A 57,295-nucleotide genomic window follows, 5' to 3' on the forward strand; every position below is an offset into this window, starting at 1 on the left:
GCCTTGGCATCGGTGGGCGCCATGTTGGCATCAGGCCGGCGCAGGGGCGACAGGCAGGCGGCAAAACCGGTAAAAGGCGGCATCGGCGCGTCGAACAGCGTGAGCGCAAAGCCGCTGTGCTGCGCTTCCGGAATGAGAAAGCCCTCACGGCCAAAGACCAGGGGACGGATATACAGATCGGCGTCCGGGGCAAAGCGCGCCACGCCTTCGCGCGAGAGCGCCTCCATTTCCTCGACCGTCACGGGGCAGCGCAGGCCAAGCCGTTCGGCTGACTGCACCACGCGCGCCAGATGCGGGCGCAGGTCGGGCAGGCGCCCGGCAATGGCGCGCGCGCCATCGAACACGGACGAGCCGAGCCACAGGCTGTGATCCATGGCCCCATACAGCGGCACATTGCCTTCCGCCCAGCTTCCCTGGTAATAGGTCAGGTACATGGTGTTCCCCAAAAAATAGTCTGCGGCGAGTGTATCAAAATGGCGCGGAAACGGAACGTGTCGCATTTTCGGCGCTAAAAAGGATTCTGGGCAACATCGGTACGGGTGCGTTCGGTACCGTACGAAGACCAATGAGTTCCCCCAGTACACTGTGCTTTTAGTTCGGCATCATCTCTGAGGGGTTTCCCATGAAAACGCTCCATCATCTCGTGCGCTATCTGCTGCTCGCGTTGACCATCACGCTGTCGTCCTGCGCGTCACTGCCGGAGGTCAACGCCGACAGCGAGCGAACGGAAGCGCGGGCCGTTCCCACGGTGGCCACGGCCAAGGGCCGGCTGGCCAAACGTCAGGCCGCCGACTTGCTGGCGCGGCGCTGGGCCAAGGCCAGCCCGGACCTGAAGGCCCTGGCGACGCTGGAAGAAGCCGCCACGGGGGTGCCCCTGATCGCCGGTAATAATGTGAAACTGCTCTTTGACGGTCCCGCCACCATGCGCGAGATGATGGCCGCTGCGTCGGCTGCCCGCCACACGATCAACCTGGAAACCTATATTTTTGACCAGGATGAGGTGGGCCTGCAGTTCGCCGCTCTCCTGATGGAAAAGCGCAAGCAGGGCGTGATCGTGAATCTGCTGTATGACAGCGTCGGCGCCCTGGGCACGCCGCCCGAATTTTTCAAGCGCATGAAGGAGGCGGGCATCAACGTGCTGGCCTTTAATCCCGTCAATCCAACCAAGCGCATCGGCAAATGGGAGCTCAACAACCGCGACCACCGCAAGCTGATGGTGGTCGACGGCAAGGTCGCCTTCACCGGCGGCATCAATATCAGCAGCACCTATGCCAACAGTTCGTTTTTCCGCAGCAAGCGCGCGCCCACCATGGACAGCAGGAAAGTTGGCTGGCGCGATACCCACGTCAAGATCGAAGGACCGGCCGTGGCCTCGCTGCAATACCATTTCATCGACAACTGGGTCGGCCAGGATGCCGGCGAACTGGCCGAAGCCAATTATTTCCCGACGCTGGCGCCGGCCGGCAACAAGCTGGTGCGGGTGCTGGCCACCGACCCGGCGCGCGATTCGGAAATCTACAAGGCGTTCATCGTGGCCATCCAGGAAGCGAAGACCTCGGTTCACATCACCTCGGCCTACTTCGTGCCGGACCGCCAGTTCATCGAGTCCCTGATCGCCGCCGCCAAGCGCGGGGTGGACGTGAAGCTGGTGCTGCCCGGGGTGTCGGACCATGGCCTGGTGATGCATGCGGGACGCTCGTTTTACGATGAACTGCTCAGCAATGGCGTGAAAATCTACCAGCTGCAGGTGGCGGTACTGCACGCCAAGACGGCCGTCATTGACGGCACCTGGTCCACGGTGGGCTCGGCCAATATCGACCGCCGCAGTTTCCTGCACAACTATGAACTCAATATCGTCGTGCTCGATCCGGCCTTCGGCAAGGACATGCAGAGCGCCTTTGCCGAAGACTTGCGCGACTCCAAGGAAGTGACGCTGGAGCAATGGCGCCGCCGTCCCTGGGCCGACCGCATCAAGGAATTCGCGGCGCGCCTGACGGAATACTGGATCTAGCAAAAGGCCGGCCGCCTTCACCGGGGCTCAGATCCCCGTTGCGTACAAGCCCTCGGTGTGCGCGGACCACACATTGCCCTTGCGCAGGAACGGTTCGGTCTTGACCAGCGAAAAGGCCTTGCCTATGTCGTCCCAGCCATAGCGGTCCACCTCGATGCGCTCGCTCTCCACCCGCACCACATTGAAGGAATTGACTTCCCCCCTGCCCCGCGTGGACGTGGCCGTGCCGGCCTGCACCACGAGGGCCGCGTATTCGCTGATCTGGTAGCGTTGCTGGGTGTTGCCGGCGTGGCTCGCATGCATGTGGCCGGCCAGCAGCAAGTCCACGCCGCAGTCGGCAAAGGCCTTCATCGCCATCGGGGCGCGGTCCACCAGATCATCCTCGTCATTACTGCTTGGCAGGTCGAAGGGATGGTGGGTGACGATGATCCGGACTACGTCCGGACCCAGGCCGGCCAGCTGGGCGCGGATGGTCTCGATTTGTTCCTTGTTGACGCGCCCATCCTTGAAGGTCAGCGAGCGGGCTGTATTCACCCCCAGCACCGCGATTTCCTCGTCCACATACATCGGGTCCAGGTCATCGGTGATGTAGCGCTTGTAGCGCGTGAGCGGCAGAAAAAAGCGGCGGAACACGTTATACAAGGAAATATCGTGATTGCCCGGGACAATGATCTGCGGTCCCGGCAGCGTATCGAGCCAGGCCCGGGCTTCTTCGAACTGTTCGCTCTTGGCGCGCTGGGTCAGGTCGCCCGACACCACCACCACATCGGGCGCGAGCTGATGAATCAGCTCGCGCAAGGGGGCGAGCAGGCCCGCATCCACGCGGCCGAAATGCAGGTCAGACAAATGAACCAGGGTACGCATACACACTCCTTACATTGGAACAATGACATTGAGCGCACCGGGACGGATGCGGTAGCGCAAGGGCGAATGCATCACCGTCACTTCGCCATCGGTTGCCACACGCACGCGCCGCTCACGGGTCTCGATCTCCATGCTGCGGGCCTGCAGCATGTCGAAATCGCCCTCCTGGGCCAGGCGTCCGCGCAGCGCGCACCAGCCCAGCCGCAGCAAGGCCAGGCGCCCCGGCCGCTGCGCCATGCATAAGCTCAGGCGGCCGCCATCGAGCCGGGCGCGCGCACCCAGGTTGAAGCCTTGCATCGAGTACTCGTTGTTGCCTACAAAAACAAAGGGCGTACTGCGCACGTGGTCGGCGCCATCGTCAAGCCTGAGCGACACGTTCAGGAATGGATAGCGCTTGAGCGCCCGCAGCGTGGCCCAGCAAGCCGCCAGCCACTTGCCCCGCCCCAGGCGGTGCTGCTGCTTTTCCCGCTCGCGCACAATGTCAGGATACAGGCCCAGGCTGGAATTGTTCAGGAAGATCCGTCCATTGACTTCCCCCAGGTCCACCCGCCGCCTGGCCCCCCTGGCAATGGTGGCAATCGCTTCATCGAGGTCGAGCGGGATGCCTGCATCCTTGGCAAAATGGTTGAGCGTGCCCAGCGGCAGCACGCCAAAGGCAATGTGGGGATGATCGGCCAGCACCGAGGCCACCGCGTTGATGGTGCCATCGCCGCCGCCGGCCACCACCACCGGCAGGCGCTGCACCACGGCGCGCCGGGTGGCGGCAATGATCGCCTCGCCGTCGGCCGCCAGCGTCACGTCCGCCTCCAGCGCATGGGCGGCAAATTTCAGGCGCAGGGACGCCGCCTGGTCCTGGCCATGGCCGGCGCCGGCACTGCCGTTAATGATGACTGCGATCCTGGTCAGACATTTCTCCCGGTGTCCTGCCCGCCTGCGCCGCACGGCGCCGCCTGAGCGTGGATATGCCTGTGATGCAGATTGCCAGCCAGGCACAACCCACCGCGACGCCGGCCAGCACATCGCTCAGATAATGTGCGCCCAGGTACACGCGGCTGTACGCCACCAGCGCTACCATCACGGCCGCGCCCAGCAGCACCAGGGCGCGCGCTGCCGCCCCGCGCCACTGCATGACCAGATAGGCCGCCAGCACGCCGTAAAACAAGGTCGCGCCGGAAGTATGACCGCTGGGAAAACTGTACGTGGCCAGTTGCACCAGTGGCTCGTCAAACCCCGGCCTGGCCCGCTGGAATGTGTACTTTAACAAAACATTGAGCAGCATGCCGCCCGGTACTGCCAGCACCACGGCGGCCATCCAGTCGTGGGCACCGCGCCGGCGCAGGTAAGCCACGAACAGCGCGCTCATGACCATCAGGCCCACCGGATGGTTCAGGTGTGTCACGCCAAACATGAGGGGAATCCAGTCTTCGTGGGCATGGCGGTTGAACCATTGCGCCAGATGCTCGTCGAGCACGGTAATCGGAGCGCCGCTGACCACGTCGCTGGCCAGCAGGCCGAACAAGGCCATGGTGACGACCAGCGCAATGGCACCGAGGGTCAGGTGCAGGCCGAACACTTCATCAGGGTTGAAACGGGCGGCGACATGGCGCGCCAGGCGCGGATAACGATCGGTGACGGGCATGGGCAGGAGCGTGCAATGGCGAAACCGTCATTTACGCATGAAGCGGCGCGCACTGCCAATACTACAGGCGCTGCAGGCGCTGCTGGCGCCGGCGCGCGGCCCGCAGACCGCCTAGGCCAGCGTCTTGACCAGTTCCAGCAGCTTGACGTGGTCGAGCGGCTTGTTCATGAAGGCGGTGGCACCCTGGCGCAGGGCCCAGATGCGGTCCGAATCCATGTCCTTGCTGGTGAGCAGGATGACCGGGATATGCCAGGTGCTTTCATCATTGGTGATGGCCCGGGTGGCTTGAAAGCCGTTGAGGCCCGGCATGACGATATCCATGATGATCAGGTCGGGCAGTTCGCTCCGGGCTTTCTGGACGGCTTCCTCGCCGTCGCAGGCCATGATCACGCTATGGCCTTCCTGGCTCAGGACGGCAGCGACAATCATGCGCTGGGAAGCGGAATCATCTACAACGAGAATTTTTTGACGGGCCATGAAATCAGTTCGCAGATATGGGTGCGGTGACGGTGTCGGCGGCCAGCTTTTCCTCGGGCAGGTAGCGCCAGTAAAAGGCATGGACCTGGACCCGGAATTCCTGCAGCAGCTCTTTCGACACCATCTGTTCGGCCAGGTACAGGGCCTTGAGATTGGTGGTGCGCCCGAGCGTGGCATACACGCGCAGCGTGCGGGTCTGCGAGGAATTGTGCAGCTCCATGTCGGTCACGTCAATCTCCATGCCCTTGAGCTTTTTCTTGATGTATTTGGACACGTCCTTGCTGATCGAATTGAACAGTTCGGGACTGATGACCTTGGCAAGCGACATGGTAGGCCTCGGAAATTGAACGTTAATGGCGCTGCCGGCGCCTGACATCCAGTAGACCGCAGTTGTTACCCGACGTCAACCCGGCAATTCAAGCTTCATCTGAGCCAGCGCAAGTCATTCGTCATGCGGGCGCAATGTGGGGGGATTAAGCTGGGCGCAGAGTTGCTTTTTCGCACCACACTGTTGGCAAAAAAGCGACATCCGTGAAAAAGGCTGGGCTTTTGTACAGTAACTGTGGATTTGTACAGTAGTTGTGATATTCTGGAATCTCTTCAACGCAAAACCAATCAAAGGAATTTGTCATGACCACCTTGAACAGCAATTTCGGCATGCAATACGCACCCACCCCTTTCATGCTGCGCTTCGGCCGCCGGGAAGTGCTGGTCACGCGTGACTTCCGCAAGCGTTTTTATCCCGTCAATCCCCTCATCGAGTGCGACACCGGTGTCGAGCCGGGCCACGTGGAAGTGCTGCTGCTGCGCCGCTGGCTGCTCATCCTCTCCAAGGCACACTGAGCGCATAAGCAAACCCGTTTAAATTCGTGTTCTTTCGCCGGGCCGGGACGTAAGCTGTTTTCACCCGAACTACCGAGAGAATCACCATGCTGTTAAACAAACGAGTTGTGTGCCTGCTGGCCGTGGCTATCATGGCGCCAGCGGCCGCGGCAGCCGACATCACGCTGCTCAATGTGTCGTACGACCCGACGCGCGAACTGTACCAGGACTTCAACGCCGCCTTTGCCAAACACTGGAAGGCACGTACCGGCGACAAGGTGTCCATCCGGCAGTCGCATGGCGGCTCTGGAAAACAGGCGCGCACCGTCATCGATGGCTTGCAGGCAGACGTCGTCACACTCGCGCTGGCGCACGACATTGACGCCATTGCCGAGCGCGGCCTCATCCATCCGCAGTGGCAACAGCGCCTGAAGTTCAACAGCGCGCCGTACAGCTCCACCATCGTGTTCCTGGTGCGCAAGGGCAATCCCAAAAACATCAAGGACTGGGCCGACCTGGTCAAACCGGGTATAGCCGTGATTACGCCCAATCCCAAGACCTCGGGCGGGGCGCGCTGGAATTACCTGGCCGCCTGGGGTTATGCCTTGCGCCAGCCGGGTGGTACCCCGGCCTCGGCCACCGCCTTTGTCAATCAGCTGTACAAGAATGTCCCTGTGCTCGATTCCGGCGCCCGCGGCGCCACCACCACGTTTGTTGAACGCGGCATCGGCGACGTCCTCATTGCCTGGGAAAATGAAGCCCTGCTGGCCATGCGCGAACTCGGTCCGCACAAGGTGGAAATGGTCGCACCGTCCACCAGCATTGTGGCCGAGCCGCCGGTAGCGGTGGTTGACAAGGTGGCCGACAAGCGCGGCACGCGCCAGGTCGCACAGGCCTATGTGGAGTACCTGTACAGCGAAGAAGGCCAGGAAATCGCAGCCCGTAACTACTATCGCCCCATCGGCCACAGGGCATCGGTCAAATACGCCGCGCAGTATCCGAAAATGACGCTGTTCACCATTGCCGACGTCGCCGGCAACTGGCGCAATGCGCAAAAAACCCACTTTGCGGACGGCGCCATCTTCGACAGGATCTACCAGCCGAGGCGTTGATGCCGCGCGCGCGGGCAGAGGCGAACCACGGGCACTGCTGGACTGGCTTCCTCTCCCGTGCGCGGCGGCCGGCATGACCTGGGCGGCCGGAGTATGATCCTTGTTCACTGCTGTTTTGGACCACCAGAGAACGTCAATACGAGGAGACATCGACGATGACCCGCCTGACCCAGCATGACTTCGATCCGGAAGTACTCAAACTGTTTGACCAGTATGTGCACGGCCAGATCGACCGCCGTGGTTTTCTATCGGAAGCGGGCCGCTACGCCGTGGGCGGCGTGACGGCCGCCGGCTTGCTGAGCGCCCTGTCGCCCAGTTTCGCTGCCACCATGGTGGCACCCACGGATCCGCGTATCCAGGCCAGGTATGTGGAGTATCCATCGCCGCAAGGCTACGGCACGCTGCGCGGCTACCTCGTCATGCCCGCCAATGCCAAGGGCAAGCTACCGGCAGTGCTCGTGGTGCATGAAAACCGCGGCCTCAATCCCCACATTGAAGATGTTGCCCGCCGCGTGGCCGTCGAAAACTTCATCGCCTTCGCGCCGGACGCGCTGTTCCCGCTGGGCGGCTACCCCGGCGACGAAGACAAGGGGCGCGAACTGTTTGGCAAACTCGACCAGGTGAAAACACGGGCTGATTTCGTCGCCGCCACCGACATGCTGCGCAAGATGCCCGAAGGCAGCGGCAAGGTTGGCGTGGTCGGATTTTGCTATGGCGGCGGCATCGCCAACTACCTGCCCACTGTCGTCAAGGGCCTCGACGCGGCTGTGGCATTCTATGGTTCCCAGACACCGGCGGCGGAAGTACCCAAGATGAAAACGCCGCTCCTGATCCATGACGCCGAAAAGGATGAACGCATCCTGGCAGGATGGCCGGCGTATGAAGCTGCGCTCAAGGCCAACAAGGTCGAATACACCCACTACGTCTATCCGGGCACCCAGCACGGGTTTCACAATGACACCACCCCGCGCTACGACGAGGCGGCGGCAAAGCTGGCGTGGACGCGCACCATGGACTTTTTCAGGAAGCATTTGAAGGCGTGAGCCAGCCAGCGCCGGACTGCCCTGGCCCGCCGCCAGGGACGGGTTGCCGGCGCCTGCCCTGCACCACGCCGACTTACCACGGCAAAACGGCAGTCCGGAAGGACTGCCGTTTTTGAGACTGTCAATTCATAGGAATTGCCGGCTGCTACCTTCTGCCCTGCTGCGGCTTGTCGCGGTCGCCGCCGGGCGGCGTGCTGTGCAGGAACGCCACGTCGTCCTCATCCAGCGCCACGTTCGGAATGGCTTCGATATGATCGACGTCAATGTCCGCGCCGTCACGCACGACCGTGTCGCGCCCGGCAGTAGCGCGCTCGCCGGTGCCGCCCGAATCACTGTCGCTGTCGAGGTTGGCGTCACCCACGTCCGGTCCGGCCGTACCGCCGGCGCGGCTGGTATCGATGTCGGACGTGGTGCCGGTATCGAAGTCGAGCATGTCGTCACCGGCCAGCCCGGCGGCGCCGACCACATCGCTGCCGCTGTCGGACGTATCGCTGGGGCCCAGGGCGCCGGTGCCGTGGCCGCTACCGAGTACGCGGTCCGGGGCTTCAGGGAAGTTGTCAGGATCAAGTGTGCTGTTGCCAGTCATGATGGCCTCCATATGGTGAGAAATATTGTAGTTTCAGGCTACCGATTTTTTGGCATCGGGGGCGCACGCCCGGCGCCAGCGGCGCGCCTGGGAGTGGACGGTCAAAAGGAATGCCGCATGCCGATATTGACGGCCGCCGAGCCACCTACCGCGGCGCCATTCAAGGCGCCGGGACGCAGTTGCGTGTGCGACAGCGCCGCGTAAAAGTCCAGCTTGCGGGACATGGCGTAAGTGGCTCCCACCGCCAGTTGCTGGGCGTTCAAGTCTGCCGCGTCGCGGTCATTCTTGCGCACGAACGACGCGAGCAGCGTGGTTGCACCCATCGGCATGGCCATGCCCACCAGCACATCGCGGCTGTTGGTCGACGGCGTGCTGACCATGGCCGCTCCGTAAGGATTGTCGGGATTCCACAAGGGCGAACTGCCCCAGCCGCGGTTGGCACTGTACGCCGTGTAGGCCTTGACGGGTCCGATATCGATGTTGGCGGCAATGATGGAATTCTTGGCGTCGGTGCGCAGGCCCAGCGGCATGGAGGGCGCGACCTTGGCCACGTTCTTGTTCTGGTGTGCAATGCGGAATGTGAAAGGGCCGCCCTGGGCGCCCACGGAAATGCCCCAGGCGCGGTTGTTGCTCCGGTCGCGCTCGATGCCGTCGATGGGCAGGCGGCGCGGTTCGGCCACCGTGGCCAGGCCCATGCGCTTGCCGGGGTAGCCAAACACCTGGGTCGCGGTATCGGTCATGCCGGGCTCGAACAGATCGTCCACCTCGATCACGGCCAGGGCGCGCTTGCCGTCCATGGTAGGCAAACTGAGCCGGAAAACATCGCCGGAACGTGGCCCGCTTTGGGCATGCGCGAGACTCGCGCAGACGCTCAGGGACACCACCAGCAAACTTGTCGATTTCATTACTTGACTCCAGCATTAATTGTTCCGCTAAAGTCAGTATCTCCCCGATAGCCACAAACGCTCTGTCGGTTACCCCACACAAGCACGTGCATATATCAAGCATTCGGCTCGTTGTGCTGCGGGAGCAATCCTACACGCTAAGTAATATCGATGTTTCTCAAGTGAAATATGGCCAGAAAGTCAGAATGCCGATGATGAGCGAGGCCAGCGCGGCAATAAGCACGCCGCCTGCCGCAATATCCTTGGCATGCTTGACGGCCTCGCTATAGTTGGGCGACACCACGTCGCACACGTATTCCACTGCCGTATTGATGGTTTCGCCCACCCACACCATGGCCATGGCCACGATCAGCCAGCGCCAGTCGCTCGCCGACACGTTGCAGTACAGCGCCAGCGCGATGACCGCCATGGTCGCAACTGCATGCAGCCAGGCGTTGTGCTGAGTCTTGAGCATGAAAATAATGCCGGCAATTGCATAGGCAAAACTTTTCAGGCGGGCCGACAGGGTCAGCCGCTGGGGAATGCTCCCGTTCTTCACTTCCATTGCTCTCTTTCCTTCAGCTTGTTCTCTGATCGCCAAATCGGCTGGCCTTGGCCGCGTCCGGGCCCGGCACCGGCGGCTATTCTCTCATGAGCCATTTTCAGCCAGCCTTTTTTGCCCGGTGGCCCAGCTTGAGCAAAGTCGCCAGCACGGTGTCCACGTGCTCGCCCTGCACTTCGATCACGCCATCCTTGACCGTGCCGCCCGCGCCGCACGCTGCCCGCAAGGCCTTGCCCAGCACCGCCAGTGCCGCCGCATCCAGCGCCACGCCCTTGACCAGGGTGACGCATTTGCCGCCGCGCCCCTTGGTCTGGCGCGACACCCGGACCGCGCCATCACCGGCCACGGCCGCCTTGGCCAGTGCCTTGCAACGGCAATTGGCCAGCGGCTCGCCGCAGGCAGGGCACAGGCGGCCCGTTTCGGTGGAATACACCAGTGTGCCGGAAGAAGATTTACGCATGATGGAAGCAAAAAAAACAGAGGGCGCATTATCTCACCCGGCGCGCCAACAAAAAAGATGCGAGGCAAATGCATCCAGTTGTTGTTCGTTTGCGTATATGAATTGTCACTCCCGTTTCGGGACGATTCAACTTGTCCATAGAGAAAGGTTCATACCATGCACGCGCCTACCCTGCCCAAGCTCCTGCTCGCCTCTGCCATTGCCCTGTCCCTTGCCGCCTGCGGCAGTGACGACGACGCGGCCAGCGACACCCCGCCAGTCGTCACCACGCCGATCCCGCCGGTCGAAGCGGGCGACACCGTCATCCTCACCTCTGCCAATCGCCTGCTTTCCTACAACATGGACAACAGCGCCACCCTGCGCACCGGCGTGACGATCACCGGCATGCAGTCCGGTGAAAACATGGTCGGCATCGACTATCGCCCTGCCGACGGCCTGCTGTACGGCGTGGGCAGCACGGGACGGCTATATACGATCGATCCGACCACCGGCGTGGCCACCCAGAAGTCAACCCTGAGCGCCGACGCCACCGATACCACCAATCCCTTCACCGCCATGGCCGGGACCGAGTTTGGCGTGGACTTCAACCCCGTGCCTGACCGCCTGCGCGTTGTCAGCAACACGGGCCAGAACCTGCGCATCAATGTCGACACGGGCGCCACCACCACCGACGGCAATATCAACGGCGGCGCGGCCAACACCGTCCTCACGGCCGCCGCCTACACCAACTCCTTCGCCGGCACCGGCAGCACCACCCTGTTCGTGCTCGATGGTGCCAATGGCACGCTGTATACCCAGAACCCGCCCAACGACGGCACCCTCGCGTCGCCGGTGGCACTGGGCGTGACCGCCACCAGCGTGGGGGCGTTTGATATCGACGCGCGCAACAACCGTGGCTACGCCGTCATGACAGTTGGCGGCGTGCGCGGCATCTATGCCATCAACCTGGGCGTCACCACGGGCGCTGCCACCCTGGTCAATTCCATCGCCGCCATGGAAGACGTGCGTGGCATCGCCATTCGTACGCCCGCTGCGCCCACCGTGTTCGGCCTGACCAGCACCAACCGCCTGGTATCGTTCCGCCCTGCCACGCCCAACACCCTGGCCACCGACGTGGCAGTGACCGGCACCGCCAGCGGCGAGCGCCTGATCGGCATCGACGTGCGCCCGCGCGACGGCGCCATGATCGGCATCGCCGCCTCGGGCCGCATCTACACCATCGACACAGCCACTGGTGCGGCCACCCTCAAGGCCACGCTGGCTGCCGATGCGACCGACGCCACCGCGCCATTTACCGCCATCGCCGGCACCGAATTCGCTGTCGACTTCAACCCCGTGGCCGATCGCCTGCGCGTGATCAGCAACAGTGGCCAGAACCTGCGCATCAACGTCGACACCGGCGCCACCACGACCGACGGCACCATCAACCGCGCGCCCGCCCTGCCCGCCGTAACCGCTGCCGCCTACACCAACAGCTTTGCCGGCACCACCTCCACCATGCTGCTGGTGGCCGATGCCGACAGCGACAGCCTGGCGCTGCAAAATCCGCCCAATGACGGCACGCTGGTCAATATCGGCGGCTTCGGGCTCGATGTCAGCGGCGACGTGGGCATGGACATTGCCGGTGGCGCCAACGGCCTGGTACTGGCCGCCCTGCGCCCCGCGGGCGGGCCTGTCACCCTGTACCGCGTGAATGCGGCCACCGGCGCCGCCACGCCGGTCAATGGCAGCACCAATGCGGCCCTGTCGGCCATTGGCACCGGTGCGGTGGACCTGGTCGACATCGCCATCGTGCTCAAATAAGCGGGCACACCCCGTCGCGCGGCAGGTGACGGGGTAGCGCAATTCATCCTCAGCGCATCGTGCCTTCACATTGCGGCCCTAAAGTGCAGCTATCGACTTTAACCAGGATGGGGATCATCATGAATACAACGATGGGCAATGGCCGCGGTGGCGCCGAAAACAACATCAGCCGGGATATCGCCCGGGTGCTCGCGGGCACCGGCCTGCTGCTGCTTGTTCCACTGGCGGCCATGCAGTTCACGGACGAAGTGGTCTGGACGCTGTCCGACTTCGTGTTTGCCGCCCTGCTGATCGCAGGTACCGGCATTGCTTATGTCCTTATCGCCAGCAAAGTCAAGACCAGCCGCCAGCGCATGATCACCGCCGCCGTGCTGGCCTGTGTCTTCCTGACGGTGTGGGCCGAACTGGCGGTAGGCCTGTTGGACTGAAGGCGCCGAAGGCCACCCGCGAAAAGCCAGCGTGATGCTGGCTTTTTTACGTGCGGCGCTAGAGCGGCACCTGGACGCGTGCCTTGATATGTTTGAGGTTGGCGATGATCGTAAAGGTCATTACCACCAGCAGCGACCACGAGCTCCATTTCCCCACGTGCACCATGGACCAGGCGCCGAGCTGGTTGGGATACTTCCAGATGCCGAAAAAGGTACTGATGTTTTCGGCCAGCCAGATAAAAAACCCGATCAGCACAAAGGCAAGCAGCAAGGGCATCGTGCGGTCAACGTCCAGTGGCCGGTAGATGACGGTGGCGCGTGCGTACAGCCCCAGTGCGCACGCTGCGACGTACCAGCGGTAGTCGCCAATGAAATGATGGGTAAAGAAGTTGGCGTAAATGAGAATGGCAATGAGCGCGGCCATCCAGTAAGGCGGGTGATGCCGGATGCGCAGGTCAAACAGGCGCCAGGCCTGGATCATGTAGCTGCCCACGGCCGCATACATGAATCCCGCAAACAGGGGCACCCCAAACAGCTTGGTGTACGCAAAGTCGGGATAGGCCCATGACTTGATCCCGCTCGACGTCTTGAATACCTCCAGCGCGAAACCGATCACGTGGAACAGCGTGACCGCCTTGAGCTCATCGACCGTTTCGAGCCGCGACCAGACCATCCATGCCTGGATGCCGAGTGCCACCACAAGCAGCACGTCGTAGCGGGGAAGGCCGAGCAACCCGGCCCGGGGCACCGTAAACACCGCGAGAAAGAACAGTCCCACGAACAGGCAGGCGCGCGCGTTCTTGATGCCGAAGTAAATGAATTCTGTCAGCCAGCGCGCCGGGCCGGTGAGCGCCGGGCGCGCATGGTGGGCGGACAAGCGCGCATCAAGGGTGCTGATGCGCAAGGTGGAAAGCAGGGACAGCGTCTGGCCGGACAATTTCACAGTCACTCCAAAAAAAACGAGGGCATATGCCACCTCTTGCATGGTGAGGAGTGTGTGTGAAGTGACGATGAAGTGGCCGAAATCAAAAAAAGGGAACGCCAATGACGGCGCTCCCTTGTACGCACGACCGGGGTGCGGTCACGCCCCTTGTTACCAGCTCAGCTTGAGCGAATATTTGCCGCCGACCGCGCCCGTGCCCCCGCTGTAGTACACCACGCGTACATAACGGGCCATGGTCGTGCTGTTGTAGTTGGTCACGGAAACCGCATCAGTGGCGCCAGGTCCATTCTCGCTCTTGCCGAGCAAGCCGCCATTGGCGCCGTACACCAGCAGATCGTAATCTGCATTCGCGCTGCCGGGAATCAAGGTCGAGCTGAGCGTCTTGCCGGGCGGCAGTTGCACCAGGAAGATATCGGTATCGCTCCAGCTGCCCATGCTGCCTTGCACGGTCGTGCCGCTGGTAGCGACAATATTGGCGCTGCTCATGCCATTGTTCGGCTCCACTTCGGTTCTGAGCAGCGGATCGGTGGTCGGTGGCGGTGGCGTCACGGTGCCGCCCATGGCAAGCACGGCTGCGGTGGCATCGACCACCCCCGTGCCGCAGCCATTGCATGCTGCCGCAAAAGCGCGGGTGGTGGACTTGAGCCTGGATTCAAGTTCGTCGACGGTGACCGATGGTTTCTTCGCGATCATCAATGCTGCCACCCCGGCCACGTGCGGCGCGGCCATTGACGTGCCCTGCTGATACGAATAGCTGTCCGCACCCGGGGTGGTGGTGCCGGCGTTGTGGGTGGACAGGATACCGTTGGCATTGACCTGGGTGTCGCCACCGGGCGCGGCAACATCGATGACTGCGCCATAGTTGGAGTACCAGGCACGTCCACCGGAACGATTGACCGCTGCAACGGTCGTCACGCCTGCGCAGTTGGCCGGCGTGAAGCCGCTGGCATCCGTGTTGTCGTTGCCTGCCGCAACAATGACAATGCTGCCGCGTGCGCGTGCGCCATTAATCGCCGTCTGGGTGGTGGTGTCGCAGGTGCCGGGGCCACCGAGCGACAAATTGATCACCCGCGCCGGGTTGGCATTGGCCGGTACGCCTGCAACCGCACCGCCGGACGACCAGATGATGGCATCGGCAATGTCGGACGTATAGCCACCGCATTTGCCGAGTACGCGGGCCGGCACCACCTTGGCATTGAATGCCACGCCGGCCACGCCCACGCCGTTATTGGTACGGGCGGCGATGGTCCCCGCCACGTGGGTGCCGTGCCAGCTCGAATTGGTATTTTGCGCCGGGCGCCCGAAGCCGCACTGGTTCGCGATCAGCGAGTCGCCCGTATCGGTGGCATCGGCATCGCGGCCGCCACCGTCATTGGCCACGCTGGCGTTACTGATGAAGTCGTAGCCGGGCAAGAGATTGGCGGCCAGGTCGGGGTGCGGCCGAAAGCCGGTATCGATCACGGCCACGGTCACGCCAACACCGGTGGACTGGTCCCACGCTGCCGGCAGGCGCAGGCCGCCTGCCGCTTCAAAATAATGCCATTGCTCGTTGTAGCGCGAATCGGTCGGCGTCATCAAGGCCTGCAGCATGCGGTCCGGCTCGGCGTATTCAACCGACGGGTCGCGCGCCTTCAGGTCTGCCGCCAGCGCGGCCACATCCTTGACGGACATTTTTCGGTCGAGCTCGAACACCTGGGCACCGGTCGCGGTCGTGCGCGCCGCTTTCATGGTCACGCCCAGCTGCTGGCCGGCGCGGGCGGCAAAGGCCATGCGGCTGCTGCTCATGGGCGCCGCCATTGCACCCTGCTTGCCGCTTGTGGCGGCAGCGCGGTACTTGACGATCATGCGGTCGGTATCGGCGGCGTAGTGCCTGGCAGCGGCATTGGGCTGCAAATCCGGCATACCGGCCACTGCCACCATCGGGCCAGTTGCCAGCATGACGGCGGCGGCCATTTTTAAAAGGGTTGGATAGTTCAACTGCGATTGCTTCATGTCGTTTCCTCTGACTCCGTAAGAATTTATGGAGGAAGACGCAGGCATTACCTTTGTCGTCCAGTTATTCCCGTTATTCGCGGGACCCGCTTCTGAGTAGCGAGCTCTGCAATGTAAGACGTAATCACAGGCGCAGGACAACTGGTCTAGACAACTGTGCCGATTTCGGCGCGGTAGTCACATGAAATTCACACAGCATAAAATGTTTTTGTTGCATTATTTCTTGAAATAATGCAAATGTAAAATTTACATTTAACTGTTGGGCAGTTTTTCCCTTCACAAGCGAAAACGCCACGATCGACTCGTGGCGTTTCCGTATGACTGGGCGGAGGACCTGCCCTCCGCATCTGGCTAGCCCTTAACGGCCGCCGACATTGCCTGGCTTCTTGCCGGCACCCTGGTTATATGACTGCTGGCTGTCCGAGCGCTCCATCTGCGACTCGCGCGAGGCCGACTGCTTGTTGCCGGAACTCTGGGACGACTGCTTGTTGTCGGACTTTTGCGAAGACGACTGCTGATTACCAGACTGCGAGCCGGATTGCATATTGCCCCCATTCTGCGAGGACGACTGCTGGCTGCCGGATTGCTTCGACGACGACTGCTGGTTGCCGGATTGCCTGGACGCCGACTGCTGATTGCCCGCATTTTGCGACGCCGACTGCTGGCTGCCCGCGTTTTGCGAACCCGACTGCATATTGTTCATTGAATCTTCCGACGAACCCGACTTGTTGCCGCCCTGGGACATATGCTTACCGCCTTGCTGGTTTTTGCTCTTGCTAGTCATAAATGATCTCCTTGAGTCTGATAACTGAGGAAACGTACCACTGATGTGTACGTCTGCTTGAGTGAGACTATCTTAACCAGCTCGGCCTTACTCTGCCTCGGCGGTTCGGCAGGCTGTTTGTCGGACTAGGGGAAGCTTCCTTGTAGGACGAGTCACGCGGACCACGAGACGCACCGCGTTCGCCTGGCCAGGGGCCAGGGACTGCGCCCCGCCTGGGCACGCCGCCATCCGCCTGCTTACCGGGCCTTGACCCGGTGAAGCGCGCACAGCTTGTTGCCATCCGGATCGCGCACATAGGCCAGATGCATGGCGCCGAGCTGGCTTTCACGCGGGCCAGGCGGCTCTTCGCACGAGGTGCCGCCATTGGCCACTGCCACATCATGGAACTGCACGACCTGCTCCGGCGAATGGCACTTGAAGCCGATGGTGCCCCCATTGGCGGCGGTGGCCGCTTCCCCATTGATCGGCTCGCTCACGCAAAAGGTGCTGCCGTCGTGGCGATAGAACAGCCTGGTGTGGCCACTGGCAGCCACATCGCGGTGGGGCTCGCCCGCACCCAGCATGCCGAGCAAGGCATCGTAAAAGCGCTTCGACCGTTCGATATCGTTCGACCCAACCATCACATGATTAAACATTTCCCGTCCTCGAAGTGAGCATTGTTGTCCAAATTTTTTATAGAGTATAAGGCAACACGGCCGGCCCGCAACAGTGGCCTACCACCACGTACATATATCAGTGGCCGCACTCACATTATTGATGCTAGTATCATTTTTGGATACGCTTCCAATGAAGATGCGATTCAGCTAGTCGGGAAGACCTGCCCGCGGATGCCTTCATCCATGGGCAAGTCCACCTGTCACTTTATAAAAACCATTCGAGACAACATGAAAAACACACTCTTCGCGGGGAAGCTGCTTCCCCTGGCCGCGGCCGGCCTGCTGGCCGCCTGCGCCGACAACCCCCAGGACCACACGGCCATCGCCGCGCGTGCCAGTAAGACCGCCGCCGTGCTCGTGCAAGGCACGGCGGCGGACAGTCTGGCACCGGGCCGCTACGTCATCGTCAATGCCCAAAGCGGCAAGTGCGTGGACGTGGCCTGGGCCAGCATGGCCGACGGCGGCAACATCCAGCAGGTAGACTGCAACACCAACCTGGCCCAGGTGTTCGATGTGAGCCAGCCCGCAGCCGGCGTCTACAAGCTGACCAATGCCGGCAGTGGCAAGGTGATGGATGTGAGCGCGTCGTCGACCCTGGATGGCGCCAACGTCCAGCAGTGGACCGACAACGGCACCAATGCCCAGCGCTTCACCGTGGCCCGTACCCTTGGCAACCGCTACGTGCTCACCAACGTCAACAGCAAGAAATGCGTGGACGTGGCCGGCGGATCGCTCGCCTCCGGCGCCAACATCCAGCAAGCCACCTGCAACAATACGGCCGCACAGCAGTTCCACTTCTACCCCCGCAGCGATGCCGGACGGGGCGTGCTGCCGGTGGGGCTGTACGCGCTCAGTTCTCACCATTCTCGCCTGTGCCTGGGCATCGACGGCGCAAGTATCAACGCCGGAGCCAGGGCCGTGCAGGCCACGTGCGCCGCCACATCGGCCCAGCGCTTCCATGTACTGGCCGGAGGCAACGGCAGCTACTGGTTCGCCAACGCCAACAGCGGCCTGGCGCTGGAGATTGCAGGCGGATCTACCGCCAATGGCGCCCAGGTGATTCAGCGCGGCGACGCGCAGCAGCCGAACCAGCGCTTCAGCGTCAATGCCACCAGCAGCGGCTACCAGATCGTTGCGCGCAACAGCAATCGCTGCCTCGACGTACCGGGCTGGAGCACCACGGCGGGTGCCGTGATCCAGCAATGGGATTGCGGCAACCAGGCCAACCAGCGCTGGGCCTTCGAGCCCGTGACCGGCGCCACTGTCGAACCGCCACCGACGGGCGGCTGGCGCCTTGTATGGGCGGACGAATTCAACGGCACCAGTGTCGATATGAACAAGTGGGAATTTGAAGTCAATGGCGCAGGCGGCGGCAATGGCGAACTCCAGTACTACACGGCGCGGCCGGAAAACGCCTTCGTTTCCAACGGCGCACTCACGATCCGGGCGCAGCGCGAGAATTATTGCAGCACTGACGGCTGCCGCCAGTACACGTCCGCGCGCCTGCGCACCCGTGGCAAGGGCGACTGGCTGTACGGGCGCATGGAAGCGCGCGCCAGACTGCCGCGCGGCCAGGGACTGTGGCCTGCGATCTGGATGCTGCCAACCGACTTTGCCTACGGCGGCTGGGCTGCCAGCGGCGAAATCGACATCGTGGAAGCGGTCAACCTGGGCGGCGCGGGCGGCAACTCCATCTTTGGCACCCTGCACTACGGCGGCGCCTGGCCCAACAATGTCCACAAAGGCGGCAATACCGCGCCTGCGGCCAGCGTGGTGGATAACTTCCACACCTATGCGGTGGAATGGGAGCCGACCCAGATTCGCTTTTACCTGAACGGCGTGCTCTATCACACGGCAACCGACTGGTGGTCCAGCGGCGGCGCCTTCCCGGCGCCGTTTGACAAGCGTTTCCACATGCTGCTCAATGTGGCAGTGGGCGGCAACTGGCCGGGGTCGCCGGATGCGGGGACGGTATTTCCGCAGACGATGCAGGTCGATTACGTGCGGGTGTATCAAAAGTAAAGCGGCCAGTTGGCTGCGGTCACGGCCCCGCCTCGGTGAGTGCGGGGCCTTTTTATTGACGGTACTGGCCTCTGGAGGCGGCCCCGGTCGTCTTCCTTTACCCTTGCCCGCAGCGTAGAATAACGCCCATCAATTTACCGGCTGAGTACGCATCGGCTCGCACAAAACAATCGCGGCTAGTGATACGTCCTCTCGGCGGCTGACCGGCGCCATATAACGGCAGGGCCCTTGTGCGACTCCTGAAGCAATCCCACCTGCCATTCTGAGGAGATTCATGAAGCTTTTTACCCAATCGGCGCTGGCGCGCTCCAGCGGTGTCTGCCTGTTCGCGTTTGCCGTCGTGAGCGCCGGCTGCACCTCCCCTGCCCGCCTGACCAGTGAGCAAGCGCCGCCGGAGCAAGCTGCGCAATGGACCGGTACCTGGGGCACTGCACCGGCAGGCCCGACGGCACCTGGCAGCATACAAAGCTTTGCGAACCAGACGCTTCGCCTGATCGTTCATACCAGCATCGGCGGCTCACAGGTGCGCATTCGCGTGTCGAACGAACACGGCGCCGTACCGCTGTACATCGGAGCAGCGCGCATCGCCCTGCAGCGCACCGGTGCCGAGATTGTTCCGGGCAGCGACCGCGCACTCACCTTTTCCGGCTCCCGTTCCGTCACCATACCGGCCGGCTCACCGGCCGTTAGCGACCCGATTGCGTTTGACGTGCCGGCATCGTCGGATCTGGCCATCAGCCTTTACTTTCCCGCGCAGGTGCAGGTCACAACCATCCACGAAAACGCATTCCAGACAAATTACGTTTCCGCGCCGGGCAACTTTGCAGCTGCAAGCGTGCTGCCCACCCAGAAAGCGATTACGTCCTGGCCATTCCTGACCCAGGTTGATGTCCTCTCGCGCGCCCCGGTACTGGTGGCCTTTGGCGATTCCATCACCGAGGGCGCCATCACAACGCTCGACGCCAATCAGCGCTGGCCCGATTTGCTCGCGCGGCGCGTGCAAAGTGCGGCAAGGGCGGCATCGGCGGCGGGTAAGGCGTTGGTGCATCCGACGCCAGCCATTGGCATCGTCAATCGCGGCATCGGTGGCAACCGTCTGCTGCGCGATTCCGGGGGAGATGGCCTGGCCGGACGCGCCGCCTTGGCGCGTTTTGACCGCGATGTGCTGGCGACGGCCGGTGTCGAGCATGTGATCGTGCTACTTGGGATTAACGACATCGGCGTGCCTGGCACCCCTGGTTCGACTCTGGAGCAGGCCGTGACGGTGGACGACCTGGTCGCCGGCTACCGCCAGCTGATCGCGCGGGCCCGCGCCAGGGGCCTGAAAATTTACGGTGGGACCATGACGCCTTTCGAAGGCACCATCTACCCGGACTATTATTCGCCAGAGAAAGAGCGCGTGCGGCAGGCGGCGAATGCGTGGATTCGCACCAGCGGAGAGTTTGATGGCGTGATTGACTTCGACCGCGCGGTCCGCGATCCCGATCATCCGGCGCGATTGCTGCCGGCGTTCGACGGCGGCGATCATCTGCACCCGGGCGACCTTGGTATGCGGGCGATGGCCGACGCTGTGCCGCTTGAACTGTTTGCTGCAAAGCGCACGGGTTCTGGTGGCGTTGATGCCGTGCCCACGCTAATTGGAACGCGATGAGCTAAAGATCCAGGCAGCCGATCACGCAGGGCACGACGTCGAAAGCCGGACGTGCCGTGGGTGGGGCCCGTCCACAGCTGATTTTCGCTCATCGTGAAGATCATGCGCGAGCGTTGCGCGCACCTTGTTTCATCTTTGTGACCGCAACCCGGCGGTCAGCTACAGATGTCCTCTCCGCCCTTTTTCTTCGCGTGGGGATTGTAGACCTAGCTTCGGCTGCATTCAGGGCATACACTACTGCTGGGGGCTGGAGAAGTTGCGGATCATACTCGCAACTGCCGCCGGTTCAACAGCAATGTCAAGATTGAAGGGAGCGCTATCGGACGCAGATACGATAAGCGTCCGGCCAGCGGCGCCCGATAATGCAATCCCGGCAAGAACACGCGCGGCATGTACCGCCGTTTGCGACACCGGGCCCGCACCCGCGTGGTGAATATGATGCGGCCCAGATCCCAGAAACTTCCCATTGTCCGGCGTACGTTCCAGCCACTCCAATCGCCAAAGCGGCCTTGCCGTTTTGATGAGGAGCGGCTCAAGCGAGACCCATTCCCGTGGTTCGGACGGTTCAAGATCGAACTTCAACGGGAACACCTCGAAGTATTTGGCCAAACCCCGATCCTCAGTAGAAAACACGACACTGCGACCATTTTTCATCCTGAGTGCGACAAAGAATCGCCAATAGCCATCGGCATGGAAATAGGCATTCACACGCCGCCCAACAAGCTGCGAAAAGTCAGCGCATGCCGTCACCGACTCAATCAGCATGGCGACAGCCTTCTACGGGATGCACTACCGCCGCGTAGAGCTGCGCTACCCGCGCAACGGATATCCCCTCGCGTTGTTCGATAGCGAGCGGGTGACAGTTCGGCTCCAGTTCGACGTAGGGTCGAAATCGGCCATCCCTCAGATGAACACGGGTCTTCAGATTGACAGTGTCGGGATACGGCCCGAGGGCTGCATTCAACCATCCAAAGAAGGGGCCAATATGCGACCGCGTATCGGCATCAAAACACGCTGCCCATTGCTGATAGCTTTGCTCGCTCAGCGACACCCACACCCCCCAAGAAAGCGGCTCTGCTTCCTCAAGCACGGGAATTTCGAGACAGCAACGAACAAAATACTGCGCCTGGTCGATGACGCAGGAGTCCGAATCAAGCTGGCAGCGTGCCTGACGTTCGTGGACCGGGACGGCGTAATAGCTCAGGGGCGCGTTGGCACCAAACGCGGGCATACCTTGATGAACCTCGCCGCATCCACTGCATAAACACTCAAACACCATCGCGACTTCCTTTCTCGTTCATCCGTTACGCCACCCTGCCCCGTCTCGGGGAACACATTTTCCGGAAAACAAACCAGCAAGACATCTTTGATGCCTCTTACGGGAATGCCGATGTTGTATAATAATTGCCAAATCCATAACATCAAGTGCGACCTACATGCGTTCATCCCAGCCCGTCACGGCATGCTTGCCAATTGCCACCGTCAAAGCCTCAATTGCCGGCTGGCTGATTCGCACGACGTTCGCCTTCTTGACGCTAGCGTTATCTAATACGGCCTGGGCGGCAGAACCCACGGTGGAGTACTACGACGTGCGAGGCGCCACGATGGAGCAGTTGCGCAAGGCGATGCAGGAAAATGGCCCCGTTGGCAAGGACGGTACCCGGCATGAAATTTACACGAAATGGCAAGTGTTTTGGAACTATAAACTCGTGCCCGCAGGCGCGACATGCAAGCTCGTGTCGATAAATACCAGGCCGGAAGTCACGATTACGATGCCCAAACTGGTCAGCGAAGGCGAGGTGCCAGAGCATTTGCAGCGCTCATGGGAGAGCTATAGCAGCGCGCTACGAATCCATGCGAACGGTTACTACGATAACGCTATCGGGGCGGCAGGTGAAATCGAACGCCGTCTCACTGGCATGAGCAGTACTTCAGGTTGCAAACTGCTGGCAGAAGAGTTAAACGGCAAGGCCAAGGCTGTCATTGATGAGTACAAGGCGAAGGACCGGGCACATGAGGCCAATCCAGTACAGCTCGCCGAGCAATCGACGTGCAAGAAGCCGGAATATCCGGCTGACTCGCGCCGCAACGGAGAGCAAGGCATTGTCAACGCCTCATTTCTGATCGGGCCGGACGGCCATGTCATCGACAGGAAGATTGTCAGATCAAGTGGCTTCGTGAACCTGGACAATGCGGTACTCGACGCCCTTGGCAAATGCAGTTTCAAGCGGGCAGGCAAAGATGTGACGCCGGAGCCGCAGTGGCAGCCCGTTCAATATGTATGGGTGCTGCAGTAGCGCTAAAGGACGGCTGAAGGATACGGTTTTGTTCGCCATCCAGTGATGCAAGCACGAAATGTCCGGGATATCGGTATCGGGATCTTCTCTGCATGACGCGAAATCGAAAAAATTTCCCGAACTAGAATTGAAAAAGCCCCAACTCGTGGGGCTTTTGTTCTATATCTTGGCGGAAGCGGTGAGATTCGAACTCACGAACGGCTCACACCGTCGCCAGTTTTCAAGACTGGTGCCTTCAACCACTCGGCCACGCTTCCTGCAGACCCGCATTATACAGAAATCAGCTTGTCGTGGGCATCCTGCCAACTCACACCGCCGCCGGCCAGTCCTCGCGCAGCGCTTTTTCAAACGCCAGCGCCGCCAATGGGCGCGAGAAGTAGTATCCCTGCACCTCATCACATCCCGCCCCCAGCAAAAACTTGAGCTGCTCCGGCGTCTCCACCCCTTCCGCAATCACGCGGTGCCCGAGCTGCTGGCCGATGCTGATGATGGTGCTGGCAATCGCGCAGTCGCTGCTGTCGAGCGGAATACCGGTGGTGAAGGACTGATCGATCTTGAGCGTATCGATCGGAAAGCGCTTCAGGTACGACAGGCTCGAATACCCAGTACCGAAATCATCGAGCGAGAGCGACACGCCCAGCGCATTGATCTGGTCCATGATGTCGATCACGCGCTCGATGTCGTGCATCAGCGTGCTCTCGGTGATCTCCAGCTCCAGCCAGTATGGCTCCAGCCCGTGGCGCGCCAGCGTGGCCGCCACGCGCGAGGGCAGGCTCGCCACGAACTCGCGGGCCGAGACATTGACCGCCATGCGAAACGGGAGCACGCCCGCGCTCTTCCAGCGCGCCGCCTGGGCGCATGCCGCTTCCAGCACCCATTCGCCCACCTGCACGATCAGGCCCGTCGATTCGGCCAGCGGAATGAATTCACCTGGCGAGACCATGCCGCGCTCCGGATGCATCCAGCGCACCAGCGCCTCCGCGCCCACGATGCGGTTGCTGCCGATTTCGAACTTGGGCTGGAAGTGCAGCAGCAATTCATTATTGACCAGCGCATGGCGCAGGTCGTGCTCCAGGCGCATGCGCTCCTGCATGCCCTGGTTCATGTCGTGGCAGTAGAAGGCGACGCTCTCGTCCTCGCCGTGGCTGCGCTGTTTGGCGCGCGCCATGGCGATGTCGGCGTGGCGCAGCAGCGATTCGGCGTCCGTACCATCTTGCGGGTAGACGCTGATGCCGATGCTGGCGCCCACGCGCAGGTCGTGCCCCTCAATCAGGAAGGGATCGAGCAGCGCGGCCTGCAGCTTGCGCGCCACCGTGCCGGCTTCAAAATGCTGGCGCAGGTCGAACAGGCCGACGCCGAATTCGTCGCCCGACAGGCGTGCCACCACATCCTGCTCGCGCAGCGTGGCCCGAAAGCGCTTGCCCACTTCGCGCAGCAGTTCGTCGCCAATGCGCCGTCCCAGCGCGTTGTTGATGTCCTTGAAGCGGTTAAGGTCCACGTACAGCACGCAGCCGGTCGATCCATTGCGCTGGGCGACAGACATCGACTGGTCCAGCAGCTTCATCATCAAGGTTCGGTTGGGCAGGTTGGTCAGCGCATCGTGGTACGCCAGCTGATGCAGCTTTTCCTCGGTGCGTTTGCGCTCGGTGATGTCGCTCAGGTAGGCAATCAATCCGGCCGGATGGCCAGCCGCGTCGCGTAGCGGCGACATGGACATGCTGGCCCAGAACACGTCACCGTTTTTTTTACGGCGCCGCACTTCCATCACCTTGCCACCCTGCTCCACGAAGGCGTCGTGAAAGCCCGCTTCTTCGTCCACGTACAGGAACAGGATGTTGCGGCCCACCGCTTCCAGCGCGGTGTAGCCAAACAGGCGCTCGGCGCCCTTGTTCCAGCTGGTGATGTAGCCCGTCGCATCCATGGTCAGCACCGATTCGTTGATGCGGTCGAGGATCTGGGCCTGGTGCGAGAGCTGGCGTTCGATTTCGGCGTACGCGTGGGTCGAACGCATGGCCAGCGAGTGCAGCTGCAGCAGATTGGCGGTGAGCTTGGCGAGGCTTGCCAGATGATCGCGGTCGCCGTCGTCGTAGATGGCGCGGCCCCACACGGCAAAGCGGCCGAAGCGGCGGCCGTTGCAGGCGATATCCTGCACCAGGCCCTGCATGGTGTCCGGAATGAGGTCGCTGCCATCGTCATCGGCCGAGGCGTCGCAGGGCACGAACAGGCCCCACGGGCTACCCAGCAGGCTGCGGGCGATGCGGCCTATTTCGTCGGCCAGCATCTGGCCGCGCATGTGCATCACCGCCTCGCACAGGGCGGCGCTGCTGCTCATGATGTCGTTTGCCGGTCGCAGAAACATGTCAGAGATTCCGGCTTACCTGGATCGCCCAGTGGTAGGCATGCAGCTGCGAATTCCACCACTGCAGTGGCGTGATGGCGGCGCCAGCGAGCATGTCAGGCGATACTTCGTCCGCTTCGATCATGGCCAGCAGCTGGCCGAATTTGCCACTGCGCGTGAGCAGCGCATCCGAGGCGATGGCCGGCAGGCTCAGAGCGCCCACGATTTGTTCCATCGTCATGCCAAACAGGAGGTTGAGCAGCGAGAAGACGCCGGTCATGAATGCGAGGTCCTGGTCATCGCGCTCGCCCCCCTGCAGCTTGCACAGCATTTCCATTTGCGCCGCGCGCATGCCGGCAATGGGCAGCAGCAGGTTGGGCAGGCCGTCGGCCTGCTGGCGCGCGTACAGCAACAGCTGCAGCCAGCGCTGGAGCTGGCGCCGCCCGAGGATGCTGATCGCCTGACCAAAGCTGGCAATGGGCGTGCTGTGCGCAAAGGCGGCGGAGTTGGCAAGCTTGAGCAGATGGTAGGACAGTGCCGGGTCTTGCTTGAGCAGCGTTTCAATCTCGCGCGTGTCCGCGTCGCGCGCGAGACAGCCGAGCAGCGTCATGAGGCGCTTGCGCGAACTGCCGTCGTCCGGGTTGTGACTGGGCTTGGGATGGAGCGGGTAGTCGCCGCTGAACCATTCGTAGCCCACGCGCGCGCATTCAGCGTAACGCGCGTGCGTGTGCACGCCATGCGCGAGATGCGGGCCAAAGACGAGGGGCAGCACGGTGGCGCCGGGGCCCTGGTGCGTGACGTCCGTGGCCACGCCGGTCAGTCCGGCGGGGGCAGCGGTGTCCGCTGGCAGCGCGCCGTCGATCAGTACGCGGTGGCCCTTCTCGTGCAGGGCCAGCGTGCGCTTGCGCGCGTCTTCGGCCTGCAGCGAGGCTGCACCAAAGGCAAAGGCGACGCGGCTGGGCGGCATCAGCGCTTCCAGGGCCGGGTCGATCACGGCCGCGGAGTCGAGCATGAGCACGCAGTTCAAGGGTGCAATGGCGGCCAGCAGATCCGGCGCGCCGAAAATACTGTGCAGCGCGGCCGGCAGCTGCTCCGCATCCTGGCTGACGCGGATGGACAGCGACACCCATGCATTCTGCAGGTTGGCAACCGGTTCGATACGAACTAGTGGAAAAGACAAGGAATCGGTAAGGGCCATCGACTGTCCACGTTCTAAGATCCTGCCATGTTATGTGAGATATTGATCAAACGCAATGCAATAAGTTTCCGTACGGCCATTTTATGAAACATTTCGCGTAGAGTTGTGAAATTCGCTGGCCGACAACAACACTTTGTTGATGCTACTCAAAGCGCGCATGCTGGACGGCGTACTTGATGAGCTCGGCCTGCCCCTCAATGCCAAGCTTGCGCTTGATGTTGAGACGGTGGGTTTCGACGGTGCGCACCGACAGGTCGAGCGTGCGGGCGATCTGCTTGTTGGATTGGCCATTTGCCAGTTCGCGCAGCACGGCCTGCTCGCGCGAGGTAAGCTGGTTATCCTGCACCAGGGGCCGGGCCAGCTGGCGCGCCAGGGGAGCGCTGTAGTAGATGCCGCCAGCCATGACGGTCTCGATGGCCAGCACAATATCCTTGCCCGGTGCATCCTTGAGCACGTAGCCGCGGGCGCCTGCCTGCATGGCCTGGCTTACGTATTCGAGCTTGTCGTGCATCGACAGGATCAGCACGGCAATGCCGGGAAAGCGCTCGCGCAGCTGGGCGGTCGCTTCGATGCCATTGGTGCCGCGCATGTTGATGTCCATGAGCACCAGGTCCACCCTGTCGCGGCCGGCCTGCTGGAGCGCTTCCTCGGCCCCGCCCGCCTCTGCCACCACCCGGAAGTGCGGCACGGCTTCCAGCCGCGCCCGCAGGCCGTCGCGCACGAGGGGATGATCGTCCACCAGCAAAATATGAATGAGTTGATCAATAAGTTCGGTCATGTTGTCGTGTTCACAGAGGCTTTGACGCGCGTGCCGGACGGGGTGGAGACGATGTCGAGCTCGCCCCCGATGGCGACCATGCGCTCCGTCATGTTGCGCAGGCCGATGCCGCGCCGGGGGTGGCTGGCCACGTGCGCCGAATCGAAGCCGACACCGTCGTCGCTCACGGTCAGCGTCACGCGCCGTCCCGCGCGCGCCAGTTCGATGGCGATTCGGCGCGCCCCGGCGTGGCGCTCGATATTGGTGAGCGCTTCCTGGGCGATACGAAACAGCACGGTATTGGCCACATCCGGCAGCCCGTCCGTGCTGCCACGCTGGACAAAATGGACGGGCACCGCGCTATGCTGGGTAAATTCCTCGGCCAAATGGTCGAGGGCGGCGGCCAGCCCCAGGTCGTCCAGGATGGCCGGGCGCAGGTCGTGCGAAATGCGCCGCACCTCGGCCAGCACATCATTGAGCTGGCTGGCGGTTTTCTCGAAGCTCGCGTACGCGGCCTGCTGTTGCCCGGCGTCGCCGTGCAGGCGAATGATGCCTGCTTCGATTTGCAGCTTGATCGATACCAGCCACTGGCTGATGCCGTCGTGCAGGTCGCGCGAGAGCCGCGAGCGCTCTTGTTCCTGCGACTCCACCACGCGCTGCGCCAGCACGCGCAGCTTGGCGTCGGCCACGCGCGATTCGCTGATGTTGAGGGCCAGGCCCGACACGGCCACCGCCAGCGCGCTCAGGATGGCAACGGCGGCAATCCATTGCATGGTGCTCTGGATGTGGCGCGACTGCTGGGCGTCGATCTTGGCCAGGGCCGCGTCCACATCATCGAGATAGATGCCGGTGCCCATCATCCAGCCCCAGTCCGCCATGGGAATCACGTAGCCCAGCTTGGGCGCGGTCTTGTTGGACGAGGGTTTGGCCCAGCTGTAGCGCTGCAGGCCGCCGCCGGCCCGGGCGCGCGCGATCAGGCGCTGGATGGTCGGCTCGCCCCGGGCGTCGCGCAGTTCCCACAAGTTGCGGCCCACCAGCTCCGGCTGGCGCGGGTGCATGAGGGCATTGCCCTGGAAGTCGTAGACGAAGAAATAGCCATCGTCGCCATAGCTCAGTGACGACAGGATGCGCTTGGCTTCATCCATGGTGGCCGCGTCGCGCTTGCCGGACTTGTACAGGTGCGCCACCGAGCGCGCCGCCAGCGAAATGTAGTGCTTCAATTCCGCCTCCTTGCTGGCCAGGTAGGCTTGCTGGATGGTGTCGCGTTGCTGCTGGGCCAGCGTGCCGGCCTGGTGGCGCACGAACAGGGCAATGGCAATGAGCGCCACAATCAGCGGGGTCAGCGCCAGAAAGATGAACTTTTGGCGCAGCTTCATGCAGGCAGTGGTAGGGAAGAATTCATGTGCAGATTCTACGTCGCTTCTGTCATTGGCGCCTACGTAGTACTACGCAGGCCGGTGCGTAGTGCTGCGCTTGTCCGGCCGGGGTGCTTGACCAATACTCGCTGCAAGCGGCGCGCAAGCCTGGCCGGCCAAGGCCACGGCCGACCACAGGCGCGGCACATAAAAACACAACACAGGAGTCAACATGAAACGTCTCACAAGCCACGCCGGCTGGGCTGCGCTATCGATTGGCGGTGCGTTCGCACTGGCCTACATTGCCCTCAAGCGCGGCGAATCCATCAATGCCATCTGGGTCGTGGCCGCTGCCATTTGCGTCTACCTGATCGCCTACCGCTTCTACAGCCAGTTCATTGCCACGCGCGTGCTGGGACTGGACCCGAATCGCCAGACCCCGGCTTACAAGTATAACGATGGCCTCGACTACGTACCCACCAACCGCTACGTACTCTTTGGCCACCACTTTGCCGCCATTGCCGGCGCCGGCCCGCTGGTCGGCCCCGTGCTGGCGGCGCAGATGGGCTACCTGCCGGGCATGATGTGGATCCTGGCCGGCGTGGTGCTGGCCGGCGCCGTGCAGGACTTCATCATCCTGTTCATCTCCACGCGCCGCGACGGGCGTTCCCTGGGCGACCTCATCAAGTCGGAACTGGGCGAAATACCGGGCGTCATTGCACTGTTTGGCACCTTCATGATCATGGTGATCATTCTTGCGGTGCTGGCGCTGATTGTGGTCAAGGCCCTGGCCGACTCGCCATGGGGCAGCTTTACCGTCATGGCCACCATTCCCATTGCCCTGTTCATGGGCGTGTACTCGCGCTATATCCGGGTGGGCCGGATTGGCGAAATTTCGCTGATCGGCTTCGTGCTGCTGATGCTGGCCATCGTGGGCGGGCAAATGGTGCAGGACAGTCCGGTCTGGGGTCCGATGTTCACCTTCAGCGGGGTGGAGCTGACCTGGATGCTGATCGGCTATGGCTTCGTTGCCTCGGTCATTCCCGTGTGGCTGCTGCTGGCCCCGCGTGATTACCTGTCCACCTTCCTCAAGATCGGCACCATCGTGGCGCTGGCCATTGGCATCCTGGTGGTGGCGCCGCAGCTCAAAATGCCGGCCGTGACCAAGTTCATTGACGGCTCCGGCCCGGTGTGGTCCGGCAGCCTGTTCCCCTTCCTGTTCATTACCATTGCCTGCGGCGCGGTCTCGGGCTTTCATGCACTGATCGCTTCCGGCACCACGCCCAAAATGCTGGAAAATGAACAGCACGCACGCTTTATCGGTTACGGCGCCATGCTCATGGAGTCGTTCGTGGCCATCATGGCGCTGGTGGCTGCATCCACCATCGAGCCTGGCATCTACTTTGCCATGAACAGCCCGGCTGCCGTGCTGGGCACCACGGCTGACAGTGCAGCGGCCGTCATCTCGCAGTGGGGCTTCTACGTCACCCCGGAAATGCTGACCCAAACGGCCAAGGATGTGGGCGAGTCCTCCATCATCTCGCGCGCCGGTGGCGCCCCCACGCTGGCGGTGGGCATGGCCAACATCCTGTCGAGCGCCCTGGGCGGCAAGGCCATGATGGCCTTCTGGTACCACTTTGCCATCCTGTTCGAGGCGCTCTTTATCCTGACCGCCGTCGATGCCGGCACCCGCGCGGGCCGCTTCATGCTGCAGGACTTGCTGGGCACCTTCGCCCCGTCGCTCAAGCGCACCGAATCGCTGCCGGCCAACCTGATTGCCACCTCGCTGTGCGTGGCCGCCTGGGGCTACTTCCTGTACCAGGGCGTGGTCGATCCGCTGGGCGGCATCAATACCCTGTGGCCCCTGTTTGGCATTGCCAACCAGATGCTTGCCGGGATTGCGCTCATCCTCGGCACCTGCGTGCTGTTCAAGATGAAGCGGGCCCGCTATGCGTGGGTAACCATGGTGCCCACGGCCTGGCTGCTGATCTGCACCCTCACCGCGGGCTGGCAAAAGATGTTCCACGAAAACGTGCGCATCGGCTTCATCGCCCATGCCCGCAAGTTCCAGGATGCCATTGACCAGGGGATCGTGCTGGCACCGGCCAAGACCATGGAAGAGATGCGCCGCATCGTGTTCAACGACTACCTGGACGCGGGACTGGCCGGCTTCTTCATGCTGGTAGTGCTGTCGGTACTGTTCTTCGGGGTGCGCACGGTGCTGGCCGCGCGCAAGCTTGACGGGCCAAGCACGCAGGAATCCCCTTTCGTGGCGGCCCCGGCCATGCAAAGCTGAGCGGGCACGCATGTTCAGCGAACTCAAACAGGCCGGCCGCTACCTGGGGCAAAGCATGCGCCTCATGGTGGGCCTGCCTGAATACGGGACCTACGTGGCGCATATGGAGGCGACCCATCCGGATGCGCCCATGATGACGTACGAAGAATTTTTCCGCGAGCGCCAGGAAGCCAGGTATGGCGGCGCCGGGAAGCGCGGAGGATGCTGTTAAAAAGACGCTGCGGCGTCTTTTTTTATTTCCCTCTCCAGTTGCGCGGAAGCTAAGCCTTCTTGTCTTCTTGTTTCCGATCAAGGCTGATCCCACCCTTTGCACGTATATTTTTTCCTGCCGGAATCTATTCCTTCACGAAAACAAAATACGACCATGCTGAATTTTGAGCGCTCCAGTCTGAACAAGAAGCTGACCATCATTTCATTCTTGTCGACCGGGACGGCGCTGCTGTTCGTCTTTATTGCCTTCACCGTGACCTCGGTACTGAATCATCGCAAGGATGAAGGCATGCAGCTGTCCTCCTTTGCCGGCGTGATCGGCACCAACAGTGTGGACGCGCTCACCTTCAATGACCGCACCCAGGCACTGAACACCCTGTCCGCGCTCAAGGCCAAGGATGATATTTCCAATGCGGCCCTGTTCGACCGCCACGGCAAGCTGTTTGCCCAGTACCTGCCGCCCGGGCGCAAGGATGCCGCCTCCGGCATGCCCGCCATCGGCACCGACGACCAGGCGCTGGAAGCGGCCAACCGCCAGGGCAGCACCTTCTGGTCTACCCGCATGCGCCTGTACCGCCCCGTGACGGGCAATGAGCACCAGATCGGCGTGGTCATGATCGAAGCGGACCTGACCGACATGTGGCTCGACATCTTCAAGAGCCTGGGCGTGATCGGCGCGGCCATGGGCGGCTCGCTGATCGTGGCGCTGATCCTGGCCAGCCGCTTCAAGGGCAGCATTGCCGACCCCGTGACCAAGCTCATCAACGCGGCACAGAAAGTGTCGGCCAGCCAGAACTACAACCTGCGCATCGCCCACGACCGTACCGACGAGCTGGGCACCCTCATCAACAGCTTCAACGACATGCTGGCCCAGATCGAAGGGCGCGGCGCCGCCCTCACCCATCACCGCGACGAACTGGAACGCCAGGTGAGCGTGCGCACCGAGCAGCTGGAAAAGGCCAAGAACGCGGCCGAAGCGGCCAGCCGCGCCAAGAGTGCCTTCCTGGCCACCATGAGCCATGAAATCCGCACGCCCATGAACGGCGTGCTGGGCATGACCGAAATGCTGCTTGGCACGGCGCTCACCGACACCCAGCGCAACTTCACCAAGCTGGTCAAGAGCTCGGGCGAGCACCTGCTGGTGATCATCAATGACATCCTGGACTTTTCCAAGATTGAAGCGGGCAAGCTGTCGATCGAGTACATCAACTTCAATTTGTGGGACCTGCTCGACGACATCAACAACATCTACACGCCGCAAGCCCACGGCAAGGGCCTGGCGCTGGACTTCGACATCGCCAACGACATTCCGATTGCCGTGTGCGGCGACCCCAATCGCGTGCGCCAGATCATCGCCAACCTGCTGGGCAACGCCATCAAGTTTACCGACCGCGGGCAGATCCTGGCCAAGGTGCAGGTCATTGGCGAAGATGGACCCAGCGTCAGCCTGCGCTTTGAAGTGCACGACACCGGCATTGGGGTCTCGCGCGAAGCGCGCACCCGCATCTTCGACGCCTTTTCGCAGGCCGACGACTCGACCACCCGCAAGTACGGCGGCACCGGCCTTGGCCTGGCCATCTCGCGCCAGCTGGTCGAACTCATGGGCGGCAAGATCGGGGTGGACAACGCGCCTGAGCGCGGCTCCATTTTCTGGTTCACCGTCTCCTTTGACAAGCGCCGGGTCGACGCCGACGAACCGGGCGCCAATCTCAAGCCGGTCGAAGGCATGCGCATCCTGATCGTGGACGAGCATGAAGACAGCCGCGACGTGCTCGAACAGCAGCTGGCGCACTGGCACGTGAGCACCGACTGCGCCAGGTCGGCGCTGGACGCCGTCGAGCGCCTGGCCGCTGCCGCCCAGGCGGGCAAGCCGTACGACGTGGCGCTGATCGACATGGACCTGCAGCGTACCAGCGGGCTGTCGCTGGCCGCCGCCATCAAGGGCGACCCGGCCACGCGCTCGACGCGCCTGCTTCTGGTGAGCGACAACCGGCTGGCCGCGGACCCGGTGCAGCGGCGCGAAGCGGGCGTGGCGTACCAATTGATCAAGCCGGCGCGCGCCGGCGACCTGTTCGAATGCATCATGACGCGCCCGCGCGGCAGCCGCATCGTGCCGCCGCCCGCAGCGGAGCCGGCCAGTGCCGCCCTGCCCGGGACCGGCAAGGCCGGGGGGGCTGCCGGCGCCAGGCCGGCCCGCGTGCGGCGCGTGCTGCTGGCCGAAGACAATCCCGTCAACGTCGAAGTGGCCAAGGCCATGCTCGACAGCCTGGGCATGGCGGTCCACTGCGCCAGGAACGGCGCCGAGGCGCTGCAGGAAGCGCGCGCCGGCGGCTACGACATCGTCCTCATGGACTGCCAGATGCCGGTCATGGACGGCTTCGCGGCCACGGCCGAAATCCGCCGCCACGAACAGGCCAGCGGACGCGGACGCATGCTGCCCATCATCGCCATCACGGCCAACGCCCTGCAGGGCGACCGCGAAGCCTGCCTGGCGGCCGGCATGGACGACTACCTGAGCAAACCGTTTACCCACCAGCAGCTCGGCGCCGTCATCGGGCGCTGGATCGGGCTGCCGATTGCCGCCAGCGTCCACCACGATGACGAGCCGCCGGTGCTGCCGCGCGAAACGCGCGAAGTGATCCAGCGCGACGTCATCAACCGCCAGGCGCTGGACAACATTCGCGCCCTGTCCAAGGACCGCGGCGACGCTTTGGTGCAAAAAGTGATTGCCGCCTACGTGGACGACACGCCGGGCCACCTCAAGACGCTGCGCTGCGCCATCGCCGACAAGGACGCGGGCAACGTGCGCAAGGTGGCCCACAGCCTCAAGTCCAGCAGCGCCAATGTGGGCGCCGAAGCGCTGGCGCAGATGTGCAAGGACATGGAAACACTGGGCCGCACCGACACCACCGTTGGCGCGGCCGTCATCCTCACCGACATGGAGCAGGAATTCCAGGCAGTTCGGCATTCGCTCAGTGCCATCCTAGAGAAGGAAACTTGACATGCCAGCTATCTCCACCAAACGCGGCGTCGTACTGGTAGCCGACGACGACCCGGTCATGCGCCTGCTGATGATCGAAATGCTGGGCCAGGTCGGCCTGGACGGCATCGAAGCGGGCGACGGCCGGCAAGCCGTGTCCTGCTTCCAGCGCGCCGCGCCGGACTTGATCCTGATGGACGTCGACATGCCCAACATGGACGGCTTTTCCGCCTGCCGCGAGATCCGCCGGATCGAAAGCGGTGCACCGGTCCCCATCATCATGGTCACCGGCGGCGACGACATCGACGCGGTCACGCGCGCCTATGAAGTGGGCGCCACCGACTTCGTCTCCAAGCCGATCAACTGGCCGATCCTGGGCCACCGGGTGCTGTACGTGCTGCGCGCCAGCGACGCCATCGTACGGCTGCGCAAGGCCGATGCCCAGAACCGCGCCGTGCTGGCCGCGATCCCCGATACGTTCTTCCGGCTAAGCCAGGATGGTTACTACCTCGACTACGAGCAGGGGCACGACAGCAGCGCGGCGATCGACGAAGACCACTGCGTGGGGCGGCACATCGGCGACGTGCTGCCCAGGGAGATTGCCGAGCGCATCCTGGAGCAGGTCGGCATCGTGCTCGCCACCCAGCATATCCGCTCGGTCGACTATGAACTGGTGCACGGCGAGCTGGTGCAGCACTTCGAAGCGCGCCTGGTGGCCACGGGACCGGACGAAGTGTTGGGCCTGGTGCGCGACATCAGCGAGCGCAAACAGAACGAAGAGCAGATCCGGCGCCTGGCCTATTTCGACAGCCTGACCGGCATTCCGAACCGTCAGGCGTTCCTCGAGACGCTGGAGCGGGAACTGAACCGATCCAAGATCGGCAACAAGAAATTTGCGGTCTTGTTCATGGACCTGGACGCGTTCAAGCGCATCAACGACACGCTGGGGCACAACGTGGGCGACCACCTGCTCAAGATCGTCTCCGAACGGCTGCGCGAAACCATTCGTCCGAGTGACCTGGTGTCGCGCGGCGACCAGTCGCACAACCTCGCGCGCCTCGGCGGCGATGAATTCACCATCCTCATTCCCGACCTGGACCGGGTCGAAAATGCGCTCAATGTGGCGCACCGGGTGAAGGACGCCATGCGCCGGCCCTTCCTGATCGACGGCCATGAAATCTTCGTCACTGCCAGCATCGGCATCTCGCTGTTTCCGGAAGATGGCGACGACTGCGACTCGCTGCTCAAGTACGCAGACACCGCCATGTACCACGCCAAGAACTGCGGCAAGAACAATGCCAAGCTGTATAGCTCCTCGCTGACGATGCAGATCATGAGTCACGTCAAGCTCGAAGTGGGCTTGCGCAAGGCGCTGAAGAACGACGAACTCTATCTGCTGTACCAGCCCCAGATTGACGTGCGCAGCGCCCAGATCGTGGGGGTGGAAGCGCTGGTGCGCTGGCGCCATCCCGAGCGGGGGCTGATATCGCCGACCGAATTCATTCCGCTGGCTGAAGAGACGGGGTTGATCGTCCCGATCGGCGAATGGGTGCTGCGCACTGCGTGCGTGCAGGCGCGCATGTGGCAAAAGACCACCCAGCGCTCGCTGCGGATGGCGGTCAATTTATCGGCCAAGCAGTTCAAGGACGATAACCTGACGCAGACCGTGCTGTCGGCGCTGCACGACACCGGGCTCGATCCGCGCTTTCTGGAACTGGAGCTGACGGAAGGGACGCTGATGGACAACGCGCGCGCCACCATGTCCACGCTCGAGCAGCTGCGTTCCATTGGCGTGTACCTGTCGATTGACGACTTTGGCACCGGGTACTCCTCGATGAACTACCTCAAGCGTTTTGACGTACGGGCGCTAAAGATCGACAAGAGCTTCATCTGCGGGCTGCCGCAGGATTCCGAGAACGCCGCCATCACGCGCGCCATCATCGCCATGGCACACGGGCTGAAGATGGTGGTGGTGGCCGAAGGGGTTGAAACGGACGAACAGCTGCTGCTGCTGGAGGAGTACGGCTGTGACATGGTGCAGGGCTACTACCTGGGTCACCCTTCACCCCAGGAAAAGATCGCCGAAATGCTGCTCAATTCCGCACCCCGCTTGCTGGCCCAAACGAAATAACTTTCCCTCAACCAGGGTCAGACCACTTAAACCGGCCAAAATCAATTTCCTATAACCAGGGTCAGATACCGTCTTGAATTGCAAGCCCGGATTGCAAGTAATTTGCATCGAAGGGCTTGTTTGACCGCAGGACCCCGTAGATCAGATGTGCCAGCTTACGCATGACAGCGCTGACCACGGCCATCTTGGCCAGGCCGTTGTCCGATAAGCGGGCCGCAAAGGCCCTGAGTATCGGGTTGTGCGTCTTGGCCACCACGCCCGGCATGTACAGCGCTGCTCGCAGTTGACCACTGCCGATTCGGCTGATCATGGTCCGGCCTCTTACCGAACTGCCCGATTGCCGTTGCTTGGGAGTGACGCCGATGTAAGCGGCGAAGGCCTTGGCGCTGCTGAACTTTCGCACATCGCCCGCATAGCTGATGACTTTGGCTGCCGTGGCGCGTCCCACGCCCGGAATCGTCGTCATTAGCTCAACGTCAGCCCGCATCCCAGGATCGCTATCGATATGGGTGTCGATATCGTTCTTGAGCTGCGCGATCTGGGCATCCAGCCAGTCCACGTGCTCTTTGGTGTGCTTGGCCAAGTCAGTTTGCCCGGCGAACTCATGCGCTTCAATCCGGTTTGCTTCCTGCTGGCGGATATCCTGAAGTGCACTGAGGCGCTCCACCCATCCACGCAACAAGCGCTCAGCTGGCGGCGGTGCCACCCAAGGTTCCGGCGTCATTGCTCGGCAATACCGAGCAATAACGCCGGCATCGACCTTGTCGTTCTTGTTTCGAATGTTTTCGCTCTGAGCGAAGCCCTTGATGCAGCCTGGATTGACGATGCTGACCTTCATGCCAACTGCCTGCAGATTGAGCGCTACGGGCTCGCTGTAGATGCCGGTTGACTCCATGCAGGCGTGGACTGTCGTCACATCGACCTTTTGCTTGGTCACCCAGTTCGCCAGCTCGGCGTATCCGGCCTTGCTGTTCTCAACGACCTTGTTCTTCAGTTTGCCGCCTTCCAACAGCGCGGCGTCCAACTTCTTCTTGCTGACATCAATTCCCAGAATGGGAGCGTGCGTAGTTTCCATTTGTTGACCTGTCTCGTATGCAGGCTCTAAGGCCTAAGATACCGTCCGGACTTGCAAGGAAAAAACGGGCAAAGGCACCTATCTGACCCACAGACTACTCGTCTCCGACCACGCCGATGTCACTCTGCCCGACCAATAAATCTGGCCCACATTCTGCCAAATTTTCGGTAACTCCAATATACGAGACCACTTGAACGAGAGAAAAGCAACGCTTTCGCCGATTCTTTTCCTTGGCGCATTGCCGCCTGACCACGATATTCATGTGGGCACTGCATATTTGTGCGCCAATGCAATCAACAGTGCCGGATGCGGAAAGGAAACTTTTGGCAACGGAACCGGGCGGCAATCGGGCACCTGCAATATTTGGCAGGCACCCGCTTTCCAAAAATTTTAATTGACCCGGGTTGTTAATTTGGGTGCGAAGATTTTGGGCGTTACCTTTACCGCGTTTTGGTGGTCTGACCCTGGCGTAAGGAAATTGATTTAGGCGTCAAAAAGTGGTCTGACCCTGGTGGTGGGAAATAGATTGTGCGGGTTGGTGGGTCGGGTGGCAAAAGTTCCCTGGCGCGATTGATGGGGATCAGCGATCGACGTGCGGCGAATTTTATGCTGGGGACAGGCTGGCCGCCGCCAGCGCGCAAGGAAGGAGACGATCATGCGAAAAGTGTTCAAGCTGGCCGCAGCAGCCGGCACCCTGTTGCTGGCCGCGTGTACGACGCCGCAAGAGCGCGCCGCCCGTATGCAGGCAGAGATGAATGAAATGATGGTGGTGTACGGGCCCGCTTGCGCACGGCTGGGCTATGCGGCCCATTCCGATCCCTGGCGTCAATGCGTCCTGCAGCTTAGCGCCAAGGAGGAGGCGGCACGTTATGGCCATCCTCACTGGTCGGTGGCTTATGGACGAGGCCGCTGGGGCGGCTACTGGGGCCCGTACTGGTAGCCCAGGCCGCCATCCAACCGGCAAAGCCACCCTTGGTCAGGGCTTGGCGCCCCTGCAGCAAATGCTCGATGAGGCCCTGAGCGTGGCGCACCAGGCCGGGATGATGGGCGTCGCGCGGATGCAGCGCCAGCCTGAGCAGCGGGGCGCGACCCTGCAGCTGCGCGATTACGCTCGCGGCGGCCGGCGAGAGGACGCGCCCCCAGCGGTTGCGCGCCGCGTACACCATGGATGGTGCAAACAGGCTGCGCCCCGCGCGCAGGCAATGGAAGCGCCCGTAGGTACTCGTGTATTCAAACGGAAATTGTCGCAGCGCCCGCTCGGCCGGCGCGCTGATCAGCCAGGCAGGGGCGACAAAACCGGCCACCGGCCAGTTGCGCTGCCCAAACCAGTGCAGGCCAAGTTCGATGCGGCGCCGGGCCTGCTCCTGGCTGAGCGCGGCAAACTCCCCTTCTCCCTCGGTGTAGATGGTGCGCAGCACCCATTCGCGCAGCGACGCGGCCGGCGGCGACTCGTCACGATGGGTGTAACCGTGCAGGACCAGTTCGTGGCCCTGGCCAAGCAGCCGCTCCAGGCTGCGCTCGTACGGGCGCGAAATGCGCAGACTGCCGTGGTAGCACGGCACAACCAGCCAGCTGAGCGGAATGTCGGCGACGGCGCGAATCGCGTGCAACAGGTGCAGGCATTCGGCCCAGGTGGCCGGCGCCACGTCGTGGATGGAAACGCACAGCGCGGGCCGCTCATTCGCTTGCACAGAGACGCTCCACTTCCACGCTGGCGCCCGGCCACAAAGCCAGCAGCCGCGCGTAGCGCTGCATTAACTGCGGCATGATGTGGTTCCAGTCGTAGTGCTCGCGCGCCTTGCGCGCTGCGGCCAGGCCCATGGCGCTGCGGTCGCGCTGGAACAGGGTGTCGATGCCCGCACACAGGGCCGCCACGCTGTTGGGCTGCACAAGAATGCCGGTGTCTTCGTCTAGCAGTTCTGCCGTGCCGCCACCGCTTGCCGCCACCACCGGCAGGCCGCAGGCCATGGCCTCGAGCACGATGAGGCCGAACGTTTCGCAGTCGCCGGGATGGACCAAGAGGTCGCAGCTGGCCAGCAGGCATGCCAGCTGCGCCTGGTCGCGCATGAACGGCAGGTGGCTGGTGTGCGGCCCACGATGGGCGCCGGCGCCGCCCACCAGCAGCAGATGATAGGGGGACCCAAGCGTGCGCACGGCCTCGTGCAGCATCGGGAGTTTTTTCTCGGGCGTGTCGCGCCCGGCATAGACCAGCAGGCGCGTGCTCGCAGGCAGGCGCAGGCGCTCGCGCAGGTTGTCCATGCGCCGCGCGGGCGTGAAGGTGGAGGTATCAATGCCCAGCGGTTGATGCACGGCGCCGGCCACGCCCATGCCGGCCAGCTGCGCCACCATGCGCTTTGATGGTGCCAGCACCAGGTCAAACTGGCGGTACAGCGGTGCCAGGTAGCGCCGCGCAAGGGCGCCGGCCAGGCCGCCCCACCTTTCGTGCATGAGGCGTGCCAGGTCGGAATGATAAAAGGCGACCGCCGGGATGCCCAGCTGCCGCTTGACCCGCAGCGCGGCCCACGCCGCCTGGGCCGCGTCGCCCGCCTCGATCAGGTCTGGCTGCAGCGCCCGCAGTGCGCGCGCCGGTCCGCTCACCGTCCAGGGCATGCGGTAGCCATTGAAGCCGGGCAGCGCGGCCCCGGCCAGGTGCACCAGCGCCGGCGCACCAGCCCGGCCCTGCACATTGGGGCTGAGAATGGAATGGTGCACGCCCCGCTGTGCCAGCCACGCCGCCTTGGCGTTGAGGTAGGTACTCACCCCGCCGCCTTCGGGCGCGTAAAACATGGTGATGTCGACGAGGTGCATGCGTGGGACCCCCTGGTGTGGAGCCACGATACCAGCGCTTTGTCGCGTACATTTGAGCAGACGCAAACGCGCAGCGCTACTTCGCGCAAAGCAAAAGCTTCAATGCAAGGGTATGACCTAGGTGCTGCGGCGGTCCAGCATGGCGCGGGCGATGGTGCCGGCGTCAACGTACTCCAGCTCGCCGCCGACGGGCACGCCCCGCGCCAGCCGGCTTACCTTGAGCCCGCGCGCCTTGAGCATTTCGCTGATGTAGTGGGCAGTGGCCTCGCCCTCGTTGGTGAAATTGGTGGCCAGCACGACCTCGCCCACCACGCCATCGGCCGCGCGGCCAATCAGCTTGTCAAGGTGGATGTCCTTGGGACCGATGCCGTCCAGCGGCGAGAGCCGTCCCATGAGCACGAAATACAAACCCTTGTAGGTCAGGGTCTGTTCGATCATGAGCTGGTCGGCCGGGGTCTCCACCACGCACAGGAGCGCAGTATCGCGCGCCGGATCGGTGCAGGTGTCGCACACCTCGGTCTCGGCAAAGGTATTACACATGGCGCAGTGGTGCACCGAGTCGACCGCCTGGTACAGCGCGCGCGAAAGCATGGCCGCGCCGTCGCGGTCGTGCTGGAGCAGGTGGAATGCCATGCGCTGCGCCGACTTCGGACCCACGCCGGGAAGCCGACGCAGGGCTTCGGTGAGGAAGTCGAGCGACTTGGACATTTAGAACGGCATCTTGAAGCCGGGGGGCAGCTGCATGCCGGCCGACAGGCCACCCATCTTTTCGGCCGATACGGCTTCGGCCTTGCGCACGGCGTCGTTGAAGGCGGCAGCGACCAGGTCTTCGAGCATGTCCTTGTCGTCGGCCAGCAGCGAAGGGTCGATGGAAACGCGCTTGACGTCGTTCTTGCACGTCATGACGACCTTGACCAGGCCGGCACCGGACTGGCCTTCCACTTCCACCAGGGCCAGCGCTTCCTGCGCCTTTTTCATATTGTCCTGCATGGCCTGCGCCTGTTTCATCAAGCCTGCGAGCTGGTTCTTCATCATGATGGTTCTCCGTGATTCAAAAAATTAGACAATAAGGGATGCTGCAAATTCTGTCCGCGCCTTACGCAGCCGCGCCGCCCGCCGGCCGCACCGACCCCGGCACGATAAAGGCCCCCAGGTCGCGCATCATGTCCTTGACGAAGGGATCGTTCATGACTGTCTCTTCGGCCACGCGCTGGCATTCGGCCTTGTAGGCAATCGCTTCGGCACTGGCGGTATACCACACGGGGCCGATGTCGATCTCGACCTGGACCTTGGTGCCGGCAAAGCGCTCCTGCAGCGCCGCGGCCAGCTTCTCGGTATTGCCGCTGGCGCGCAGGGTATCGATGGGCACGCGCAGGCGGAAAATGGTGACGTTGCCGTCCACCGTACAGCTGACGATTTCCGTCTGCAGCGCCAGCTGCTGCGACACGCCGCGCAGCGGCAGGCTGGCCGCCAGCGCCGGCCAGTTGCCGTCCCACGACAGTTCCGGCACCGGGGTGATGATGTAGTCGGGCCTGGGCATGGCCGGCGCGCGCGCCGGGGGTGCCACCACGGCCGGCGCTTCCTGCGCCACTGCGGTGTCGTCGGAAAATTCCATGACCCACGATGGCGGCCCATCCTGCAGGTCGTCGGCGCCTCCGTCTGCGGGTGGCGCATACGGCGCCATCGCAGCTGGCTGCGCGTGGGCCTGAGCCTGGGCGCCCTGCTCCCACGGCGGTGGCGCCGATGGTGCCGACGGTGCCGACGGTGCCGATGGTGCAGCGGGCGGTGCCGGGGGTGCAGGCGGCGCTTCGGCTGCCGCAGCGTCGGCCTGGTTGGATTGGGCCGTGGCCCGGCGCGGTGTGGCCTGGCGTCCGCCACTGGCCGCACGCGCCGCTTCCAGCGCGGCATTGATGGCGGCGCGCGCGGCATTGGCCTGGGGCGCAGCGGGAGCGGGGGACTGCGGCGGCGGTGCTGGCGGCGGCGGTGCTGGCGGCGGCACTGCGGGCCGCGCAGCCGCGGGAGGCGGCGCGACAGGTGCAACCGTGGCGTGGCTGGCCACGGCGGCGCTGGCAGCGCGCGTCGGCGCTACCGGTGCCGGACGCCCGGCGGCAGGCGCACGCGCGCCACCGGCGCCGCCCGGCGCCCCGCCCTCGGCGCCGCCGTTACCGGGACGGAAAGCGAGCATGCGCAGCAGCGTCATGGTGAAGCCGGCGTATTCGTCCGGCGCCAGGCCCATCTCGTTGCGGCCATGGACGGCAATCTGGTAATAGAGCTGCACTTCCTGGGCGTCGAAAGCTTGCGCCAGGCGCAGGATGTCGGCCAGTTCCGGCAGGTCTTGCGGCACGGCGCCCGGCACGCTTTGCGCCAGTGCGATCCGGTGCAGCAGCGTGCCCAGGTCCTGCAGCGCGCCGTTGTAGGACAGGCTGCGGCTGGCCATGTCGTCGGCCACTGCCATCAGGTCGGCGCCGTCCTGGTTGAGCAGGGCGTCGAGCAGGCGCACCAGGTAGGACTGGTCGAGTGCACCGAGCATGCCCTGCACCGCGTCCAGCGTCACCTGCCCGGCCGCATAGGCAATGGCCTGGTCGGTGAGCGAGAGCGCGTCGCGCATGGAGCCGTGCGCGCCTTGCGCCAGCAGGCGCAGGGCCGGCTGTTCGAAACTGATGCCTTCCTGGCCGAGGATGTTGTCGAGGTGGCTGATGATGTGCCCGGGCGGCATCTGCTTGAGGTTGAACTGCAGGCAGCGCGACAGCACGGTAACGGGAATCTTCTGCGGATCAGTCGTGGCCAGGATGAACTTGACGTGCGCCGGCGGCTCTTCCAGCGTCTTGAGCATGGAATTGAAGGCGTGATTGGTCAGCATGTGCACTTCGTCGATCATGTAGACCTTGAAGCGCGCATTGGACGGTGCATACACGGCCTGTTCAAGCAGCTGCGCCATCTCGTCCACGCCGCGGTTGGACGCGGCGTCCATCTCTATATAGTCGACAAAGCGGCCGGCATCGATGGCGGTGCACGCTTCGCATACGCCGCAGGGCTGGGGCGTGATGCCGCCAGTGCCGTCCGGCCCCACGCAATTGAGCGACTTGGCCAGGATGCGCGAGAGCGTGGTCTTGCCCACGCCGCGGGTGCCGGTGAACAGATAGGCATGGTGCAGGCGGCCCGTGTGCAGCGCGTGCGTGAGGGCGCGCACCACGTGCTCCTGGCCAACGAGCGTTTCGAAGTTCTTGGGACGGTACTTGCGGGCGAGGACTTGATAGGACATGCGTGGATTTTACCGTATGAGCGCGCCCGCGGCGAAAAAGGCGCTGGCGAAACAGGCCATTGTAAACAAGCTATGGCAACGCGGCAAACAGCGCGGCGCACGGGCGATCGATAAAGCGCCAGACGGGAAGATGGGAGACGAGGGAACTGCCGGGGAGGCGAGATCGAATCGGAAAGATCAAAACGGAAAGATCAGAGAGATCCAGAAGATCAAAGAGGCGAGCCTGATCTGCGGCACTTATGGTTAACGGCCGTGGCTGCTTCGTTCCCGACCTGACCAGGTTAGCCATGCCACAATGCGCAGGGGCCCGCCAGACATGATTATACCCCAGTGCCGGCTTTTGTGGGGAGGCGAACGCCCTCCCCGCGCGCTACAGCCCGAGCTCCCGCCACATGGTGTCGACCCTGGCCTTGACTTCGGGCGTCATGCTGATGGTCGTGCCCCATTCGCGGCTGGTTTCCCCCGGCCACTTGTTGGTGGCATCAATACCCATCTTGCTGCCCAGCCCGCTGACGGGCGAGGCGAAATCCAGGTAGTCGATCGGCGTATTGTCCACCAGCACGGTGTCGCGGGTGGGGTCGACCCGCGTCGTGATGGCCCAGATCACTTCCTTCCAGTCACGGATGTTGACGTCTTCATCCACCACCACGATGAACTTGGTATACATGAACTGGCGCAGGAAGCTCCAGACCCCGAACATGACGCGCTTGGCGTGCCCGGCATACTGCTTTTTCATCTGCACCACGGCCATGCGGTAGCTGCACCCTTCCGGCGGCAGGTAGAAGTCGGTGATCTCTGTAAATTGCTTTTGCAACAGGGGGATGAACACTTCATTGAGCGCCACGCCCAGCACGGCCGGCTCGTCCGGCGGCTTGCCTGTATACGTGGAATGATAGATGGGATCGCGCCGCATGGTGATGCGGTCGATGGTAAAGACGGGGAAGCTGTCCTGCTCATTATAGTAGCCGGTATGGTCGCCATACGGCCCCTCCAGCGCATGTTCGTAGCCGGTCGGATGGCCGGGGTCGGCGTAGATATGCCCTTCCAGCACGATCTCGGCCGAGGCCGGCACACGCAGCTCGCTGCCGATGGCCTTGGTCAGCACGGTACGGCTGCCGCGCAGCAAGCCGGCAAACTGGTATTCCGACAGGCTGTCCGGCACCGGCGTGACGGCGCCCAGGATGGTGGCGGGGTCGGCGCCCAGGGCCACCGCGATCGGATATGGCTGGCCCTTGGTGGCAAGGGCATGCTCGCGGAAATCGAGCGCCCCGCCCCGGTGCGCCAGCCAGCGCATGATGACCTTGTTCGGCCCCAGCACTTGCTGCCGGTAGATGCCGAGATTCTGGCGCTTCTTGTTGGGCCCCTTGGTGATGACCAGGCCCCAGGTAATCAAGGGTGCCACGTCGCCGGGCCAGCAATGCTGGATGGGCAGGCGGCCAAGGTCCACGTCGGCGCCTTCCCACACGATGTCCTGGCACGGCGCGCCGCGCGTTTCCTTGGGCGACATGTCCCACACGGCCTTGACCAGCGAACCCAGGCCCATCAGGTCCTTGAAACCCTTGGGCGGTTCCGGCTCCTTGAGCCTGGCCAGCACGTGGCCGATTTTGCGCAGTTCGCTCACACTGTCGGCCCCCATGCCAAGCGCGACCCGGCGCGGGGTGCCGAACAGATTGCCCAGCACCGGCATGCTGTGTCCGACGGGATGTTCAAACAAGATGGCGGGCCCTTCGGCACGTAAAACGCGGTCGCAGACCTCCGTCATCTCCAAATATGGTGAAACTGGCAAGGAAATGCGCTTCAATTCGCCCATTTCTTGCATCTTTGACATGAAATCGCGGAGATCGGAATATTTCATCGGTTTTATATTGTTTTTTTCTTGACACCATGGTTGTTGAAAATACCACGGCAAGTGTTTGATTTCACAGGGTTTTGCTGCATTGCGTCAACAAAAGCTAGATCCAAAAGTAATAAAGAAGAATCGTGTTAGTATTGACTTGATATATGCCAGATCCTACAATTTGGTCCATGTTGATGAGATAGCTCTGTCCAAGAGACACATCATAGCTGTTCTCAACTATTCACGGGGTCGGGGCCCCAATGACATTTTAAGGAGTGTTTTCAATAGGCGTCTGCCTTCTCCCCGAAAACAGTTGTATTGCGACTGGTCTAATACCACACGGGAACGACCTAGCTTCAGCAAGCAATGACGGCGTTAATCGACCGCGCCAGCGGCGATAGACGATATTTCTGATGCACGGCTCAAGCCACCCGCTGCGCTATGTTCGCAGCACGGGGACAGCTTTTGCCGCGACAAAGGGGAATTCGATGATTCATCGTTTCAACGGAGCGACAGCAAAGTTCGCTCAACATATGGCTGCCCGGCCAGTGACGTGGTCTGCCGTCGCGAAAACGGCGCGTGGCGTTGCCACAACCGCGCAGCATACCCTCACGTTCGTGGGCCTGTCTGCCCTGGCGGTCATTGGCGTCCTGTACGCCCGCCCTGACATGGCGCAGCAATTGTCCCAGGTACTGGCCCCGGCCCCGGCTCCCGTGATGGTGGCCCAAGCCGCCGCCCCGGTGGACGTGTCCGGCATTACGCAGGCAGCCGCACCCGCGGCGGCCAGCACGCCAGCCGCTCCCGCACTGTCCCAGGACAAGGCTTCGGCGAGCGACTCCAGGCAGCAGCGCTATGTGACCAACTGGCTGGCCAAGCGTTATCGCGTTGCCAACGATGCCACCAACATGCTGGTGTCGACGGCCTATGTGACGGCCAGCGAAACCAAGCTGGACCCGCTGCTGATCCTGGCCGTGATGGCCATCGAATCGGGCCTGAACCCGTTCGCGGAAAGCCCGGTCGGCGCGCAAGGCTTGATGCAGGTCATGTCGAAGATTCACCATGACAAATTCAAGCCGCTCGGCGGCACGCAGGCAGCATTAAATCCCGTGGCCAACATTCGTGTCGGCGCACAGATTTTGAAAGAGTATGTCAAGCGTGGTGGTTCGGTCGAAGCGGGCCTCAAGAAGTACGTGGGCGCGGCCGCCTTTGAAACCGACCAGGGCTATGGCTCGAAGGTGCTGGCGGAATACCGTCGCCTCAAGCTCGTTGCCAGCGGCAAGCACGTGCCGACCTTTACCCGCCCGGCGCCAGCGGCACCTGCCGCTGCACCGGCCGCGATTGTCGCCGACAAGGCGGCGCCGGCCGATGCACCGAAGGCTGAATCCGCACCGGTGGTGCCGGAAGGCGAACAGCTGGCACTGCAGTAAGATTGTAAGCACGCTCGCACGGGGCCGGTTCCAGCAATGGACCGGCCCTTTTCTTATGGCGACTGCCGCTGCCCAGGCAGGTCCATGACTGACGCCCAAATGCAACAAGCCGCCCGTAGGCGGCTTGCTATGGATGGCGACCTGCTTAGCGGCGCGTGTCGGCTGCCACTTCGTCGGCGCGCAGGCGCGGGGCCAGCTTGTCCAGCACCCCGTTGACATACTTGTGACCGTCGATGCCGCCAAAGGACTTGGTGAGCTCCACCGCTTCGTTGATGACTACGCGGTAAGGAATTTCCAGGTTGTTCTTCAGTTCGTACGCGCCGATCAGGAGCACGCCATGCTCGATTGGCGACAGCTCCGCAATCCCGCGGTCGATCAGGGGCGCAAACGCTTCGCGCAGGGCCACCGAATCCTTGATCGCGCCATACAGCAGCGCGGCAAAGTGGTCGGCATCGGCTTTTTCAAAGCCGTGGGCGGCGCGGATGTTGTTGACGACCGTGGTCGCGTCTTCGTTGTTGAGCAGCCATTGGTACAGTCCCTGCAAGGCGAACTCGCGCGCGCGGTGGCGTGGCGTGCGGTTCTTGCTGGGGTTGGCGTGCAAACTTTTATCTGTCATCGTACTTACCTTACCTTTAACCTGTCGTGATGCGGAGCTTATTCTTCGTCGGCTTGCAGTTCTTCGAGCGCGATCAGCAGGTTGGCCATTTCCACGGCCACGCGGGCAGCATCGGCGCCCTTTTCCGCCATGCGCGCTTCGGCCTGCTCATCGTTTTCGGTGGTGAGCACGGCGTTGGCGATGGCCATGCCATAGTCCAGGCCCACGCGCGTGATGCCGGCGCCAGACTCGTTGGAGACGAGCTCGAAGTGGTAGGTTTCGCCACGAATGACGGCGCCCAGCGCAATGAGGGCATCGAACTGTTCGGTTTCAGCCATCTTTTGCAGGGCCAGTGGAATTTCCAGCGCGCCCGGCACCGTCACGTGCAGCACGTCTTCGTCCGCCACGCCCAGGTGCTTGAGTTCAGCCAGGCAGGACGACAGCAGGCCATGGCCGACGTCGGCATTAAAACGGGCCTGGACGATGCCGATGCGAAGGCCGGCGCCGGTCAGATTGCTCTCATAAGTTCCAACGGTCATGGCGTTCTCTCTTCTTATATAGTGGTGATGTGTCTAGTGTACTTCAGGCGTCCGGCTTGGCCAGGTAGCCCGTCACTTCCAGGTCGAAACCGGTCATGGACGGCATCTTGCGCGGGGTGCCCAGCAGTTCCATTTTGCCCACGCCCAGGTCCTTCAGGATTTGCGCGCCGATGCCATAGGTGCGCAAATCCATGCTGGCAGCGCGCGCCTGGGGCCGGGTTTCCGGCGTATCCAGGGCCGCGAACTGGGCGAACAGCTGGTCAGCCGTTTCGCCGCAGTTAAGCAGCACCATCACGCCGCGCTCGGACGCCTTGATTGCTTCCATGGCCGAAGCCATGGTCCAGGAGTGGGTGGTGGCCTTGTTTTCCAGCAGGTCGAGGATCGACACCGGCTGATGCACGCGCACCAGGCATTCCAGGTTGGGGGCCAGGTCGCCATGGACCATGGCCAGGTGGGCCGAGCCGCTTGGCTTGTCGCGGAAGGCGATCAGGCGGAAGTCGCCGAAAATGGTGCTCATCTGGCGCTCGGCAATGCGCTCGACCAGGCACTCGTGTTCGCTGCGGTAGTGGATCAGGTCGGCAATGGTGCCGATCTTGAGATTGTGTTCCTTGGCGAACTCGAGCAGGTCCGGCAGGCGCGCCATGGTGCCGTCATCCTTCATGATTTCGCAGATGACCGAGGCCGGGGTCAGGCCCGCCATTTCGGTCAGGTCGCAGCCCGCTTCCGTGTGGCCCGCGCGCATGAGCACGCCGCCGCGCTGGGCTTTGAGCGGAAAGATGTGGCCGGGCTGGACGATGTCGTGGGCGGTGGCATTCCTGGCCACGGCCACCTGGATGGTGCGCGCCCGGTCGGCCGCGGAAATGCCGGTGGTGACGCCTTCGGCCGCTTCGATCGACACCGTGAAATTGGTACCGAAGGAGGTGCCGTTACTGGAGGTCATCATTGGCAGCTTGAGCAGCTGGCAGCGCTCTTCGGTCAGCGTCAGGCACACCAGGCCGCGCGCATGCTTGACCATGAAGTTGATGGCTTCCGGGGTCACGAAATCGGCCGCAAGCACCAGGTCGCCTTCATTTTCGCGGTCTTCCTCGTCGACCAGAATGACCATGCGCCCAGCGCGCAGTTCGTCAACAATTTCCTGGGTACTCGAGATCATGGGGGGTCCTTTGGTGCGGCATCTTTTACGCAATCCGCTATTTTAAAGGATTTACCAGACTTCAACTGCCTTAAGATGCAGAGGAAGGACTCGACATCGGCGCGGACATTCGCGAGAGGAAATATTGTTGCAACGCGACAACGAATCTTGGCGAAACCAGTAAAAATGTGAACTTCGGCAAATTATGATGCCATATAAAATGCCATGGCGGCCTGCCCTGGATTATGATCATCTGACGTTTTGCCCTCGCCATTGTGGCCGACGGTTGCCGGAGCCTTCCATGCCTGCTGTTATGACCGCCCTGCCCCGTGCCTCCGCCACGTCGGCAGCCTCTCCTGCCCGCGTGCTGCATGGCTGAACGGCAGCCGGGTGTGCAGAGCATCCACAGCGGCGCCACGCCCCTCGGCCTGGATGCGGCCGCCTACAGTCCCATCAGTTCCGCCCTCAGCAGTACCCATCTGGACATTGCCGCCCTGCTGGCCCGCCATGGCGTGGACAGCCCCGACCTGGCGCAGGCGGTGTTGGCCATGCTGGGCGAGCGCATGGGCAATCTGCACAGTATCGCCGCGCGCATGACGGCGCTCGAAGAACTGAGCCTGCGCATGATGGGCGTGCGCCAGGCGGGCCAGCTGAGTGCTGTATTTATCGACGCTGCGGCCAGCATCATGGGCGCCAGCCAGGTGGCATTGTGCCTGCTCGATGCCGCCAGCCAGACACCGTCACAGGTGGCCGCGCGCGGCGTGGAACGGGCATTGCTGGTGCCGGTGGCCACAGACCGCAGCAGGCTGCCCGGCTCCCTGCTCGGCGCCAGCCACGCGCTGCTCATGCACGGTCTCGACGGCGACGGCATCGCCGGCCTGCCGGGCAGCCACCCCGCTGTGGGCAGCTTCCTGGGACTGCCGGTCCTGGAGCACGACAACCTGCACGGCTGGCTGTACTTCGCGCGCCCGGCCGGAGCCCAGGCCTTTGATGGCGAAGATGAGCGCATCGCCGCCACCCTGGCGGTGCAGCTGGCGGTGGCCTACGAAAACCTGACGCTGTACCAGGCCGTCCAGCGGCACGCCGCACAGCTGCAGCGCGAGGCGCGCGCGCGCCAGCAGGCCGACCTTGCCCTGCGCGAGAGTGAACACCGGCTGCGCCTGTCGGCACGCATCTTTGACAGCACGCAGGAAAGCATCATGATGACCGATGCGAATGGGTGCATCATCGCCGTCAATCCCGCGTTCGAGCACGTGACGGGCTACGCAGAACAGGAAGTGCTGGGCAAGAATCCGCGCCTGCTGGCTTCCGGGCGCCACGACAGCGCCTTTTACCGGAGCATCTGGCATTGCCTGGACACCCAGGGACAGTGGCGCGGCGAAATCTGGAACCGCCGCAAGAACGGCCAGATCTATCCCGAGCGCATCGCCATCGATGCCGTGCGCGGTGACGATGGGCAGGTCAGCGCCTACGTGTCGGTATCGTCCGATGTCAGCGCCCTGCGCGCGGCGCACCACCAGGTCGACTTCCTGAGCCACCACGATCCCCTGACCCTGCTGCCCAACCGCTCGGTGCTGGCCGAGCGCCTGCGCCAAGCCATCGGCGCGGTGCGCGGCGGCGAGCGCCAGGTCGCCCTGCTGCTGTTTAACCTGGACCGCCTGCAGCGCATCAATGACAGCCTCGGTCACGAGACGGGCGACGCCATGCTCAAGGAGATATCGCGCCGCGCCTCGTCCCTGGCCGGTGCGCACGACACGCTGGCGCACCTGGGTGGGGACGAATTCGTGCTGCTGCTCACCCAGTGCCAGGACGCGGACGCGATTGCCGATGCGGCCGAGCGCCTGATCGGCGAGATTGCGCGCCCGATCGAAGCCGGCGGCCATGACCTGATCATCACCGCCAGCATCGGCATCAGCATCTACCCGCGCGACGGCAGCAATCCCAGCGAATTGCTCAAGGCCGCCGATGTCGCGCTCTCGCATACCAAGGAAACAGGGCGCAACGGCTACCGCTTCTTCAAGGGTGAAATGAACGCGCATGCACTGCGCTGGATGTCGCTGGAGACCCACCTGCGGCGCGCCATCGAGCGCGGCGAGCTGTCGCTGCACTACCAGCCGCAGGTGTCCATTGCCGACGGCACGATCTGCAGCATGGAAGCGCTGCTGCGCTGGCGCAGTCCGGAGTTGGGCCAGGTGGCGCCGGGCGACTTCATCGCGCTGGCCGAGGACACGGGCATGATCCTCCCGATCGGCAACTGGGTGATACGCCAGGCCTGCCTGCAGAACAAGGCGTGGCAGGACGCCGGGCTGGCGCCGCTTCGGGTGGCGGTCAATGTCTCGGCCCACCAGTTCATGGTCGGCTCGGTGCCGGCCGTGGTGCGTGAGGCGCTGCGCGAAAGCGGGCTCGAAGCGCGCTACCTGGAAGTGGAACTGACCGAAAGCGTGATGATGCATGACAGTGCCGCGACCGCGGCGCAGCTGGCGGAACTGACCGAGATGGGCGTCTCGGTTTCGCTCGACGACTTCGGCACCGGCTACTCTTCGCTCGGCTACCTGTCGCGTTTCATGCTCGACAAGCTGAAAATCGACCAGACCTTTGTTCGCAACATCACCACCGAACCGCGCAGCGCCGCCATCGCCCAGGCCACCATCGCGCTGGCGCACGGCCTGTCGCTGGTGGTCATTGCAGAAGGCGTGGAAACCGAGGGACAGCTGGCCTTCCTGGCGGCCATTGGCTGCGACGAGGTGCAGGGCTATCTGTTCAGCAGGCCGGTGCCGGCCGAAGACATGGCGCGCATGATGAGTGGCGAAACACAATTGCTGCGCCTGCCCGCCCCTGCGGGGTAGAATCGGGCTTACCCATTTTGAAGCAGAACTGATGTCCAAGTCCCTAGCACGTTCCCTGGTCTGCGCGATCATCCTTGTCACGGCCACCTTCGGCGCACGCGCAGAATTGCGGCTGGCCGACCCGCTGCCGGTCTCGCCCCAGGTCACGGTCGGCAAGCTGCCCAATGGCCTGACCTACTACCTGCGCAAGAACACGCGGCCCCAGAACAAGCTCGAACTGCGCCTGGTGGTGAAAGCCGGATCGATCCTGGAAGACGACGACCAGCAGGGCTTTGCCCACTTCCTGGAGCACATGGCCTTTAACGGCACCAGCAATTTCAAGAAACAGGAACTGGTGTCCTATCTGGAGTCGATCGGGGTGCGCTTTGGCGCCGACCTCAATGCCTACACCAGCTTTGACGAAACAGTGTACATCCTGCCGATTCCCACCACCCGCCGCAGCAATGTGGAACAGGGCTTCCGGGTCCTGCGCGACTGGGCCGGCGGGATCACGCTGAACGCGGCCGACATTGACCAGGAACGGCCCGTACTGCTGGAAGAACTACGCCTTGGCAAAGGGGCGCGCGACCGCATGGACACAGAGCTGCTGCCGAAGATGTTCAACGGCTCGCGCTATGCGCAGCGCCTGCCGATTGGACAGGAAGCGATCATCCGCAAAGGTTCGCACGAGGCGCTGCGGCGCTTCTACCGCGACTGGTACCGGCCCGACCTGATGGCGGTGATCGTGGTTGGCGACATAGACACGGCCGATGCCGAGCGCCTGGTCAAGCGCCACTTCTCGGACCTGAAAAACCCGGCGCAGCCGCGCAAGCGCTTCGAAGCGCCGATTGCGCCATCCGAGGGGACCCAGGCCCTGGTCATCACCGACAAGGAAGCCGGCGGCAATCAGATCCTGATCCGCTATCCGGTGCGTCCGGTGAAGGAAAGCGATACCGTGGGCGGCTACCGCGAGGACCTGGTCCAGAGCCTGTTTACCACCATGCTCAATCAGCGCATGCTGGCGCTGTCGCAGCGCGCGGACGCGCCGTTTCTGGACGCGAGCAGTGCGGTGAGCCGTCTGACCGCGCGCTACGAGGCGTACACCGCCTCGGCAAGCCTTGGCAAGGGCGGCGCCCGCCCCGCCATCGACGCCCTGGTGCATGAGCATGCGCGCGCCAGCAAGTTTGGCTTCACCGCAGCAGAACTGGAGCGCACCAAGAAAAACCTGCTGCGCCGCTTCGAGCGCGGTTACGCGGAACGCGACAAGACCGATTCGGCAGCGCTGGTGGGCGAGTTTGTGCGCAACTTCCTCAATCAGGAAAGCATCCCCGGTATCGAGAACGAATACCGGTATGCGCGCGAGCTTGTTCCCGGCATCACGCTCGAGGAAATGAACCGCTATGCGCGCGACACCATCCCTACCGATTCGCCCAAGCTGGTGGTGTACATGGGAACGGACAATGAAAGGTCGATGGTGCCCACCAGCGCGCAATTGCTTGCCGCATTTGCCAGTGCTGAAAAGGCGGAAGTCAAGCCGCGCAGCGAACGCGCACTGGCCGCAAGCCTCATGCCGGTGCCGCCCAAGGCCGGCAGCATCGTCGCCGAGTCCTTCGACAAGCGCCTGGGCGTGACCACGCTGTCGCTGTCCAATGGCGTGAAGGTCATGCTCAAGCCCACCGACTTTCGCAACGACCAGGTAATCATCGGGGCGACCCGCTTTGGCGGCCAGTCGCTGGCGGCAGACCAGGACATCATCAATGCGCGCTACGCGGCCAGCGTGGCCGGCGTGATGGGCGTGGGTGACTTTACGCCGCTGGACCTGAGCGATATGTTGGCCGGCAAGACGGCCACGGTCAGCGCCTCGCTGTCGAACTACACCGAGTCGGTGCGCGGCGCCAGCGGCTCGGCAGATATCGAAGCAATGCTGCAGCTGCTGTACCTGAAGATGACGACCGTACGGCGCGACCCTTTGCTGTTCCAGACCTTCGTGGCGCGCCAGGTGGAAGCGAGCCGCAACACGATGGCGCAGCCGGAAGCGGTATTTGAAGACGCCCAGGTCAGCATCCTGTATGCCAATCATCCGCGGGTGCCGCGCGTGCCGCGGCCGGAGGAATTCGAAAAGATCGACATGGAGCGCGCCCTGGCCTTCTATCAGGAGCGCTTTGGCAGTGCGCGCGGCATGACCTTCCTGATGGTGGGCAGTTTTGCGGTCGACAGCGTCAAGCCACTGATTGCCACTTACCTCGCGAGCTTGCCCACCGACCCCATTACCCGTGGCTACCGCGACCTGGGGGCCAATCCCATCAAGGGCGTGGTCAAGCACGAGGTGCGGGCCGGCAGTGAAGACAAGAGCGTCGTGTCGATCAACTTCACCGGCGACGCGGTCTACTCGGAACAAGAGCAGATGCGCATGAACGCCATGCTCGATGTGATGAACATGCGGATTGTCGACGTGCTGCGCGAGAAGCTGGCGCTCATTTATGGTGGCGGGATGAATGGCGCCATCGGCCGCATCCCCACGCCGCACTACCGCATCGGCGTCAATCTTCCCACCAGTCCGGCCAGCGTGGACAAGGTCATCGCCGCGACCTTTGCCGAAATCGAGCGCATGAAGACGCAGGGGCCGTCAGCGGCCAACCTGGACAAGGTCAAGCAGAACTGGCTGGCCAACCACCGCAACGCCCTGCGCGAAAACGGCTACTGGATGAGCCGCCTGCAGTCGGCGGTGCTGCTCGGGACCGACCCGGCCAGCATGCTCAGTTATGAGGCGCGCGTCAAGGCGCTCACAGTCGATGACCTCAAGCTGGCGGCGCGGCGCTATTTTGACATGCGCAATTACGTGCAGGTCGTGCTGTACCCCGAGAAAAAGTAGCGGCCGCGCCGCGCCTTATGCCAGCGCGGCCGAACGCGACAGCATGCGTTCCACGTAGCGCGCAATCAGGTCGATTTCCAGGTTCACCTTGCTGCCGGCCTGCAGGTGCTTGAGCGTGGTGACGGAGATGGTGTAAGGGATCAGGTTAATCGAAAAGCGGCATACCTTGCCGGCGTCGGTGTCCAGATCCTCCACCCGGTTGACCGTCAGCGACACGCCGTTGACGACAATGGAGCCTTTAAAGGCGAGGAATTTGGCCAGGTCGGCCGGCGCGTCAATGACCAGTTCCCACGATTCGCCAACCGGCGCGAAACGATGGACGGTGCCCAGGCCATCCACATGGCCCGATACCAGGTGGCCGCCCAGGCGTTCGGCCAGGGTCAGCGCCTTTTCCAGGTTGACTTCGCCCGGGGCGTCCAAACCCACCGTGCAGTTGAGGCTTTCACGCGAGACGTCGACCGTAAATGCCTGCCCGCTCTTGGCGACCACGGTCATGCAGGCGCCATTGATGGCGATCGAGTCGCCCAGGGCCACGTCACCCAATGGCAGGGCGCCGGCATCGATGGCCAGCCTGACGCCTGCCTCAAGGCCGCCTTCGAGCGGGGTGACCGAACTGATTCTGCCGACGGCGGCGACGATTCCAGTAAACATGCTGCTTTATTCCTCAGGTGGAGTCTCGGATGGGATGATGCGGGCCAGGACGCGCAGGTCCTCGCCAACGGGAACGACTTCGTGAAAGCGCAGGCGGATCTTGCGCTCCAGGTCTTGCAGCGGCGGCAGGGAAAACATGCCCTGGGCGTCACCGACCAGGCAGGGCGCGAGATACACCAGCAGCTCGTCGACGCAGCCTTCGCGGATCAGTGAGCCATTGAGCCGGGTGCCGGCTTCCACATGCAGTTCATTGATGCCGCGCTGGCCGAGCAGGCGCATCAAGGCCGGTAAGTCCACCTTGCTGCCTTCATTGGGGAGCAACATGACGTCGTGGCCGGCGCCGCGCAGGACCGCTTCCCTGGCCGGGTTGCCAACGGCGCCCACGATCAGGGCCGGCGCACCCTCCAGCACACGGGCCGAGGGTGCAATCTCCAGGCGGCTGTCGACAATGATACGCAGCGGCTGGCGATGCGTGGCGACGGCGCGCACATTCAATCGCGGATTGTCGGCCATGACGGTACCGATACCGGTCAGGATGGCACAGGCGCGAGCGCGCCAGGCGTGGCCGTCGTCGCGGGCGGCGGGGCCGGTGATCCACTGGCTCTGGCCGTTGTGCAGGGCGGTCATGCCGTCCAGGCTGGCGGCTGCCTTCAGGCGCACCCACGGCACGCCGCGCTGCATGCGCGAGAAAAATCCGATATTGAGTTCGCGCGCTTCGCTCTCCATGAGGCCGGCGCTGACGGCGATCCCGGCCGCCTGCAGGGTTGCCAGGCCCTGGCCCGCCACCAGGGGATTGGGGTCGACCATGGCTGCCACAACGCGGCCCAGGCCAGCGCGCACCAGCGCGTCGGAGCAAGGTGGCGTGCGCCCGTAATGGTTGCACGGCTCCAGCGTGACGTAGGCGGTGGCACCGCGCACATCGTTGCCGCGCGCCCCGGCGTCGCGCAAGGCCTGGATCTCGGCGTGCGCCTGGCCGGCGGGCTGGGTATGGCCAGCGCCGATGACCACGCCGTCGCGCACGATCACGCAGCCAACCCGGGGATTGGGCGTGGTCGTGTACATGCCTTTGGCAGCCCAGGCCAGGGCCAGTTGCATGCCATCGGAGTCATTGTTTATCTGCACGGGTATCCAGGGCGATTGTTGTCGACCTGAATTTTACGCCATGCCGGGCCCCGGCGCTGCAGGGCACTGCCCGCCGCCCTGATCCGTTGGCACAGCGGCAATGGCAGTACAGGCAGTAGGATGGCGGCCTGCGGTGGCGACAGTCAATGGCGACGCCAGATGTCGGCACGGGATGTCGGCACGATAGCGCGCGGAATCGCGCACGCGGCAGGGACACGGGATTGCGGCACGCGACGGCGACGCGGGATCGCGGCACGATGGCGACGCGCGATCAAGGCACGCGGTGACACGCGATGGCAGCGCCCGTTCCTGTCGGCCGGGGCTGAAGCTTCGATTGGTTCACGTGGATCAGCCTTCGCAGCCGGCTCCTTCCACGTCAGGGCGGCACACCCGCGCCCGTCCCAGCATGTTGATCTTGATGTGGCGGATTTCCCCCTGCTGATGAAACGACAAGGTACCCCAGCGTGCGGCCATGCTGCTGGTGTCAGTGCAGCTACGCCCGCTCGGCCCATAGGCCAGGTAATGTGGCAGCTTGTTGCTGGTGAAACGGGCAGTGATGACGATGCCCTCGGCCACCGGGCCGTGGCTGGCGATCAGCTCCTCCCCCGGCCCAGGGCGCCGGTCGCCATCGGTGTCGACAAATACCAGCCAGCCGCTGGCCCAGTTGTTGCCGCCCGGCTCAAGCGGCACCAGCATTACCCGGCGACCGCGCGCAATGGCCTGGGTGCGCGTCAGGTCGACTGCGCCGTACAAGTCAGCGACAGCCGCGTCAAGACGATAGTTGCGGATCATCTGGCCCAGCCCGGGTGCGGCCAGGAACGCCAGCACGCTCGCCAGCACCAGCACAGC

At 63.1% G+C, this 57,295-nt stretch carries 50 protein-coding genes, 1 tRNA gene and 1 other RNA gene (2 of these 52 cut by a window edge); 17 read left to right on the forward strand and 35 right to left on the reverse strand.

The features are described from left to right. A protein-coding gene (locus KY495_RS00925; RefSeq protein ID WP_219881920.1) for a branched-chain amino acid aminotransferase crosses the window boundary here: on the reverse strand, positions 1–434 show its 5' portion. The gene continues 403 nt to the left of window position 1, outside the view; the window shows 434 of its 837 coding nt (coding positions 1–434); the start codon lies at positions 432–434; the stop codon falls past the left edge of the window. A 188-nt stretch (positions 435–622) separates the two neighbouring features. Here KY495_RS00925 and cls point away from each other — a divergent pair, with 188 nt between their 5' ends. Continuing rightward, on the forward strand, positions 623–2,011 hold the full coding sequence (cls, locus tag KY495_RS00930; RefSeq protein ID WP_219881921.1) for a cardiolipin synthase: 1,389 nt from the start codon (positions 623–625) through the stop codon (positions 2,009–2,011). 27 nt (positions 2,012–2,038) lie between these two features. On the opposite strand, the gene KY495_RS00935 is transcribed toward cls, so the two are convergent. The 5 genes from KY495_RS00935 to KY495_RS00955 form a co-directional block, all read right to left on the reverse strand. Further along, a complete protein-coding gene (locus KY495_RS00935) occupies positions 2,039–2,875 on the reverse strand; it encodes a metallophosphoesterase (RefSeq protein ID WP_219881922.1) in 837 nt (278 codons plus the stop codon). Positions 2,876–2,884: 9 nt separating this feature from the next. Next, complete coding sequence (locus KY495_RS00940; protein WP_219884417.1) at positions 2,885–3,817, reverse strand: diacylglycerol kinase family protein; 933 nt, start codon at positions 3,815–3,817, stop codon at positions 2,885–2,887. Continuing rightward, the gene (locus KY495_RS00945; protein WP_219881923.1) at positions 3,756–4,514 is read right to left on the reverse strand and encodes a phosphatase PAP2 family protein; all 759 of its coding nucleotides are present in this window, start codon (positions 4,512–4,514) and stop codon (positions 3,756–3,758) included. The genes KY495_RS00940 and KY495_RS00945 overlap by 62 nt, the downstream gene beginning before the upstream one ends. Positions 4,515–4,625: 111 nt before the next feature. Then, entirely contained in the window at positions 4,626–4,991 is a 366-nt protein-coding gene (locus KY495_RS00950) for a response regulator (protein ID WP_219881924.1), read from the reverse strand. Positions 4,992–4,995: 4 nt separating this feature from the next. Beyond that, positions 4,996–5,319 (reverse strand): hypothetical protein, encoded by a 324-nt coding sequence (locus tag KY495_RS00955; protein ID WP_219881925.1) that lies wholly within the window; start codon positions 5,317–5,319, stop codon positions 4,996–4,998. Positions 5,320–5,621: 302 nt separating this feature from the next. Here KY495_RS00955 and KY495_RS00960 point away from each other — a divergent pair, with 302 nt between their 5' ends. The 3 genes from KY495_RS00960 (at position 5,622) to KY495_RS00970 (ending at position 7,968) form a co-directional block, all read left to right on the forward strand. After that, on the forward strand, positions 5,622–5,834 hold the full coding sequence (locus tag KY495_RS00960) for a hypothetical protein (RefSeq protein ID WP_219881926.1): 213 nt from the start codon (positions 5,622–5,624) through the stop codon (positions 5,832–5,834). A gap of 86 nt (positions 5,835–5,920) precedes the next feature. Then, entirely contained in the window at positions 5,921–6,925 is a 1,005-nt protein-coding gene (locus tag KY495_RS00965; protein WP_219881927.1) for a sulfate ABC transporter substrate-binding protein, read from the forward strand. 155 nt (positions 6,926–7,080) lie between these two features. Further along, positions 7,081–7,968 carry a dienelactone hydrolase family protein gene (locus KY495_RS00970; RefSeq protein ID WP_219881928.1) on the forward strand — a complete coding sequence of 296 codons (888 nt, stop codon included), beginning with the start codon at positions 7,081–7,083 and terminating at the stop codon, positions 7,966–7,968. Between the two features lie 145 nt (positions 7,969–8,113). Here KY495_RS00970 and KY495_RS00975 read toward each other — a convergent pair whose 3' ends face one another. The 4 genes from KY495_RS00975 to KY495_RS00990 form a co-directional block, all read right to left on the reverse strand. After that, positions 8,114–8,554, reverse strand: a complete 441-nt coding sequence (locus KY495_RS00975; RefSeq protein ID WP_219881929.1) for a hypothetical protein — start codon at positions 8,552–8,554, stop codon at positions 8,114–8,116. 101 nt (positions 8,555–8,655) lie between these two features. Next, positions 8,656–9,459 (reverse strand): porin, encoded by an 804-nt coding sequence (locus KY495_RS00980; RefSeq protein ID WP_219881930.1) that lies wholly within the window; start codon positions 9,457–9,459, stop codon positions 8,656–8,658. Positions 9,460–9,616: 157 nt separating this feature from the next. Continuing rightward, positions 9,617–10,003, reverse strand: coding sequence for a diacylglycerol kinase family protein (locus KY495_RS00985; protein ID WP_219881931.1), 387 nt, complete (start codon positions 10,001–10,003; stop codon positions 9,617–9,619). A 97-nt stretch (positions 10,004–10,100) separates the two neighbouring features. Beyond that, entirely contained in the window at positions 10,101–10,460 is a 360-nt protein-coding gene (locus KY495_RS00990) for a translation initiation factor Sui1 (protein WP_219881932.1), read from the reverse strand. Between the two features lie 156 nt (positions 10,461–10,616). Here KY495_RS00990 and KY495_RS00995 point away from each other — a divergent pair, with 156 nt between their 5' ends. Both KY495_RS00995 and KY495_RS01000 read left to right on the forward strand, forming a co-directional pair. Next, positions 10,617–12,263: a DUF4394 domain-containing protein gene (locus KY495_RS00995; RefSeq protein WP_219881933.1), complete on the forward strand. Its 1,647-nt coding sequence runs from the start codon at positions 10,617–10,619 to the stop codon at positions 12,261–12,263. Positions 12,264–12,382: 119 nt separating this feature from the next. After that, entirely contained in the window at positions 12,383–12,691 is a 309-nt protein-coding gene (locus KY495_RS01000) for a hypothetical protein (RefSeq protein WP_219881934.1), read from the forward strand. 58 nt (positions 12,692–12,749) lie between these two features. Here KY495_RS01000 and KY495_RS01005 read toward each other — a convergent pair whose 3' ends face one another. From KY495_RS01005 to KY495_RS01020, 4 genes are all read right to left on the reverse strand, one after another. After that, positions 12,750–13,568 (reverse strand): DUF817 domain-containing protein, encoded by an 819-nt coding sequence (locus tag KY495_RS01005; protein ID WP_229518666.1) that lies wholly within the window; start codon positions 13,566–13,568, stop codon positions 12,750–12,752. 216 nt (positions 13,569–13,784) lie between these two features. Continuing rightward, positions 13,785–15,626, reverse strand: coding sequence for a S8 family peptidase (locus KY495_RS01010; RefSeq protein ID WP_219881936.1), 1,842 nt, complete (start codon positions 15,624–15,626; stop codon positions 13,785–13,787). 358 nt (positions 15,627–15,984) lie between these two features. Continuing rightward, positions 15,985–16,410, reverse strand: coding sequence for a hypothetical protein (locus KY495_RS01015; protein ID WP_219881937.1), 426 nt, complete (start codon positions 16,408–16,410; stop codon positions 15,985–15,987). A gap of 236 nt (positions 16,411–16,646) precedes the next feature. Next, positions 16,647–17,045: a VOC family protein gene (locus tag KY495_RS01020; RefSeq protein ID WP_219881938.1), complete on the reverse strand. Its 399-nt coding sequence runs from the start codon at positions 17,043–17,045 to the stop codon at positions 16,647–16,649. Between the two features lie 249 nt (positions 17,046–17,294). On the opposite strand from KY495_RS01020, the gene KY495_RS01025 reads away from it, so the two are divergent. Together KY495_RS01025 and KY495_RS01030 are read left to right on the forward strand one after the other, a co-directional pair. Beyond that, positions 17,295–19,088 carry an RICIN domain-containing protein gene (locus tag KY495_RS01025; RefSeq protein ID WP_219881939.1) on the forward strand — a complete coding sequence of 598 codons (1,794 nt, stop codon included), beginning with the start codon at positions 17,295–17,297 and terminating at the stop codon, positions 19,086–19,088. A gap of 274 nt (positions 19,089–19,362) precedes the next feature. Further along, positions 19,363–20,739 (forward strand): SGNH/GDSL hydrolase family protein, encoded by a 1,377-nt coding sequence (locus KY495_RS01030; RefSeq protein ID WP_219881940.1) that lies wholly within the window; start codon positions 19,363–19,365, stop codon positions 20,737–20,739. A gap of 234 nt (positions 20,740–20,973) precedes the next feature. Here the strand turns inward: KY495_RS01030 and KY495_RS01035 are convergent, their stop codons facing one another. Both KY495_RS01035 and KY495_RS01040 read right to left on the reverse strand, forming a co-directional pair. Next, positions 20,974–21,504, reverse strand: coding sequence for a hypothetical protein (locus KY495_RS01035; RefSeq protein ID WP_219881941.1), 531 nt, complete (start codon positions 21,502–21,504; stop codon positions 20,974–20,976). Beyond that, on the reverse strand, positions 21,494–22,018 hold the full coding sequence (locus tag KY495_RS01040; RefSeq protein ID WP_219881942.1) for a DUF2199 domain-containing protein: 525 nt from the start codon (positions 22,016–22,018) through the stop codon (positions 21,494–21,496). The genes KY495_RS01035 and KY495_RS01040 overlap by 11 nt, the downstream gene beginning before the upstream one ends. Positions 22,019–22,175: 157 nt before the next feature. Here KY495_RS01040 and KY495_RS01045 point away from each other — a divergent pair, with 157 nt between their 5' ends. Then, entirely contained in the window at positions 22,176–23,036 is an 861-nt protein-coding gene (locus tag KY495_RS01045) for a TonB family protein (RefSeq protein WP_219881943.1), read from the forward strand. Between the two features lie 167 nt (positions 23,037–23,203). Here the strand turns inward: KY495_RS01045 and KY495_RS01050 are convergent. The 5 genes from KY495_RS01050 to KY495_RS01070 all read right to left on the reverse strand — a co-directional run bounded on the left by KY495_RS01050 (position 23,204) and on the right by KY495_RS01070 (position 28,705). Next, a tRNA-Ser gene (locus KY495_RS01050) sits at positions 23,204–23,293 on the reverse strand. A 50-nt stretch (positions 23,294–23,343) separates the two neighbouring features. Next, positions 23,344–25,395, reverse strand: coding sequence for a bifunctional diguanylate cyclase/phosphodiesterase (locus KY495_RS01055; protein WP_219881944.1), 2,052 nt, complete (start codon positions 25,393–25,395; stop codon positions 23,344–23,346). A gap of 1 nt (position 25,396) precedes the next feature. Further along, complete coding sequence (locus KY495_RS01060) at positions 25,397–26,572, reverse strand: HDOD domain-containing protein (RefSeq protein ID WP_219881945.1); 1,176 nt, start codon at positions 26,570–26,572, stop codon at positions 25,397–25,399. Between the two features lie 142 nt (positions 26,573–26,714). Beyond that, positions 26,715–27,350 (reverse strand): response regulator transcription factor, encoded by a 636-nt coding sequence (locus tag KY495_RS01065; protein WP_219881946.1) that lies wholly within the window; start codon positions 27,348–27,350, stop codon positions 26,715–26,717. Beyond that, positions 27,347–28,705: a cache domain-containing protein gene (locus tag KY495_RS01070; RefSeq protein WP_219881947.1), complete on the reverse strand. Its 1,359-nt coding sequence runs from the start codon at positions 28,703–28,705 to the stop codon at positions 27,347–27,349. The genes KY495_RS01065 and KY495_RS01070 overlap by 4 nt, the downstream gene beginning before the upstream one ends. A 211-nt stretch (positions 28,706–28,916) precedes the next feature. Between KY495_RS01070 and KY495_RS01075 the strand changes: the two genes are divergently transcribed. From KY495_RS01075 to KY495_RS01090, 4 genes are all read left to right on the forward strand, one after another. Further along, positions 28,917–30,980, forward strand: a complete 2,064-nt coding sequence (locus KY495_RS01075; RefSeq protein ID WP_219881948.1) for a carbon starvation CstA family protein — start codon at positions 28,917–28,919, stop codon at positions 30,978–30,980. A gap of 10 nt (positions 30,981–30,990) precedes the next feature. Beyond that, complete coding sequence (locus KY495_RS01080) at positions 30,991–31,191, forward strand: YbdD/YjiX family protein (protein WP_219881949.1); 201 nt, start codon at positions 30,991–30,993, stop codon at positions 31,189–31,191. 153 nt (positions 31,192–31,344) lie between these two features. Then, positions 31,345–34,191 (forward strand): response regulator, encoded by a 2,847-nt coding sequence (locus KY495_RS01085; RefSeq protein ID WP_219881950.1) that lies wholly within the window; start codon positions 31,345–31,347, stop codon positions 34,189–34,191. Position 34,192: 1 nt separating this feature from the next. Continuing rightward, entirely contained in the window at positions 34,193–36,301 is a 2,109-nt protein-coding gene (locus KY495_RS01090) for a bifunctional diguanylate cyclase/phosphodiesterase (RefSeq protein WP_219881951.1), read from the forward strand. A 61-nt stretch (positions 36,302–36,362) separates the two neighbouring features. On the opposite strand, the gene KY495_RS01095 is transcribed toward KY495_RS01090, so the two are convergent. Beyond that, a complete protein-coding gene (locus KY495_RS01095) occupies positions 36,363–37,376 on the reverse strand; it encodes an IS110 family transposase (protein WP_219881833.1) in 1,014 nt (337 codons plus the stop codon). A 190-nt stretch (positions 37,377–37,566) separates the two neighbouring features. On the opposite strand from KY495_RS01095, the gene KY495_RS01100 reads away from it, so the two are divergent. Then, on the forward strand, positions 37,567–37,770 hold the full coding sequence (locus KY495_RS01100) for a hypothetical protein (RefSeq protein WP_219881952.1): 204 nt from the start codon (positions 37,567–37,569) through the stop codon (positions 37,768–37,770). Between the two features lie 448 nt (positions 37,771–38,218). Here the strand turns inward: KY495_RS01100 and KY495_RS01105 are convergent, their stop codons facing one another. From KY495_RS01105 to ubiD, 7 genes are all read right to left on the reverse strand, one after another. Next, the gene (locus KY495_RS01105) at positions 38,219–39,067 is read right to left on the reverse strand and encodes a DUF2334 domain-containing protein (RefSeq protein WP_219881953.1); all 849 of its coding nucleotides are present in this window, start codon (positions 39,065–39,067) and stop codon (positions 38,219–38,221) included. Continuing rightward, positions 39,054–40,184: a glycosyltransferase gene (locus tag KY495_RS01110; RefSeq protein WP_219881954.1), complete on the reverse strand. Its 1,131-nt coding sequence runs from the start codon at positions 40,182–40,184 to the stop codon at positions 39,054–39,056. Before KY495_RS01110 ends, KY495_RS01105 begins: the two co-directional genes overlap by 14 nt. Before the next feature lie 117 nt (positions 40,185–40,301). After that, positions 40,302–40,892, reverse strand: a complete 591-nt coding sequence (recR, locus tag KY495_RS01115; RefSeq protein ID WP_219881955.1) for a recombination mediator RecR — start codon at positions 40,890–40,892, stop codon at positions 40,302–40,304. Further along, positions 40,893–41,219 (reverse strand): YbaB/EbfC family nucleoid-associated protein, encoded by a 327-nt coding sequence (locus KY495_RS01120; protein WP_219881956.1) that lies wholly within the window; start codon positions 41,217–41,219, stop codon positions 40,893–40,895. It lies immediately after the preceding gene. A 61-nt stretch (positions 41,220–41,280) separates the two neighbouring features. Further along, positions 41,281–43,446, reverse strand: coding sequence for a DNA polymerase III subunit gamma/tau (locus tag KY495_RS01125; RefSeq protein WP_219881957.1), 2,166 nt, complete (start codon positions 43,444–43,446; stop codon positions 41,281–41,283). A 213-nt stretch (positions 43,447–43,659) separates the two neighbouring features. Continuing rightward, positions 43,660–43,758: signal recognition particle sRNA small type (gene ffs / locus KY495_RS01130), an RNA gene on the reverse strand. A gap of 58 nt (positions 43,759–43,816) precedes the next feature. Beyond that, positions 43,817–45,301 (reverse strand): 4-hydroxy-3-polyprenylbenzoate decarboxylase, encoded by a 1,485-nt coding sequence (gene ubiD, locus KY495_RS01135; RefSeq protein WP_219881958.1) that lies wholly within the window; start codon positions 45,299–45,301, stop codon positions 43,817–43,819. 515 nt (positions 45,302–45,816) lie between these two features. Here ubiD and KY495_RS01140 point away from each other — a divergent pair. After that, entirely contained in the window at positions 45,817–46,710 is an 894-nt protein-coding gene (locus tag KY495_RS01140) for a transglycosylase SLT domain-containing protein (protein WP_229518453.1), read from the forward strand. Between the two features lie 145 nt (positions 46,711–46,855). On the opposite strand, the gene nusB is transcribed toward KY495_RS01140, so the two are convergent. Genes nusB through ribBA form a run of 3 tightly spaced genes read right to left on the reverse strand, consistent with a single transcriptional unit; the run spans position 46,856 to position 48,997 of the window. Further along, positions 46,856–47,326, reverse strand: coding sequence for a transcription antitermination factor NusB (gene nusB / locus KY495_RS01145; RefSeq protein WP_219881960.1), 471 nt, complete (start codon positions 47,324–47,326; stop codon positions 46,856–46,858). Between the two features lie 38 nt (positions 47,327–47,364). Then, positions 47,365–47,844 carry a 6,7-dimethyl-8-ribityllumazine synthase gene (gene ribH, locus KY495_RS01150; RefSeq protein WP_219881961.1) on the reverse strand — a complete coding sequence of 160 codons (480 nt, stop codon included), beginning with the start codon at positions 47,842–47,844 and terminating at the stop codon, positions 47,365–47,367. A gap of 43 nt (positions 47,845–47,887) precedes the next feature. Beyond that, positions 47,888–48,997, reverse strand: a complete 1,110-nt coding sequence (gene ribBA / locus KY495_RS01155) for a bifunctional 3,4-dihydroxy-2-butanone-4-phosphate synthase/GTP cyclohydrolase II (RefSeq protein ID WP_219881962.1) — start codon at positions 48,995–48,997, stop codon at positions 47,888–47,890. Positions 48,998–49,347: 350 nt separating this feature from the next. On the opposite strand from ribBA, the gene KY495_RS01160 reads away from it, so the two are divergent. Together KY495_RS01160 and KY495_RS01165 are read left to right on the forward strand one after the other, a co-directional pair. Next, positions 49,348–51,822 (forward strand): bifunctional diguanylate cyclase/phosphodiesterase, encoded by a 2,475-nt coding sequence (locus KY495_RS01160; protein WP_219881963.1) that lies wholly within the window; start codon positions 49,348–49,350, stop codon positions 51,820–51,822. Between the two features lie 31 nt (positions 51,823–51,853). Beyond that, a complete protein-coding gene (locus tag KY495_RS01165; protein ID WP_219881964.1) occupies positions 51,854–54,673 on the forward strand; it encodes a pitrilysin family protein in 2,820 nt (939 codons plus the stop codon). 15 nt (positions 54,674–54,688) lie between these two features. On the opposite strand, the gene KY495_RS01170 is transcribed toward KY495_RS01165, so the two are convergent. From KY495_RS01170 to KY495_RS01180, 3 genes are all read right to left on the reverse strand, one after another. Beyond that, positions 54,689–55,324, reverse strand: coding sequence for a riboflavin synthase (locus KY495_RS01170; protein ID WP_219881965.1), 636 nt, complete (start codon positions 55,322–55,324; stop codon positions 54,689–54,691). 6 nt (positions 55,325–55,330) lie between these two features. Beyond that, positions 55,331–56,446: a bifunctional diaminohydroxyphosphoribosylaminopyrimidine deaminase/5-amino-6-(5-phosphoribosylamino)uracil reductase RibD gene (gene ribD, locus KY495_RS01175; protein WP_229518454.1), complete on the reverse strand. Its 1,116-nt coding sequence runs from the start codon at positions 56,444–56,446 to the stop codon at positions 55,331–55,333. Positions 56,447–56,794: 348 nt separating this feature from the next. After that, a protein-coding gene (locus tag KY495_RS01180) for a GspH/FimT family pseudopilin (protein ID WP_219881966.1) crosses the window boundary here: on the reverse strand, positions 56,795–57,295 show its 3' portion. 42 nt of this gene lie beyond the right edge of the window; only the last 501 of its 543 coding nucleotides appear in the window; the start codon falls outside the window, past its right edge; the stop codon is at positions 56,795–56,797.

Source organism: Massilia sp. PAMC28688 (assembly GCF_019443445.1).
In the GTDB taxonomy this organism is placed as follows: Bacteria; Pseudomonadota; Gammaproteobacteria; order Burkholderiales; family Burkholderiaceae_D; genus Telluria_A.

Excerpts from the sequence above, each read along its gene's own strand:
- cls (WP_219881921.1), top strand. The coding sequence starts at position 623 with ATGAAAACGCTCCATCATCTCGTGCGCTATCTGCTGCTCGCGTTGACC.
- KY495_RS00935 (WP_219881922.1), bottom strand. The coding sequence starts at position 2,875 with ATGCGTACCCTGGTTCATTTGTCTGACCTGCATTTCGGCCGCGTGGAT.
- KY495_RS00945 (WP_219881923.1), bottom strand. The coding sequence starts at position 4,514 with ATGCCCGTCACCGATCGTTATCCGCGCCTGGCGCGCCATGTCGCCGCC.
- KY495_RS00950 (WP_219881924.1), bottom strand. The coding sequence starts at position 4,991 with ATGGCCCGTCAAAAAATTCTCGTTGTAGATGATTCCGCTTCCCAGCGC.
- KY495_RS00955 (WP_219881925.1), bottom strand. The coding sequence starts at position 5,319 with ATGTCGCTTGCCAAGGTCATCAGTCCCGAACTGTTCAATTCGATCAGC.
- KY495_RS00960 (WP_219881926.1), top strand. The coding sequence starts at position 5,622 with ATGACCACCTTGAACAGCAATTTCGGCATGCAATACGCACCCACCCCT.
- KY495_RS00965 (WP_219881927.1), top strand. The coding sequence starts at position 5,921 with ATGCTGTTAAACAAACGAGTTGTGTGCCTGCTGGCCGTGGCTATCATG.
- KY495_RS00970 (WP_219881928.1), top strand. The coding sequence starts at position 7,081 with ATGACCCGCCTGACCCAGCATGACTTCGATCCGGAAGTACTCAAACTG.
- KY495_RS00975 (WP_219881929.1), bottom strand. The coding sequence starts at position 8,554 with ATGACTGGCAACAGCACACTTGATCCTGACAACTTCCCTGAAGCCCCG.
- KY495_RS00980 (WP_219881930.1), bottom strand. The coding sequence starts at position 9,459 with ATGAAATCGACAAGTTTGCTGGTGGTGTCCCTGAGCGTCTGCGCGAGT.
- KY495_RS00985 (WP_219881931.1), bottom strand. The coding sequence starts at position 10,003 with ATGGAAGTGAAGAACGGGAGCATTCCCCAGCGGCTGACCCTGTCGGCC.
- KY495_RS00990 (WP_219881932.1), bottom strand. The coding sequence starts at position 10,460 with ATGCGTAAATCTTCTTCCGGCACACTGGTGTATTCCACCGAAACGGGC.
- KY495_RS00995 (WP_219881933.1), top strand. The coding sequence starts at position 10,617 with ATGCACGCGCCTACCCTGCCCAAGCTCCTGCTCGCCTCTGCCATTGCC.
- KY495_RS01000 (WP_219881934.1), top strand. The coding sequence starts at position 12,383 with ATGAATACAACGATGGGCAATGGCCGCGGTGGCGCCGAAAACAACATC.
- KY495_RS01010 (WP_219881936.1), bottom strand. The coding sequence starts at position 15,626 with ATGAAGCAATCGCAGTTGAACTATCCAACCCTTTTAAAAATGGCCGCC.
- KY495_RS01015 (WP_219881937.1), bottom strand. The coding sequence starts at position 16,410 with ATGACTAGCAAGAGCAAAAACCAGCAAGGCGGTAAGCATATGTCCCAG.
- KY495_RS01020 (WP_219881938.1), bottom strand. The coding sequence starts at position 17,045 with ATGTTTAATCATGTGATGGTTGGGTCGAACGATATCGAACGGTCGAAG.
- KY495_RS01025 (WP_219881939.1), top strand. The coding sequence starts at position 17,295 with ATGAAAAACACACTCTTCGCGGGGAAGCTGCTTCCCCTGGCCGCGGCC.
- KY495_RS01030 (WP_219881940.1), top strand. The coding sequence starts at position 19,363 with ATGAAGCTTTTTACCCAATCGGCGCTGGCGCGCTCCAGCGGTGTCTGC.
- KY495_RS01035 (WP_219881941.1), bottom strand. The coding sequence starts at position 21,504 with ATGCTGATTGAGTCGGTGACGGCATGCGCTGACTTTTCGCAGCTTGTT.
- KY495_RS01040 (WP_219881942.1), bottom strand. The coding sequence starts at position 22,018 with ATGGTGTTTGAGTGTTTATGCAGTGGATGCGGCGAGGTTCATCAAGGT.
- KY495_RS01045 (WP_219881943.1), top strand. The coding sequence starts at position 22,176 with ATGCGTTCATCCCAGCCCGTCACGGCATGCTTGCCAATTGCCACCGTC.
- KY495_RS01055 (WP_219881944.1), bottom strand. The coding sequence starts at position 25,395 with ATGTTTCTGCGACCGGCAAACGACATCATGAGCAGCAGCGCCGCCCTG.
- KY495_RS01060 (WP_219881945.1), bottom strand. The coding sequence starts at position 26,572 with ATGGCCCTTACCGATTCCTTGTCTTTTCCACTAGTTCGTATCGAACCG.
- KY495_RS01065 (WP_219881946.1), bottom strand. The coding sequence starts at position 27,350 with ATGACCGAACTTATTGATCAACTCATTCATATTTTGCTGGTGGACGAT.
- KY495_RS01070 (WP_219881947.1), bottom strand. The coding sequence starts at position 28,705 with ATGAAGCTGCGCCAAAAGTTCATCTTTCTGGCGCTGACCCCGCTGATT.
- KY495_RS01075 (WP_219881948.1), top strand. The coding sequence starts at position 28,917 with ATGAAACGTCTCACAAGCCACGCCGGCTGGGCTGCGCTATCGATTGGC.
- KY495_RS01080 (WP_219881949.1), top strand. The coding sequence starts at position 30,991 with ATGTTCAGCGAACTCAAACAGGCCGGCCGCTACCTGGGGCAAAGCATG.
- KY495_RS01085 (WP_219881950.1), top strand. The coding sequence starts at position 31,345 with ATGCTGAATTTTGAGCGCTCCAGTCTGAACAAGAAGCTGACCATCATT.
- KY495_RS01090 (WP_219881951.1), top strand. The coding sequence starts at position 34,193 with ATGCCAGCTATCTCCACCAAACGCGGCGTCGTACTGGTAGCCGACGAC.
- KY495_RS01095 (WP_219881833.1), bottom strand. The coding sequence starts at position 37,376 with ATGGAAACTACGCACGCTCCCATTCTGGGAATTGATGTCAGCAAGAAG.
- KY495_RS01110 (WP_219881954.1), bottom strand. The coding sequence starts at position 40,184 with ATGCACCTCGTCGACATCACCATGTTTTACGCGCCCGAAGGCGGCGGG.
- recR (WP_219881955.1), bottom strand. The coding sequence starts at position 40,892 with ATGTCCAAGTCGCTCGACTTCCTCACCGAAGCCCTGCGTCGGCTTCCC.
- KY495_RS01120 (WP_219881956.1), bottom strand. The coding sequence starts at position 41,219 with ATGATGAAGAACCAGCTCGCAGGCTTGATGAAACAGGCGCAGGCCATG.
- KY495_RS01125 (WP_219881957.1), bottom strand. The coding sequence starts at position 43,446 with ATGTCCTATCAAGTCCTCGCCCGCAAGTACCGTCCCAAGAACTTCGAA.
- ubiD (WP_219881958.1), bottom strand. The coding sequence starts at position 45,301 with ATGAAATATTCCGATCTCCGCGATTTCATGTCAAAGATGCAAGAAATG.
- KY495_RS01140 (WP_229518453.1), top strand. The coding sequence starts at position 45,817 with ATGGCTGCCCGGCCAGTGACGTGGTCTGCCGTCGCGAAAACGGCGCGT.
- nusB (WP_219881960.1), bottom strand. The coding sequence starts at position 47,326 with ATGACAGATAAAAGTTTGCACGCCAACCCCAGCAAGAACCGCACGCCA.
- ribH (WP_219881961.1), bottom strand. The coding sequence starts at position 47,844 with ATGACCGTTGGAACTTATGAGAGCAATCTGACCGGCGCCGGCCTTCGC.
- ribBA (WP_219881962.1), bottom strand. The coding sequence starts at position 48,997 with ATGATCTCGAGTACCCAGGAAATTGTTGACGAACTGCGCGCTGGGCGC.
- KY495_RS01160 (WP_219881963.1), top strand. The coding sequence starts at position 49,348 with ATGGCTGAACGGCAGCCGGGTGTGCAGAGCATCCACAGCGGCGCCACG.
- KY495_RS01165 (WP_219881964.1), top strand. The coding sequence starts at position 51,854 with ATGTCCAAGTCCCTAGCACGTTCCCTGGTCTGCGCGATCATCCTTGTC.
- KY495_RS01170 (WP_219881965.1), bottom strand. The coding sequence starts at position 55,324 with ATGTTTACTGGAATCGTCGCCGCCGTCGGCAGAATCAGTTCGGTCACC.